This window comes from Thiovibrio sp. Mzg5, assembly GCF_055379285.1.
Genome location: NZ_AP022872.1, coordinates 1313928 through 1370910, shown reverse-complemented (window position 1 = coordinate 1370910; position 56983 = coordinate 1313928). Strand labels below are relative to the sequence as shown.

54 protein-coding genes and 1 tRNA gene (2 of these 55 only partly in view) are annotated in these 56983 nt (G+C 56.8%); 19 read left to right on the top strand and 36 right to left on the bottom strand.

Going from position 1 to position 56983, the window contains the following annotated elements; translation table 11 throughout:
* The 10 genes from ACZ46D_RS06175 to hemB form a co-directional block, all read left to right on the top strand.
* Positions 1 to 160, top strand: partial view of a DUF3334 family protein gene (locus ACZ46D_RS06175; protein WP_464929162.1) — the final stretch only. It extends 374 nt beyond the left edge of the window; only the last 160 of its 534 coding nucleotides appear in the window; its start codon lies beyond the left edge, outside the window; its stop codon occupies positions 158 to 160.
* Between the two features lie 333 nt (positions 161 to 493).
* The gene (locus tag ACZ46D_RS06170) at positions 494 to 1459 is read left to right on the top strand and encodes a P-loop NTPase (RefSeq protein WP_464929161.1); all 966 of its coding nucleotides are present in this window, start codon (positions 494 to 496) and stop codon (positions 1457 to 1459) included.
* Between the two features lie 11 nt (positions 1460 to 1470).
* On the top strand, positions 1471 to 2109 hold the full coding sequence (locus tag ACZ46D_RS06165) for an MBL fold metallo-hydrolase (RefSeq protein WP_464929160.1): 639 nt from the start codon (positions 1471 to 1473) through the stop codon (positions 2107 to 2109).
* 3 nt (positions 2110 to 2112) lie between these two features.
* Positions 2113 to 4032 carry a selenocysteine-specific translation elongation factor gene (gene selB, locus ACZ46D_RS06160; RefSeq protein WP_464929159.1) on the top strand — a complete coding sequence of 640 codons (1920 nt, stop codon included), beginning with the start codon at positions 2113 to 2115 and terminating at the stop codon, positions 4030 to 4032.
* Positions 4033 to 4135: 103 nt separating this feature from the next.
* A complete protein-coding gene (hflX, locus tag ACZ46D_RS06155) occupies positions 4136 to 5755 on the top strand; it encodes a GTPase HflX (protein WP_464929158.1) in 1620 nt (539 codons plus the stop codon).
* A 6-nt stretch (positions 5756 to 5761) separates the two neighbouring features.
* Positions 5762 to 6346 (top strand): DUF4390 domain-containing protein, encoded by a 585-nt coding sequence (locus tag ACZ46D_RS06150; RefSeq protein WP_464929157.1) that lies wholly within the window; start codon positions 5762 to 5764, stop codon positions 6344 to 6346.
* Positions 6347 to 6465: 119 nt separating this feature from the next.
* A complete protein-coding gene (locus ACZ46D_RS06145) occupies positions 6466 to 8700 on the top strand; it encodes a sensor histidine kinase (RefSeq protein ID WP_464929156.1) in 2235 nt (744 codons plus the stop codon).
* Between the two features lie 198 nt (positions 8701 to 8898).
* On the top strand, positions 8899 to 10269 hold the full coding sequence (locus ACZ46D_RS06140; RefSeq protein ID WP_464929155.1) for a sigma-54-dependent transcriptional regulator: 1371 nt from the start codon (positions 8899 to 8901) through the stop codon (positions 10267 to 10269).
* A 36-nt stretch (positions 10270 to 10305) separates the two neighbouring features.
* Positions 10306 to 12063 (top strand): AAA family ATPase, encoded by a 1758-nt coding sequence (locus ACZ46D_RS06135; protein WP_464929154.1) that lies wholly within the window; start codon positions 10306 to 10308, stop codon positions 12061 to 12063.
* Between the two features lie 48 nt (positions 12064 to 12111).
* The gene (hemB, locus tag ACZ46D_RS06130; protein ID WP_464929153.1) at positions 12112 to 13086 is read left to right on the top strand and encodes a porphobilinogen synthase; all 975 of its coding nucleotides are present in this window, start codon (positions 12112 to 12114) and stop codon (positions 13084 to 13086) included.
* Positions 13087 to 13213: 127 nt separating this feature from the next.
* Here hemB and ACZ46D_RS06125 read toward each other — a convergent pair whose 3' ends face one another.
* From ACZ46D_RS06125 to hisB, 4 genes are all read right to left on the bottom strand, one after another.
* Complete coding sequence (locus ACZ46D_RS06125; protein ID WP_464929152.1) at positions 13214 to 13471, bottom strand: ComEA family DNA-binding protein; 258 nt, start codon at positions 13469 to 13471, stop codon at positions 13214 to 13216.
* Positions 13472 to 13639: 168 nt separating this feature from the next.
* Positions 13640 to 14413 carry a tRNA lysidine(34) synthetase gene (locus tag ACZ46D_RS06120; RefSeq protein WP_464929151.1) on the bottom strand — a complete coding sequence of 258 codons (774 nt, stop codon included), beginning with the start codon at positions 14411 to 14413 and terminating at the stop codon, positions 13640 to 13642.
* Between the two features lie 9 nt (positions 14414 to 14422).
* Positions 14423 to 15058: a hypothetical protein gene (locus tag ACZ46D_RS06115; protein ID WP_464929150.1), complete on the bottom strand. Its 636-nt coding sequence runs from the start codon at positions 15056 to 15058 to the stop codon at positions 14423 to 14425.
* 23 nt (positions 15059 to 15081) lie between these two features.
* On the bottom strand, positions 15082 to 15681 hold the full coding sequence (hisB, locus tag ACZ46D_RS06110; protein WP_464929149.1) for an imidazoleglycerol-phosphate dehydratase HisB: 600 nt from the start codon (positions 15679 to 15681) through the stop codon (positions 15082 to 15084).
* A gap of 296 nt (positions 15682 to 15977) precedes the next feature.
* Between hisB and ACZ46D_RS06105 the strand changes: the two genes are divergently transcribed.
* The 6 genes from ACZ46D_RS06105 (at position 15978) to ACZ46D_RS06080 (ending at position 20590) form a co-directional block, all read left to right on the top strand.
* A tRNA-Gly gene (locus ACZ46D_RS06105) sits at positions 15978 to 16052 on the top strand.
* 235 nt (positions 16053 to 16287) lie between these two features.
* A complete protein-coding gene (gene rplM, locus ACZ46D_RS06100) occupies positions 16288 to 16716 on the top strand; it encodes a 50S ribosomal protein L13 (RefSeq protein ID WP_464929148.1) in 429 nt (142 codons plus the stop codon).
* Between the two features lie 92 nt (positions 16717 to 16808).
* Positions 16809 to 17204, top strand: a complete 396-nt coding sequence (gene rpsI, locus ACZ46D_RS06095; RefSeq protein ID WP_464929147.1) for a 30S ribosomal protein S9 — start codon at positions 16809 to 16811, stop codon at positions 17202 to 17204.
* 138 nt (positions 17205 to 17342) lie between these two features.
* Positions 17343 to 18374: an N-acetyl-gamma-glutamyl-phosphate reductase gene (gene argC, locus ACZ46D_RS06090; protein WP_464929146.1), complete on the top strand. Its 1032-nt coding sequence runs from the start codon at positions 17343 to 17345 to the stop codon at positions 18372 to 18374.
* Positions 18375 to 18380: 6 nt separating this feature from the next.
* Positions 18381 to 19142 (top strand): tRNA pseudouridine(38-40) synthase TruA, encoded by a 762-nt coding sequence (gene truA / locus ACZ46D_RS06085; protein WP_464929145.1) that lies wholly within the window; start codon positions 18381 to 18383, stop codon positions 19140 to 19142.
* A gap of 242 nt (positions 19143 to 19384) precedes the next feature.
* Positions 19385 to 20590 carry a pyridoxal phosphate-dependent aminotransferase gene (locus tag ACZ46D_RS06080; protein WP_464929144.1) on the top strand — a complete coding sequence of 402 codons (1206 nt, stop codon included), beginning with the start codon at positions 19385 to 19387 and terminating at the stop codon, positions 20588 to 20590.
* Between the two features lie 114 nt (positions 20591 to 20704).
* Here the strand turns inward: ACZ46D_RS06080 and ACZ46D_RS06075 are convergent, their stop codons facing one another.
* The 29 genes from ACZ46D_RS06075 to mazG form a co-directional block, all read right to left on the bottom strand.
* On the bottom strand, positions 20705 to 20899 hold the full coding sequence (locus ACZ46D_RS06075; RefSeq protein ID WP_464929143.1) for a hypothetical protein: 195 nt from the start codon (positions 20897 to 20899) through the stop codon (positions 20705 to 20707).
* A gap of 54 nt (positions 20900 to 20953) precedes the next feature.
* Positions 20954 to 21463: a metal-dependent transcriptional regulator gene (locus ACZ46D_RS06070; protein ID WP_464929142.1), complete on the bottom strand. Its 510-nt coding sequence runs from the start codon at positions 21461 to 21463 to the stop codon at positions 20954 to 20956.
* Between the two features lie 98 nt (positions 21464 to 21561).
* On the bottom strand, positions 21562 to 23565 hold the full coding sequence (locus tag ACZ46D_RS06065) for a tetratricopeptide repeat protein (protein ID WP_464929141.1): 2004 nt from the start codon (positions 23563 to 23565) through the stop codon (positions 21562 to 21564).
* Positions 23566 to 23660: 95 nt separating this feature from the next.
* On the bottom strand, positions 23661 to 24086 hold the full coding sequence (locus tag ACZ46D_RS06060; RefSeq protein WP_464929140.1) for a pilin: 426 nt from the start codon (positions 24084 to 24086) through the stop codon (positions 23661 to 23663).
* A 128-nt stretch (positions 24087 to 24214) separates the two neighbouring features.
* Positions 24215 to 25468: a type II secretion system F family protein gene (locus tag ACZ46D_RS06055; protein ID WP_464929139.1), complete on the bottom strand. Its 1254-nt coding sequence runs from the start codon at positions 25466 to 25468 to the stop codon at positions 24215 to 24217.
* Between the two features lie 3 nt (positions 25469 to 25471).
* Positions 25472 to 27115 carry a GspE/PulE family protein gene (locus ACZ46D_RS06050; protein ID WP_464929138.1) on the bottom strand — a complete coding sequence of 548 codons (1644 nt, stop codon included), beginning with the start codon at positions 27113 to 27115 and terminating at the stop codon, positions 25472 to 25474.
* Between the two features lie 70 nt (positions 27116 to 27185).
* The gene (locus ACZ46D_RS06045; protein WP_464929137.1) at positions 27186 to 28436 is read right to left on the bottom strand and encodes an ExeA family protein; all 1251 of its coding nucleotides are present in this window, start codon (positions 28434 to 28436) and stop codon (positions 27186 to 27188) included.
* Positions 28433 to 29821: a type IV pilus secretin PilQ gene (gene pilQ, locus ACZ46D_RS06040; protein WP_464929136.1), complete on the bottom strand. Its 1389-nt coding sequence runs from the start codon at positions 29819 to 29821 to the stop codon at positions 28433 to 28435. Before pilQ ends, ACZ46D_RS06045 begins: the two co-directional genes overlap by 4 nt.
* Entirely contained in the window at positions 29821 to 30303 is a 483-nt protein-coding gene (locus ACZ46D_RS06035; RefSeq protein WP_464929135.1) for a hypothetical protein, read from the bottom strand. Before ACZ46D_RS06035 ends, pilQ begins: the two co-directional genes overlap by 1 nt.
* The gene (locus ACZ46D_RS06030) at positions 30300 to 30962 is read right to left on the bottom strand and encodes a hypothetical protein (RefSeq protein WP_464929134.1); all 663 of its coding nucleotides are present in this window, start codon (positions 30960 to 30962) and stop codon (positions 30300 to 30302) included. Before ACZ46D_RS06030 ends, ACZ46D_RS06035 begins: the two co-directional genes overlap by 4 nt.
* On the bottom strand, positions 30959 to 31534 hold the full coding sequence (locus tag ACZ46D_RS06025; protein WP_464929133.1) for a PilN domain-containing protein: 576 nt from the start codon (positions 31532 to 31534) through the stop codon (positions 30959 to 30961). Before ACZ46D_RS06025 ends, ACZ46D_RS06030 begins: the two co-directional genes overlap by 4 nt.
* Before the next feature lie 3 nt (positions 31535 to 31537).
* Positions 31538 to 32656: a hypothetical protein gene (locus ACZ46D_RS06020; RefSeq protein WP_464929132.1), complete on the bottom strand. Its 1119-nt coding sequence runs from the start codon at positions 32654 to 32656 to the stop codon at positions 31538 to 31540.
* Positions 32657 to 32681: 25 nt separating this feature from the next.
* On the bottom strand, positions 32682 to 33242 hold the full coding sequence (locus tag ACZ46D_RS06015) for a hypothetical protein (protein ID WP_464929131.1): 561 nt from the start codon (positions 33240 to 33242) through the stop codon (positions 32682 to 32684).
* A 135-nt stretch (positions 33243 to 33377) separates the two neighbouring features.
* Positions 33378 to 33974: a prepilin-type N-terminal cleavage/methylation domain-containing protein gene (locus tag ACZ46D_RS06010; protein WP_464929130.1), complete on the bottom strand. Its 597-nt coding sequence runs from the start codon at positions 33972 to 33974 to the stop codon at positions 33378 to 33380.
* Positions 33975 to 34317: 343 nt separating this feature from the next.
* On the bottom strand, positions 34318 to 34701 hold the full coding sequence (locus tag ACZ46D_RS06005; protein ID WP_464929129.1) for a pilus assembly PilX family protein: 384 nt from the start codon (positions 34699 to 34701) through the stop codon (positions 34318 to 34320).
* A complete protein-coding gene (locus tag ACZ46D_RS06000; RefSeq protein WP_464929128.1) occupies positions 34691 to 35470 on the bottom strand; it encodes a PulJ/GspJ family protein in 780 nt (259 codons plus the stop codon). Before ACZ46D_RS06000 ends, ACZ46D_RS06005 begins: the two co-directional genes overlap by 11 nt.
* 16 nt (positions 35471 to 35486) lie before the next feature.
* On the bottom strand, positions 35487 to 36092 hold the full coding sequence (locus tag ACZ46D_RS05995) for a type IV pilus modification PilV family protein (protein ID WP_464929127.1): 606 nt from the start codon (positions 36090 to 36092) through the stop codon (positions 35487 to 35489).
* A gap of 1 nt (position 36093) precedes the next feature.
* Positions 36094 to 36651: a pilus assembly FimT family protein gene (locus ACZ46D_RS05990; RefSeq protein ID WP_464929126.1), complete on the bottom strand. Its 558-nt coding sequence runs from the start codon at positions 36649 to 36651 to the stop codon at positions 36094 to 36096.
* Positions 36652 to 36654: 3 nt separating this feature from the next.
* Positions 36655 to 40092, bottom strand: a complete 3438-nt coding sequence (locus ACZ46D_RS05985) for a DUF6701 domain-containing protein (protein ID WP_464929125.1) — start codon at positions 40090 to 40092, stop codon at positions 36655 to 36657.
* 1029 nt (positions 40093 to 41121) lie between these two features.
* On the bottom strand, positions 41122 to 42063 hold the full coding sequence (gene dusB, locus ACZ46D_RS05980) for a tRNA dihydrouridine synthase DusB (RefSeq protein ID WP_464929124.1): 942 nt from the start codon (positions 42061 to 42063) through the stop codon (positions 41122 to 41124).
* Between the two features lie 85 nt (positions 42064 to 42148).
* Positions 42149 to 44143 carry a transketolase gene (gene tkt / locus ACZ46D_RS05975; RefSeq protein WP_464929123.1) on the bottom strand — a complete coding sequence of 665 codons (1995 nt, stop codon included), beginning with the start codon at positions 44141 to 44143 and terminating at the stop codon, positions 42149 to 42151.
* 123 nt (positions 44144 to 44266) lie between these two features.
* On the bottom strand, positions 44267 to 44812 hold the full coding sequence (gene lptE / locus ACZ46D_RS05970) for an LPS assembly lipoprotein LptE (RefSeq protein ID WP_464929122.1): 546 nt from the start codon (positions 44810 to 44812) through the stop codon (positions 44267 to 44269).
* Positions 44813 to 44940: 128 nt separating this feature from the next.
* Positions 44941 to 47415 carry a leucine--tRNA ligase gene (leuS, locus tag ACZ46D_RS05965; protein WP_464929121.1) on the bottom strand — a complete coding sequence of 825 codons (2475 nt, stop codon included), beginning with the start codon at positions 47413 to 47415 and terminating at the stop codon, positions 44941 to 44943.
* A 93-nt stretch (positions 47416 to 47508) separates the two neighbouring features.
* Positions 47509 to 48876, bottom strand: a complete 1368-nt coding sequence (dnaB, locus tag ACZ46D_RS05960) for a replicative DNA helicase (protein WP_464929120.1) — start codon at positions 48874 to 48876, stop codon at positions 47509 to 47511.
* A 142-nt stretch (positions 48877 to 49018) separates the two neighbouring features.
* Complete coding sequence (gene rplI, locus ACZ46D_RS05955) at positions 49019 to 49471, bottom strand: 50S ribosomal protein L9 (protein WP_464929119.1); 453 nt, start codon at positions 49469 to 49471, stop codon at positions 49019 to 49021.
* Positions 49472 to 49568: 97 nt separating this feature from the next.
* Complete coding sequence (locus ACZ46D_RS05950) at positions 49569 to 50504, bottom strand: DUF2232 domain-containing protein (RefSeq protein WP_464929118.1); 936 nt, start codon at positions 50502 to 50504, stop codon at positions 49569 to 49571.
* Between the two features lie 63 nt (positions 50505 to 50567).
* The gene (rpsR, locus tag ACZ46D_RS05945) at positions 50568 to 50810 is read right to left on the bottom strand and encodes a 30S ribosomal protein S18 (protein ID WP_464929117.1); all 243 of its coding nucleotides are present in this window, start codon (positions 50808 to 50810) and stop codon (positions 50568 to 50570) included.
* A gap of 58 nt (positions 50811 to 50868) precedes the next feature.
* A complete protein-coding gene (gene rpsF, locus ACZ46D_RS05940) occupies positions 50869 to 51237 on the bottom strand; it encodes a 30S ribosomal protein S6 (RefSeq protein WP_464929116.1) in 369 nt (122 codons plus the stop codon).
* A gap of 118 nt (positions 51238 to 51355) precedes the next feature.
* Positions 51356 to 52165, bottom strand: a complete 810-nt coding sequence (mazG, locus tag ACZ46D_RS05935; RefSeq protein ID WP_464929115.1) for a nucleoside triphosphate pyrophosphohydrolase — start codon at positions 52163 to 52165, stop codon at positions 51356 to 51358.
* Between the two features lie 503 nt (positions 52166 to 52668).
* On the opposite strand from mazG, the gene ACZ46D_RS05930 reads away from it, so the two are divergent.
* Positions 52669 to 53097, top strand: coding sequence for an AP2 domain-containing protein (locus ACZ46D_RS05930; protein WP_464929114.1), 429 nt, complete (start codon positions 52669 to 52671; stop codon positions 53095 to 53097).
* Positions 53098 to 53187: 90 nt separating this feature from the next.
* Here ACZ46D_RS05930 and ACZ46D_RS05925 read toward each other — a convergent pair whose 3' ends face one another.
* Positions 53188 to 53853, bottom strand: coding sequence for an HAD family hydrolase (locus tag ACZ46D_RS05925; protein ID WP_464929113.1), 666 nt, complete (start codon positions 53851 to 53853; stop codon positions 53188 to 53190).
* A 23-nt stretch (positions 53854 to 53876) separates the two neighbouring features.
* Positions 53877 to 54338, bottom strand: coding sequence for a response regulator transcription factor (locus ACZ46D_RS05920; protein WP_464929112.1), 462 nt, complete (start codon positions 54336 to 54338; stop codon positions 53877 to 53879).
* A 366-nt stretch (positions 54339 to 54704) separates the two neighbouring features.
* On the opposite strand from ACZ46D_RS05920, the gene ACZ46D_RS05915 reads away from it, so the two are divergent.
* Entirely contained in the window at positions 54705 to 55634 is a 930-nt protein-coding gene (locus ACZ46D_RS05915; protein WP_464929111.1) for a manganese-dependent inorganic pyrophosphatase, read from the top strand.
* A 110-nt stretch (positions 55635 to 55744) separates the two neighbouring features.
* Here the strand turns inward: ACZ46D_RS05915 and ACZ46D_RS05910 are convergent, their stop codons facing one another.
* Positions 55745 to 56596 carry a carbonic anhydrase gene (locus ACZ46D_RS05910; protein ID WP_464929110.1) on the bottom strand — a complete coding sequence of 284 codons (852 nt, stop codon included), beginning with the start codon at positions 56594 to 56596 and terminating at the stop codon, positions 55745 to 55747.
* Positions 56597 to 56950: 354 nt separating this feature from the next.
* Between ACZ46D_RS05910 and grpE the strand changes: the two genes are divergently transcribed.
* Positions 56951 to 56983, top strand: partial view of a nucleotide exchange factor GrpE gene (gene grpE, locus ACZ46D_RS05905; protein WP_464929109.1) — the start only. 522 nt of this gene lie beyond the right edge of the window; only the first 33 of its 555 coding nucleotides appear in the window; its start codon is at positions 56951 to 56953; the stop codon falls past the right edge of the window.

Below are 56983 nucleotides of genomic sequence, written 5' to 3'. Positions count from 1 at the left end.
CTCCTACATCGGCCAGCCCAAGGCGTTGTCCTTGAATACCGCCATCACCCTCACCCCGGATCTTGATTTTCAGGACAACCGGCGGTTGGTGTTCAGTCTCGATACTCATCGGTTTTATATGGAGATGGCTCTGGAGCGGACGGAATTTATCTCCCTGTAACTGCCCACCACCACCACATCTGCTTCGCAGTCTCGCTCTGCGCTCGCTTAGCTGTCATCGGTCTGCTCGTGTGCAATAGCACACTTCGCAGGCCTCTTTCGCGCATCTGTGGCACTGCTGAACAGTTACGTTCTGTGACTTTTTTTCCAGTTGATCCCCGTAAATGGCTGCCTCCGGGCAGCCATTTTTTTTGGCAGAGTCGGAGAAATGGCCTTGGTCGTTATGGAGGGCAGCCGGGCTTTTGCCTTTCAAAACACCCGGTCTTACAGTATAAGATAAAGCTTCCCCTGAATTCGTTCATTTTTTGATTTTTTATATTCTTGGAGGTAGGTCATGTCGAAGTGCAGCAGTGGAACCTGTGGCAGTAAGAAAGCGAGTGGCTGCGGCTCCGCCGATGCGGCGGTGGCCCAGCAGAATACGGCGATCGCCGCCTCTCTGGACCGGATCAAAAACAAGATCCTGGTGATGAGCGGCAAGGGCGGGGTGGGCAAGTCCACCGTTTCGGTGAATCTGGCCTTAGGTCTTGCGCAAAAGGGCTACAAGGTCGGCCTCATGGACGTTGATCTCCACGGCCCGGACATCGTCCGCATGCTCGGCATGCCAGGCCGGATGGACGGTGAGCTCACCAAGGACGGCAAGATGCCGCCCCTGCAATACAACGACCATCTCAAGGTCATCTCGCTGGAAAGCATGATGGAGAACCGGGATGATCCCATCATCTGGCGCGGACCCCTGAAAAATCAGGCGATCCGTCAGTTTATCGCGGATGTGAATTGGGGCGAGCTGGATTATCTGGTCATCGACGCGCCTCCGGGCACCGGGGACGAGCCCATGACCGTGGCCCACACCATCAAGGATGCCAAGGCCCTGGTCGTGACCACTCCCCAGAACATCGCCCTGGCCGATGTGCGCAAGTCCATCAACTTCTGCAAGCACGTGTCCATGAAGATCCTCGGGATCGTGGAGAACATGAGCGGTTTCATCTGCCCGCATTGCGACAAGCCGGTGGATATCTTCAAGACCGGCGGCGGCGAGCAGCTGGCCACGGAATTTGCCGTGCCCTTTCTGGGCCGGATCCCTCTTGATGCCAGGGTGGTTATCGCCGGGGATGACGGCAAGCCCTATCTCTCTTCCGGTGCCACGAGCCCGGCCGCCCAGGCGTTTGAGGCGTTTCTGGCCAAGGTCGAGAAAGAGCTGCCCGTCCTCCAGGCCGCAGCCGTTTCCATTCCCATGGCCAAGGCTCCGTCGAGTTGCGGCTGCGGTGGCGGGCCCTGCAACCCGAACACCTGTGATTGTTGAGGGCTCCGAAAATGATCGTCAAACAGCTGACCGTGGGCTCCATGGCTGTATGCTGCTATGTGGTGGGCTGCGAGGAAACCAAGAAGTGCTGCATCATTGATCCCGGCGGCAACGAGGAGAAGATTCTCGCCTTCTGCCGGAATGAAGGGCTCAGTGTGGAGGCGATTGTCTGCACCCACGGCCATCCGGATCATGTCTGCGGCAACGCTGTGATCCAGAAGGCCACCGGCGCGCCCATTCTCATGCATGCGGCGGATGCCGAGTTCTTTGCCAAGCCGGAGGTGATTCAGTATTTTTCCATGCTCGGCCTGCCTCCCTCGCCGCCGGTGGACAGGCGTGTCAGCGATGGCGAGGCGATCGTCATCGGTAACCTCACCCTCACGGTTCTTCACACCCCCGGCCATACCCCGGGCGGAATCTGCCTCTATGCCGCGCCCCATCTCTTTACCGGCGACACCCTGTTTGTCGAGGGGCTGGGCCGCACCGATTTCCCCGGCGGCGATTCCAAGCAGCTGCTCGCTGCCATCAAAACCAAGATCCTGACTCTGCCCTCTGAAACCGTGGTCTGGCCGGGGCATGGTTACGGCGGAGCCAGATCCACCGTGGGCGAGGAGGCCCGGAACAACCCTTACCTGCAAGGGAACTGGTAGCAGATGCGGGAGATCGTCCTCGGCACGGCCGGCCATGTGGACCACGGCAAGACCAGCCTGGTCAGAGCCCTCACCGGTATTGACACCGACCGGCTTAAAGAGGAGAAGAAGCGGGGCATCACCATCGAGCTCGGCTTTGCCTTTCTCGATCTGCCCTGCGGTCACCGCCTCGGCATCATCGACGTTCCCGGCCATGAGCGTTTTGTAAAAAACATGGTGGCCGGCGCCACCGGCATCGATCTGCTCGCCTTTGTCATCGCGGCGGACGAGGGGATCATGCCCCAGACCAGGGAGCATTTCGAGATCTGCCGTCTGCTCGGGGTGAAGCGGGGGCTGGTCATTCTCACCAAGAAGGACATGGTGGATGCGGAGTGGCTCACGCTGGTGCAGGAGGATGTCCGTCAGTTCCTGGCCGGCAGCTTTCTTGAAGAGGCGCCCATGGTCGCGGTTTCCTCCACCACCGGCGAGGGGCTGGATGAGGTCCGGCAGGTGCTGGACACCCTGGTGCGGACCAGCGAGTTTTCCGAAGCCCATGGTCCGTTTCGGTTGCCGGTGGATCGGGTCTTCAGCATGAAGGGGTTCGGGGTGGTGGTCACCGGCACCTCCATCTCGGGCAGAATCGCGGTGGGCGAGGATATCACCGTCTATCCCCAAGGTCATACCGCCAAGATCCGTGGCATCCAGGTGCATGGCCAGGATGTGGAGCTGGTCGAGGCGGGCAAGCGCACCGCCATCAACATCCAGGGGCTGGACACCGAGATGATCAGCCGGGGCAACATGCTCGCCACCCCAGGGACCCTCGCGCCCTCCTTTCTACTGGACGGAGATTTTTTCTATCTCTCCTCCTGCGCCAAACCCCTCAAGAACAGAAGTAGGGTGCGGGTGCACATCGGCACCGCCGAGATCATGGGCCGCATCGTCCTGTTGGAGGATGAGGAGCTTGTCCCCGGCAGCCGGGCCAACGTGCAGATCCTGCTGGAAGAGCCCTTTGGCGCCTGGCCCGGGGACCGTTATGTGGTGCGGAGTTATTCGCCCGTGGCCACCATCGGCGGCGGCGGAATCTGGAACGGATCTCCGCCCAAGCGGCGCCGCTTTAAGGAAGCGAACAGCGAGGTTTTTGCCCTGTACCAGGCGGGTTCTGCTGAGGATATTTCTCTGCTCCATCTCCGGGAGGCCGGGGTTGCCGGGCTCACCTTCGAATCGCTCTGCGTGAAGATGGGCCAGTTCGGCAAGCGTTTTAGAAAGCTGCTGGACGGTCCCATCTCCAGCCGAAAGATCATCATGGTTGATTCGGAGCGACAGCGCATGGTCGCGGCGGAAACCTTCGAGGGGATGGGCGCATCGCTTCAGAAACTCCTGGCTGATTTTCACCGGGACAATTCGATGAAGCCGGGTCTCTCCAAGGAGGAGCTGCGTTCCCGTCTGCCCGGCGACATGGATCAGCGATTTTTCCAGCTGCTGCTCAACACCCTGGTCAAGCAGGGGACAATTGTGGTCGATGAATCCGTGGTCAGGCTGACCGGCCATCAGGTATCGCTGAAAGCGGATGCCCAGAGTATCCGTACTGAAATGGAGGCCTTTTACAGTGAGGCCGGGCTGACGCCGCCCACCGTCCGGGAGGTGCAGGAGCGGTTTGCCAAGTATCCTGCCCCCCTGGTCCGTGAGGTGCTGGAGCTTTTGGTCCGTGAGCAGGTTCTGCTCAAGATCAGCGAGGATCTCTATTTTCCGTGCCGCGCCATCACCGCCCTACAGGAACAGCTGGTGGCCTTCATCAAGAAGGAAGGAGAGATCGACGCGCCGCGTTTTAAAAATCTCACCGGCCTGACCAGGAAATTTTCTATCCCTCTGCTGGAGTATTTTGATAAAATCAAGGTGACTATCCGGGTCGGCGATCGGCGGTTGCTTCGGGAGCGGAGCACGTGAGGAGTTTTTTTCCGGAGGCACAGCCATCGGTACGATAACCGGTAATACCAGCGGCCTGAAAACCGTCCAGCTGAAAGGGCTTGAGCGCATAGCCGGACGCCGGGTGAACCCGGATCTGGTCATCAGCCCGGAGCTGGCAAAAGAGCTCTGCGCGGTGGCCTTTGAGCTTGGCCGGCAGGTGGGGGTGTTGCTCAGCCGCAGCGGGCAGGTGGAGGCGGTCATGGTCGGGGATCACCGTTCCATCATGATCCCGGCCCTGAAGCAGTTTCGGGCCTCGGGCGGGCGTCTCAAGGGGTTGCGTTGTGTGCATACCCATCTTGCGGGCGAGGATCTTAGCGAAGACGATTTGATGGATCTCCTTTTCCTGCGGCTGGATATGATGACCGTGGTCAAGATGGACCAGGGCGGGACAACTTGGCTTTATTCCGCCCATCTGGTGCCGCAGCCGGTGGAGGGCCGCAACTGGGTCTTTCTGGAGCCGGAGGTGCCCAGCCAGCAATCCCGTTCGTGCCGGGAACTCATTGCCGCGCTGGAGGATGAGTTCGCCAAGGCCAGGCCGGTGCGGGAGATTGATGCGGGCCGGGACCGGGCGATTCTGATCAGCGTGACGCCGCTTTCTAAGGCCAAGGCCCAGGAGTCCATGGACGAACTGGCCGAGCTGGCGCGCTCCGCCGAGGTAATCGTCCTCGATACCGTGGTGCAGCGGCGGGAAAAGATCAATCCCCGGTTGATCCTGGGCAAGGGCAAGCTCGGCGAGATCATGCTGACCGCGCTGAGGCTCAACGCCAATCTGCTGATTTTTGATCAGGAGTTGAACCCTTCCCAGGTGCGCTCGATAACCGACCACACCGAGCTGAGGGTCATCGACCGCACCCAGCTGATCCTCGATATCTTTGCCCGGAGGGCCTTGAGCCGGGAAGGCAAACTGCAGATCGAGATGGCCCAGCTCAAATACATGCTGCCCAGGTTGACCACCCGCGATGATGCCCTGTCCCGGCTCACCGGCGGCATCGGCGGGCGTGGCCCCGGCGAGACCCGTCTGGAGGTGGACCGCCGCCGCATCAATGATCGGTTGGGCAAGCTGGCCAAAAAACTCAAGGAGGTCAGCCGGGAGCGGGAGCAGCGGCGAGCGCGGCGCCGCAAAAATGACTTGCCGGTTCTCTCGCTGGTCGGCTATACCAATGCCGGGAAGTCAACCCTGCTCAATACGCTGACCAACAGCGCGATTGTCGCGGAGGATAAGCTGTTTGCCACCCTGGACCCAACCAGCCGCAGGCTTCGTTTCCCCGAGGATGTGGAAGTCATTATCACGGATACGGTGGGCTTTATCCGCCATCTTCCGGAGGAGTTGCTCAAGGCCTTCAAGGCGACCCTGGAGGAACTGCACGAAGCCGACGTGCTTGTGCATGTTATCGACATCAGCAATCCGCGTTGCAATGATCATATCCAGGTGGTGGAGGAGTTGTTGCGGGAGCTTGAGCTGGATGGTATTCCCTGTCTCAAGGTTTTTAATAAGATTGATTTGGTTGCGCCGGAGGTCGTTGCCGAGCATCTGCGGCTGCATGAGGCGGTTGCCTTAAGCGCCCATAATGCCGCAACCTTCGGTCCGTTTCTGGACAGAGCCAAGAGCCTGGTTCTGAAAAAATGGCAGGTGAGGGGAGAACATGTACAGTCTGAAATTCAGGAACCACCCCCCGGTACTCCAGCCTCTTCATCGATGTAGGGGATTATGCGCATATTAAGCCCTAAACGACAATTCCGTGTTTTTTCATCCTTTCTCTTCGCTGTGCTCCTTTTCTTTGGCAACGGGCAGCCCGCGCTTGCCCAAAATGCGACCATTGAGGAGTTGATTGTCACCAATTCCAGTACAGACCTGCTTTTGTTCCTGACGGTCAACGATGCCTTTACCAGGCAGATGGAAGAGGGGATCAAGAACGGCATCCCGGTGACCTTTAATTTTTATGTGAAGCTGGAACGCAAACGCATGTGGCTCAATCAGGAGCTTGTCTCCCTGCAATTTGACCACACCCTGAGTTACGACACCTTGAAAGAGGAGTACTCCATTGTCCGTTCGGAACTGGCCGGTCAGACCTTCCGCACCAAATCATTGGCCGAGGCGAAGAAAGCCATGGCCCAGCTCAATGGTCCGCCGATCGCGCCGCTGAAGGGGCTGCTGCCCGAGGCGGGATATCTGCTCAAGGTGAAGGCCAAACTTGCGGAAAAAACCCTGCCGCTCTATTTTCACTATGTGATCCCCTTCTGGAGCCTCTGGGATTTTGAAACCGCCTGGTACAATGTGGAGTTCAGGTATTAGGAGCCGTTACAGAATGAAAGCTGATGGTCGGACTATTCCGTTACGGCTCCTTACGCCGTTATCACTGCTGCCGTTTTTGCAAATCAGAAGGCAAGATTATCTTGCGGTGACGGCTTAGCATGGAGGCAACCCAAGAGGAGGTTCTCAGGAAAGACCGGCTGCGCCGCAAAAAGCGTATCCGCCTGATCATCCTTGCTTGCCTCGTTTTGATTCCCCTGTTGACCTATTTGGAAACCAGGGTTGTGCAGCTGGGGGCCGTTCCCTTTCCGGTCAGCGGCAATGTTCTGATCTTCGTGCTCATCAACTTCAACGTTCTCCTGTTGCTGTTGATGGTTTTTTTGGTTCTCCGCAATCTGGCGCAGCTTGTCTTTGAGCGCCGCCGCCGTTTTCTGGGCACCAAGCTTCGCTCCAAGCTGGTGATCGCCTTTGTTTCCATGTCTTTTTTTCCCACCGGGCTGCTTTTTTTTATCGCTCTGCAGTTTGTCTCCACCAGCATGGATTACTGGTTCAATATCAATGTCGCCCAGTCCCTGGAAGAATCGATCTCCATCGCCAAGAATACATACCAGGAGGCGCAAGACCAGGTTGATCGCCAGGCCCGCCTTATCGCGGAACGGCTGGAGTCGAAACGCTACGCGGATCTTGCCGGAGAAAATCTGACCCCTGTACTGCAAGACATTATCAAAAGCCATGGGTTGGCCGGAATCGAGGTGATTTCCGAGCAAAGGGAGGTCGTGGCCCGCGCTTACCGGCCGGAGATCGCAGGCGAGGGGGTGCCGGAAATTCCGCTGAACATGATCCGTAACGCCCTGGCCGACAATCAGGAGCAGGCAACCATCCAGCCGGTGGCGGCGGGGGAGCTGGTGCGCGGGGTGAGCTCGGTGCGGCTCGGCGGAGCCGAGGCCCGGCAAGGGGCGCTGGTCGTCTCCCTGCTGATTCCCCAAGAGAGGGTGAAGCGGTTGCAGACCATCTCCGCCGGGTATGAGGGCTACAAGCAGCTGATGATTCTCAAGGCCCCGATCAAAACCACCCTGCTGGTCATGCTGCTCATCGTCACCTTGTTGATCGTCTTTTGCGCGATCTGGTTCGCCTTTTATGTGGCCGGCGGCCTGACCGGGCCCATCGGCAGGCTGGCCGAGGCGACGCGGCGGGTAGCTGAGGGGGAACTGGATTTTGTTCTGGAAAAGACCTCGGGCGATGAGATGGGGACCCTGGTTGATTCCTTCAACCGGATGACCAGTGACCTTTCCGCCAGTAAAAGGCAGCTCGAAGAGGCCAATGCCGCCCTGCGCCAGGGCAATCTGGATGCCGAGACCCGGCGGCGCTACATGGAGATCGTTTTGCAGAGCGTGGCGGCCGGGGTTATCTCCCTGGATGAACAGGGGAGGATTACCACAATCAACCGCTTTGCCGAGGAACTGCTCCGCATTGACCGCAGGGCCTTTGAAGGCAAGGAATATCATGCGGTACTTCGGCCGGAGCACCGGGCCATTCTGGAAGGTTTTCTCGCCGAACTCTCCCGCAGCGGCAAGTCTTCCCTGGAAAGGCCGCTGCGCCTCACTGTGGGTGATGAAACCTTTTCGCTACGGGTCAATGTAACCCGGCTGGAAGATGAGAATAATCAGCCCCTCGGCGTGGTCCTGGTGTTCGACAACCTCACCGAGCTGGAAAAGGCGCAGCGGATGGCGGCTTGGCGCGAGGTGGCGCGGCGCATCGCCCATGAGGTGAAGAATCCCCTGACCCCGATTCAACTTTCCGCCCAGCGGCTCCGCAAGCGATACCTGGACCGGCTGGCCGGGGACCAGGAGGTTTTTGATGTCTGTACCAAAACCATTATCAACCAGGTTGACGAGCTGAAAAAACTGGTCAGCGAATTTTCCAATTTCGCCCGGATGCCTGCGGTGCACAAAGCACTGGGCAGCCTTGCCGAAATGGCCAACGAGGTTTTTATTCTTTACCAGGAGGCCCATAAGGACCGGCAGTTTCGGTTGCGGGTGGAGGGGCCGATCCCGCAATTCTCCTTTGACGCCAAGCAGATGAAGCGGGTGCTCATCAACCTGCTCAATAATGCCGTGGCCGCCACCGCCAGTGCCGGGGTGATTGAGATTATTCTCGCCTGCGAGGAAGAGCGCAAGGTGGTCAGTCTTGAGGTGCGCGACAATGGCTCCGGGGTCAGCGACGAGGACAAGCTGCGCCTCTTTGAGCCGTATTTTTCCAGGAAAAAGACCGGAACCGGTCTGGGTTTGGCCATTGCCAGCACGGTGGTGGCGGACCACCACGGCTATATCAGGGTCAGGGACAACGAGCCCCAGGGGACCCGTTTCATTATTGAGCTTCCCCTGGGCAACGGATAGAAAACCGGCAATTATTCAGCAGCACCACATCTGCTTTGTCATCGACTTGCTTATGTGCGATAGCACACTTCGCAGGTCTCTTCCGCCCATCTGCGGCACTGCTGAATAGTTGTGAAAACCGTGTCGTCTGCTCGACTGGGCATGGTATATTGGATACAGGTAGACAAATTTCAGTGAAACGGCGGCAACGAAATAGCGATGGCGAAAACGATCCTTATAATCGACGATGAAGCGAGTATCCGTGAATCCCTGTCCGGCATCCTGGCGGACGAGGGGTTTCAGACCCTTTCTGCCGAGGATGGGCAGCAGGGGCTTGCTCTGTTGGAGGAGGAGCGGGTTGACCTGGTTCTGCTCGATATTTGGATGCCGGGGCTGGACGGCCTGGAGGTGCTGAAAAGAATCAAGGAATCCCAAGCCGAATTGCCGGTGATCATGATCTCCGGCCACGGTACCATTGAAACCGCGGTGCAGGCCACCAAGATGGGGGCTTACGATTTCATCGAAAAGCCGCCTTCCTACGATAAGATCATCCTTTCCATCAACAACGCCCTGGATCTTGCCCGGCTCAAAAAAGAGAACCTGATCTTGCGCCAGCAGACCCACCGTGCCAGTCAGCTTACCGGCAACTCCTCGTCCATGGCGGAACTCCGGCAGCTAGTGGAGCGGGTGGCACCCACTGAGGCCTGGGTTTTGATTCGGGGGGAGCATGGTACCGGCAAGGAGCTGGTGGCGCAGAGTATCCATCGGCTGTCAAAAAATGCGGCCAAGCCGATGATCGAGTTGAACTGCGCCGCTATCCCGGAAGAGCTGATCGAGTCCGAGCTGTTCGGCCATGAGAAGGGCTCATTCACCGGAGCCACCGCCAGTCGACGGGGAAAGTTCGACCTGGCCGACGGCGGCACGCTCTTCTTGGACGAAATCGGCGACATGAGCCTCAAGACCCAGGCCAAGGTGCTGCGCATCCTGCAGGAACAGAAATTTGAGCGGGTGGGCGGCTCAAAAACCATCCAGGTCGAGGTTCGGGTGCTGGCCGCTACCAACAAGGACCTTGAGCAGGAGATCGAAAACGGTACTTTCCGGGCGGATCTCTATTACCGGCTCAACGTGGTGCCCATTCAGGTGCCGCCGCTTCGCGAGCGACGGGAGGATATTCCCCTGTTGGTCGCTGATTTTGTGGCGGACAACGCAAGAAAGGGGTTGGGGGAAAAGGCGTTCAGCTCAGGGGCGTTGCAGGTCATGATGCAGCACGGCTGGCCGGGTAATGTCCGGGAGCTGCGCAACTTTGTGGAGCGGGTCATGATCATGTGCCCGGCGGAAACGGTTGATGAGGCCATGGTCTGGCAGCTGCTCGGCATTGCTCCGGCAGATGCTGCGCCATCGGTCGCCGGTCTGGAGGCGCTGTACCATTCCTTGAGCTATAAAGAGGCCAAGAAGATTTTTGAGCGGGATTTTCTCAAGGCCCGTCTTGCCGGCAATGACGGGAATATTTCCCAGACTGCGGAACAAATAGGTCTGGAGCGTAGTCATCTGCACAGGAAGATGAAATCCCTGTCCTTGGACGAAGAATAGCTGCTGCTTTTCCCCAGCGAGATTTGAGAGGATGCCATGAGCGAACACGAGACTAGCCTTCCCGACCAGAAGGCGCTGGAAAAGGAAATCGGGGAGTATCTCACCAAGAAGTACGGGCAGAAGGTGAAGATCATCTCCAGCGGCCTTCTGCCCATGGCCCAGGGTGAGGAGGGCGAGGCGGGGCAGCCAGGGAGAAGCGGTGCGGCTGATTTTCATTTCGACACCCATCCGGAAGAGCTCATTGCCTATCTCGACGAGTATGTGGTGCGGCAGGATGAGGCCAAGGCCATTCTCGCCACCAAGATTTGCACCCATTTCAACCGGATCAGCTATGCCTTGGCCAATCCCCGCAAGGCAAGGCGCAACATGGGGCAGATCAAGAGTAACGTTCTGCTCATGGGCCCGACCGGGGTCGGTAAGACCTTCCTCATCAAGCTCATTGCCCGGCACCTTGGGGTGCCCTTCATCAAGGGGGATGCCACCAAGTTCAGTGAAACAGGCTATGTGGGCGGGGACGTGGAGGATCTGGTCCGCGATCTGGTCCGGGAGGCGGACGGGGATATTGAGCGGGCCCAGTACGGCATTATTTATTTGGATGAGATTGACAAGATAGCCGCCAGCCCCTTCAGGATCGGGGCCGATGTCTCCCGAACCGGGGTGCAGCGCACCCTGCTCAAACCCATGGAGGAAACCGAGGTCGAACTCAAGGTTGCCCATGACCCGGTCTCGCAGATCGAGGCCATTGAGCAGTATCGGGCAACGGGCAAGAGGGAGCGGCGGTTGGTCAATACCAAAAATATCCTTTTCATCATGAGCGGCGCCTTTGCCGGGCTTGAGGATATCATCAAAAAACGGGTGCAGCAGCAATCCATGGGCTTTGAAAGCTCGGTGACCTCGGTGAAAACCGCTGGCCGTTTTCTTAAGCAGGTCAAGGCGGAGGATCTTGTCGAGTTTGGTTTTGAAAGCGAGTTTGTCGGGCGTCTGCCGGTCATCGCCGTGCTCGATGAATTGAGCGAAGATGATTTTTACGAGATTCTGGCCAATCCCAACAGCTCCATCGTGGTTGCCAAGAAACAGGATTTTCGTGTGTACGGCGTTAATCTCCAGTTTGAAGACGCGGCGCTACGGGAAGTTGCCAGGCTGGCCAAGCTGGAGCGGACCGGAGCTCGCGGGCTGGTCAGCGTCATGGAAAAGATCTTGCTCCACTACGAGAAAAAGCTGCCCTCCACCAGCATCCGCCATCTTGTGGTGGATGTGGAGCTGGTGCGCTCGCCGATGGTCGTACTGGAAAGGCTGTTGGCCGATGCCGCAGTGCAGGCGGAGCACCGGACCCGTTTTGAGGCCTTGCAGGCTGCGGAGTATGAGCGCTTGACCGGCTTTATCCTGAAGCGGATGGGGAATTATCTGGAAGACCATCAGGTGCTCACCACCCCGACGCGCCTGCAGCTCATGGCCAAGGAGAGTCAGGACCAGGATGTGGATCCCCGCGAGGTCTGTGATACCTTCATCCGCTTGGTTCAGGCCATCCACGGCGCTGAGGCGGAGATCAGCGAAAAATGCGGGCTCATGGTCACTTTCAGCGAAGAGGCTGTTGACCGCTTGTTGTCCAGAGAACCGCGGACCCTTGAGACCATTCAGTCCTCGTGTGCCCAGATTCTGCAGGCCATGGAGTACGGCCTGCGGCTCATGGGGCAGAAAAAAGGGGTTGCCCAGGTCGTTGTGCCCAAGGAGGGGATCGATATGCCGGAGCGGTATATCAATACCCTGGTGGGGGAAACCTTTAAGATCGAATAAAAGCAGGAGGAAGCCTTTCCTCTCGCGTAGAAAAGGAGACAGTGGATCATGATTTTTCCTGAATACCGGGCCCGCAGGCTCAGACAGAACGAAACCTTTCGGGCGCTGATCCGGGAGACCAGCATTTCCCCGGCCCATCTTGTCTATCCGCTTTTTGTCATGCCCGGAAAGGGCGTTCGGGAAGAGGTGTCATCCATGCCCGGGGTGTTCCGGATCTCCGTGGACCAGCTGGCCAAGGAGGCCAAGGAATGCATGGGGCTGGGGGTGAACTCGGTCATCCTTTTCGGCCTGCCCGACAAGAAAGATTCGAAGGGTTCAGGGGCACATGCCAAGGACGGCATCATCCAGCGGGCCATCAAGGAGCTGAAGAACACGGCCCCGAAGCTCACGGTCTGTACCGATGTCTGTCTGTGCGAATACACCAGCCATGGTCATTGCGGGATCATGATTGATGATGTGGTGGACAACGACACCACCCTGGAGGTGCTTGCCCGAACCGCGCTTTCCCATGCCCAGGCCGGGGCCGACATGGTGGCCCCCTCGGACATGATGGATGGCCGGGTTGCCGAGATTCGGGGAATTCTGGACGAGAACAACTTTCCCATGGTGCCGATCATGTCCTATGCCGTGAAATACGCCTCCGCGTTTTACGGGCCTTTCAGGGATGCGGCGGAATGCGCGCCCCAGCAGGGCGACCGCAAGTCTTATCAGATGGACCCGGCAAACGTGCGGGAGGCTCTGCGGGAGGCGACCCTGGATGTGGAAGAGGGGGCGGATATCCTGATGGTCAAACCGGCCATGGCCTACCTGGACGTGATCAGTCGGCTGCGGGATGAGTTCGACCTGCCCATCGCCGCCTACCAGGTGAGCGGCGAGTACGCCATGATCAAGGCCGCTGCGGCCAATGGCTGGATCGACGGGGAAAAGGTCATGCATGAGAGTCTGCTCAGCATCAGGCGGGCAGGCGCGGATATCATCATCACCTACTTTGCCAAGGAGATGGCCAGATTGCTCAACAAATAGGCGGAGGTATAAGGGAGACGCCGTTGCTGGCAGCAGGGGATGGCCTGGTGTAACATTTTATGAGGGGATAAGGGCTGTTGTCCTTATCCCCTTTTGCGTGCCGGGGTGCATGGCGTTCTGTCGGCGGCTACTTTGTAACCGTGATCCCGCTGCCCAGTTTTTCCACGATCTTGGGGCCGATTCCTTTGACTTTGGCCAGATCTTTTGTTGATTTGAACTGGCCGTTTTTCTGCCGGTACTCGACGATGGCCTGCGCCTTGGCCGGGCCAATGCCCTGCAAGCCGGTGAGTTCCTGTGTTGTGGCCTTGTTGATGTCCACCGCGGCAAAAGCGACGGCAGCCCAACACAAACATCCGCACAGTGTTGCAAGAAGAATTTTCAGCATGGTTTTCCTCCGGAAAAAATAATGAAAAATGCGCCATGCACCCCGCATGGTTGTTCAGCTGGGAAAGAAAGGGGTTTGTTGCCTGACCACTTCATGTCTCCAGAATGGTATCTAATTGTCAGGCGGATGTCAATTGCAAATTCAACATTTGAGGAACAGGGAGGGCGGCTAGTTGCGTCGGCCTGAAGAGGGCGGGGGAATGGGGGGAAGGGGCGGTAGCGGAGTGAGCAGGTAATCGGTTCGCACATTGCCGAGGCTGGCAAAGATGGTGGCCTTGAGGGCGGGGTCTTCTTTGTACATGGGGGTGAGCCAGGCCCGGATCTTCTCTCTGCGGGAGTCCGCGGCAAGTGTGCAGGGGTTGGCCACGGGGGTAATACCCAGGCTTTGCCCCATCTCGATGATCCGTTTTTTTTCCACCATGACCAGGGGGCGGATCAGGGTCAGCTTGCCGCCGAACAGCTCCTGCCTTGGTGCCATGGCGCTGAGATTGCCCCCGTAGAACAGATTGAGGAAAAACGTCTCGATAATATCTTCCTGGTGGTGGCCGAAGGCGAGTTTGTTGCAACGATGTTCTTCGGCCAGGGAGAAAAGTCGGTTGCGGCGCTGGCGGGCGCAATGATAGCAGCCGCTCTTGCCGTTTTCGGCGATGAGCGCCTGGTGGCCGAAGTCGGTCCGTTCCATCAGCATGGGCAGGTCTATGCGGCAGAGCTGCTCTTGGACCAGATCGTACTCTCCGCCGCCGAACCCCATGTCGAGGTGCACCGCCAGCAGCTCATAGCGGATAGGCGCCTTGCGGCGCCATTCCTTGAGAAGCCAGGCGAGCACCAAGCTGTCGATGCCCCCGGACACGGCGATCATCACCCGGTCGCCGTCGGCCAGCATCTGGTAGAGATGCATGGCCCGGCCGACAAGATGATTGAACTGCTTGGGGATGGCGAACACAGGGGATGATTATTTTTTCAGATAGGGACAGTCGGCGATTTTTTGCTGGAGGCCGTCACGGACAAGTTCTTCGGCGCTGAGCCATTTAATGCCCCGTTGCGCTTTTTTGAAAAACTGGAACATGTCGGCAAGCAGGGGCTGCTGTGTCTCGTTGAAAACCCCGGAACAGATGACCTGGCCTGTTTCCGCCTGGATGAGCTTATAATCAAAAGCGACAGAAGCCGGGCTGACAATGGAATATTCGGTGCCTTCCCGTTCGGTAAAGCGTTGCAGGGTGAACAGGAGAACGGCGTCAGCCTGCTTGGTCCGGCAGATGGTGACCGCCGCGGTTGTCCGGCAGCGATTCATGTCTTTATCCAGGGCATCCCGTTGTCCTGGAGTGAGAAGGGCGATATCTTCCCTGCCGGAAAAATATTCCGCCAGTATTGTGTCAGCGAGTTTCTGGCCCTTTTCAAGCTGCTGCGTCTCTTTGGGCGAACGGCTGTTTTGGCCATCCGTGACGATTTCCGCTGGGAGCACGATGATTGTTTTGACCGGAAGCAGATCCTCGGGCTGTATCTGGGCGGTTGTGCGCGCGCAGCCGGAAAACAGGGTGAGTACGGTCAGGCTTGCGAGAAAAACGGTATACGGTTTGCAGAGTGTCACGATGGTTTCTCCAGTATGAAAAATTATAAGGACCCTTTGGAAGAGACTGGGCCCTGGGCGCGGGGGTCCACGGTGGTTGCCTCATCAAGGGCCCGGCCTAGGGCCTTGAAAATTGCTTCGAGAATATGGTGGGTGTTCTCGCCGTGGGCCATTTCCACATGCAGGGTCAATCCGCCATGCAGGGTGAAAGCGCGGAGAAACTCCTTGGCCAGCTGGGTATCGAAGTCGCCGACCTTTTGCTCAAGAAAGGGAACGCCATAATGGAGATACGGTCTGTTGGAGCAATCCAGAGTCACTCGGACCAAGGCCTCGTCCATGGGCAGAGCGCTGAAGCCGTAACGTCTGATGCCGCCAAAATCCCGCAATGATTTTTTCAGGGCTTGGCCCAGGCAAATTCCCAGATCTTCCACCGTGTGATGCGCGTCAACCTCCGTATCTCCGGAGGCGCGGATGGCAAGATCGAAAAAACCATGCACGGCAAAGAGGGTGAGCATGTGATCCATAAAGGGTACGCCCGAGGCGCACTGGGCCTTGCCGGTGCCGTCAAGGGCGAAAGAGAGGGCGATATCGGTTTCCTTGGTTTTGCGTTTTACTTCGTTTTGGCGGGCTCGCTGTGCTGCCATGGGTTGCTCCTGCAATTGTCTGGCTGCTTGCACAGAAGCCAGTATCATCGGTAATGAATATATAGGTAGAAAAACAAGACGGATGATTGTTTATACCAAGATGTCGCGGCTTCAGGCAATAGGAATCCCCATACCTTCCAGAGAAAAGATTGTAATAACAAAATATTATAGATCGTTTTGTCGCTAAGGAGGGCATGGCGGTTCAGGGGACAAAAAGATCCCGTGTTGCCGGTTTTTTGTTGACAACCCATTCCCACATTGTTATACATCTGGCGTTTTTCACATACTGAAAATGAGCGGGAATAACTCAGTGGTAGAGTGCAACCTTGCCAAGGTTGAAGTCGCGAGTTCGAATCTCGTTTCCCGCTCCATATTTAGGAACCGTTAAGAAGTAACTTGTACAATTCTGACCGTTCCTTTACGGCTCCTTATGCCGTGTTGACTCTCCAGAATGACCAGATAGTTTTTTATAACGGCGTTGCTCGCGGCTTGTGTTCGTGAGCCTATTTGCATTGACCGACAGCCCGTCTGCATTTTTTTATGGCAGAACGGGCCATTTTGACTTATATAGACCTATTCTTTATTGAGTTTTGCGAGGGCTTTGAAATGAAGACATATTTGACCCCGGTCAAAGATATTGAGCGCAAGTGGTTGATCGTTGATGCTCAGGATAAGGTGCTTGGTCGTTTGGCTTCCGAGATTGCCACGCGTTTGCGCGGCAAGCACAAGGCCAATTACTGCACCTTTCTTGATGTCGGTGATTTTGTCATTGTCGTTAATGCGGACAAGGTTCGTCTGACCGGCAAGAAGTGGGATGACAAGGTGTATCGTCATCACTCCGGTTTTATGGGCGGCTTGAAGGAAAAGACTGCCAAGGTCCTTCTGGTGGAAAAGCCGGAAGAGCTGTTGCGCAAGGCTGTTCGCGGCATGTTGCCCAAAAACACCCTGGGCCGGCATCAACTGAAGAAATTAAAGGTATATGCCGGAACGGAGCATCCCCATGCCGCCCAGCAGCCTGAGTCTCTGGAATTATAAAGCTGAGTTGAGCAGCTTGCCTGCTTAAACGAAACTTATGCCCTCTGGGTATAAAATCCTGCCCTTTTAAAACAGGATAATGGAGCTTGAACATGGCAGACAATAGTTTTTACGCGACCGGAAAAAGAAAGACCGCTATTGCCAGGGTGTGGCTGAGGCCGGGTTCCGGCAACATCCAGGTCAACAAGATGAGCGTGCCAGATTATTTCGGCGGCGGATTTGACTACCTGCAGAAGATTTCCAAGCCTTTGGCTTTGACCGATACTGCGGCAAAGTTCGATATCCTCGCGACCTTGACCGGTGGCGGTAAGATTGCTCAGACCGAGGCCTTGCGGCACGGGATTTCCCGGGCACTGCTGGTTGTTGATCCCGAGCATCGTGGTGCCTTGAAAAAAGCGGGTTTTCTCACCCGTGATCAGCGCGTGAAAGAACGGAAAAAATATGGTCAGAAGGGCGCCAGGGCAAGGTTCCAGTTCTCCAAGCGTTAATCGTTGCCTGGTATTGCCTTGTCAATATCACGGACACCATTGTGTATCTCATCAGGGGAAGGCGCTTATCGCTCTTCCCCTGATTTTTTTTGGCCTGAGTCAGGCAGCCTTCCGGTTGCGAGCTGAGTGGAGGAAAAGATGGTACGAATCGGCATTGTCGGGGCTTCCGGGTACACCGGGGCGGAGCTTGCTCGGATACTGTGCAATCATCCCGAGGTAGAGTTGACGGTGGCGACCTCCCGGCAATATGCGGGGAAACCGCTTTCCCAGATTTTTCCCAGCTTGCAGGGCCGGGCGGACATTATCTGTGAAGATCTCCAGGTTGAGGCGCTTGTCGATCGGGCTGATTTTTTCTTTACTGCGGTTCCCCATCAGACCGCCATGGATATCGTGCCGCAGCTGGTGGCCGCAGGCAAGAAGGTAGTTGATCTTTCCGCCGATTTTCGTATCCATGACGCGCAGGTCTATGAGCAGTGGTACCAGGCCCACAGCGCCAAGGATCTGCTGGCCACGGCGGTGTACGGCCTGCCTGAGCTGCATCGGGCGGCGATCCGCAAGGCGCAGTTGGTTGCCAATCCCGGCTGCTACCCGACCAGCGTTATTCTTGGGCTGGCGCCCTTGCTCAAGGGTGGGCTGATTGATCCCCAAACCATTATCATTGATTCCAAATCAGGAGCCTCCGGGGCAGGGCGGGCGGCGCAGGTCGGTTCGCTCTACTGCGAGGTGGCCGATGGCTTCAAGGCATACAAGGTGGGCGAGCATCGCCATACCCCGGAGATCGAGCAGGAGCTGGGCGGGTTGTGCGGCAAGCCGGTGACGGTATCTTTCACCCCCCATCTGGTGCCGATGTCCCGGGGCATTCTCAGCACGATTTACGCCCATGCAGGCAAGGCGCTCCCCGGTTTGACCGAACTCTATCGGGATTTTTATCGGGAGGAGGAATTTGTCCGGGTTTGCCCAGCCGGGCAGTATCCGGCAACCCAGTATGTCCGGGGCAGCAATTACTGCGATATCGGCACCAAGTTCGATCCCCGCACCGGACGGGTTATCATCATTTCCGTCATAGACAACGTGGTTAAGGGCGCTTCCGGGCAAGCCGTGCAGAACATGAATCTCATGTGCGGTTTTCCGGAGAATACCGGGCTTAGAATCGTTCCTCTTTTCCCCTAAAGCACAGTGCGAAACATCAAGCTTGTTTTGGCCTATGACGGGACTGACTACGCCGGTTGGCAGAGACAGCTGGGCCAGCCCACCATCCAGCAGGTGGTGGAAGAGGCTATTGCCCGCCTGACCCAGGCGCAGGTCACGCTTCATGGGGCAGGCCGCACCGATGCCGGGGTGCATGCCGAGGGTATGGTGGCCAATTTTCACACCGCGGCAGCCATTCCGCTTGCCGGCTTGGTGAAGGGGTTAAACGGCATGCTGCCTGTGGCCATCCGGGTGCTTACCGCTGAAAAGGTTGCCAACGATTTTCATGCGCGCTATAACGCCAGGGGCAAGGTGTATGAGTACACCTTCATGATCACGGAGATCATGCCGCCTTGCTCGCGGCTCTATGCCGCCCAGGTCCGGGGGGCTTTTGCCTGCGCCACCGTGCGGCTCTGTCTGCCGATGCTGGTCGGAACCCATGATTTCAGCAGCTTTGAGGCATCCGGGTCCCGTGATTTGTCCATCACCGGTGGCAGGGGTGCCGTGCGCACCATTTTTTCCGCCCGTCTTGCCGAGGAGGGAAAAGACTCTCGGGTGTATCGATTGATCATCGCCGGGGATGGATTTTTACGGCATATGGTGCGCAACATTGTCGGCACCCTGTTTGACGTGGGCCGGGGGCGTTTGACACCCCTTGATTTTCAGGAGATCGTGGCTGGCCGGGATCGGGCCTTGGCTGGAGCAACCGCGCCTGCCAAGGGTTTGACTTTGAAGACTGTTTTGTACTAGTACATTGTAACTCTTAATGTTTCTGCAAAACTCCCCTCCCCTTGCGGGAGGGGTTGGGGGTGGGGGTAGCTACAACCTGCTGATATAATGGCAACTTCCCCCTCTCCCTAACCCTCCCCCGCAAGGGGGGAGGGAATTAATTTGATGTCGATTAAAAAGTTACAAGGTACTAGATAGATTGTGTTGGCTTCGTGGCGGTGACTGTCGGAGCTTTTTTGCAAACGCCATTACAAGGAAAGAAAATGGAAGCGGAAATTAGTCTTGCGCAACGAGTCAAGCAGATCAAGCCTTCCCCCACCCTTGCCGTGAACGCCAAGGCCAAGGCTCTGAAGGCGGCGGGCGCTGATATCCTCAATTTCAGCGTGGGCGAGCCGGATTTTGACACCCCTGCCCATGTGTGCGAGGCCGGGAAAAAGGCCATCGACGAAGGGTTCACCCGCTACACCGCAGTGCCGGGTATCCCGGAACTGCGGGAAGCCATTGCCAATCGTCTGGCCCAGGATAAGGGTTGGAGCTATGAGCCCGATCAGATCCAGGTCTGTTGCGGCGGCAAGCACGGGCTTTACAATATGGCCCAGGCCCTGTTCGGCCCTGGCGATGAGGTGCTGATCCCGACCCCGTACTGGGTCTCCTATCCGCCCATTGTCCTGCTGGCAGGCGCCACCCCGGTGGAGGTGCCGCTCTCCGAGGCCAACGATTTTGACTTGAGCGAGGAGTTGCTCACCCGCTACGCCACCCCGAAAACCAAGGCCATTATCCTCAACAGCCCCTCCAACCCCACCGGCGCCGTGTTCTCCGCCAAAGCCCTTGAGGCCGTAGCGAAAATGGCTCTGGCCAATAACTGGCTGATCATCTCCGACGATATCTACGACACCATTGTCTATGGCGACGGCAAGCTGCCGCATATCCTGGATGTGGACAAGCGGCTCGCAGCCCAGACCCTGGTGCTCAACGGCGTGTCCAAGTCCTTTGCCATGACCGGCTGGCGCATCGGCTATACGGCCGGGCCCAAGCAGATCATTGCGGCCATGAACAAGATCCAGAGTCAGAGCACCTCCAATCCGTGCTCCATCTCCCAGAAGGCGGCGTTGGCCGCAGTGAGCGGGCCGCAGGATTTCCCAACCATGATGCGGGACGCCTTTGTGCCCCGGCTTGACTTCATCATGGGTGCCCTGGGCAATATTCCCGGCGTGACCTGTGTGCGGCCCAAGGGTGCTTTTTACGTGTTCCCCAATGTTTCCGCCTATTATGGCAGAAACTTCCAGGGGAAGGTGATGGCGAACTCGGTTGATCTGGCGGATTATCTGCTGGACGAGGCCTTGCTGGCCACGGTGCCGGGCGCGGCTTTCGGGGCGGATGCCTTTATCCGCTTCTCCTTTGCCACGGCCATGGGGACCATCGAGGAAGGAATGAAGCGGCTGGCAGCGGCCTTGGGGAAACTTTCTTAGAGTCGATCGTTCTTCAGTCTGGTAAGTGATTGTTGTGGGGCAGGAGCTGTGCTCTGCCTAATACTGTAAGCGTTTGCCGGATTACCGCAGATGCGGTGCCGGGTGATGGCTTACTCAGCCTGCACTAAAATCCTTGAGCGAGGCATCGCTCAAGGCCCAGGTCCAGCTGTCCAGGGGGCGCTCCTTTGAGAGCGCTTTCTGGCCGTTCTGGGAGTAACACTGGTAGACCCACTCCCCACCTTTGTTAAAAACCCTGATCAGTCCATGATTGGGGTGCGTAAACCAGCCTTCAGAATATGTGCCGTCCATGTGCCTGTGTATCTCCCTAAGTGTTGCGTCTTGGTAATCCCGCCTGCCATATTGCTATTTTTCCAGGCAGTGGGCAATACATTCCTTGCATTTTTTGTCTGTTTTTCCGGTTTGGCAGTACTTGCTGAAGCCTGAAATCAGATCGTTGCCGCCCCGTGGGCATTGTTCAATGAAACTGACAAACTGGGTCAGCCGTTCGATGATTTCCTTGGGTGCGGCATGTTCAATCTTGCAGGCCCCTTCCTCCGCAATCTTTTCCTCTACAGCCAAAATCTTGATAAAGAAATCCTTGAGCGCCCGATGGCGGAGGATAACATCCTTGGCCATTTCCTGTCCGGCAGGGGTGAGGGTGATGACCTCATAGGGGGCATAGTTGATCAACCCCTTCTGGGCCAAGGAGCGGAAGGCTTCGGTCACCGAGGAGCGGCTGACCTTGAGCGTGCTGGCGATTTCCTTGGCCCTGGCCACCTGTTTTTCGGCGATGATGTGGAAGATGGTTTCCAGATAGTCTTCCAGGCTGGCGCTGAGTCGTTTGGGCGTTGGCATGGGCTGCTTGCTTGGCATATGGATGTCTGCTCCCAAGGGGCACCAGTAGTCTGCTCCAGAGATAAATATTCTTAGGATTGTCTAAAAGTATTAAGGACTGAGCGGCTTGTCAAGTTTTATTGGCTGGATGATGGCGTTTGGGAAAGTTCCCGAAAGAGTCTGGCATGGTATTCGGCGCGTGTTTGGTCGGGCTTGAGTTGCCGGTAGATCATGACCAGCTCTTTGTGGGGCAGGGCAAACCGACTGTCTACAGCAATGGCCTGTTCAAATGAGGCAATTGCCTCATCTACCCGACCCATTTCCCGCTCAACCAGGCCGAGGTTATAGATGTAGGCCGATTTTTTTTCGGGTTCCAACCGGATGGCCTCGTTAAATTCCCCGAGCGCCTTGGGGTATTCCTTGAGCTGCCAATAGGCTTTGCCCAGTTGGCCGTGTGCTGCTCCGGCTATTGGCGCGATTTGTACGGCCTTGGCAAAGTACTGTTGTGCCTTCTGGTAATCGTGCAGACCGTAGTATGCAGTTCCGGTGTTGAGCAGGGTAATGTAGTGGTATGGGAATTTTTCCAACATGGTCAAGAGATGGGGCAAGGCTTCGCTGTAGTTGTCCTGGGCCAGATAGGCTGAGCCGATATACGCGTGCGGGGTCACATCGTTGGGCTGGTAGTGCAAGGACTTGTTGCCGGAATCAATAACCTCTTGCCAGTTCTCTTGCACCGTGGCAACGCAGGTTTTGAGATAGAAATGATCCGCGGCAATGGCCTTGAGGTTGTCCACCACCATGATCGGGGCAAACACCAGGATGACGATGGCGGTATAGGCGAAAAAGCGTTTGGGGATATGGATCGGTTTGTCTGGTCTTGCCTCCCGTGCCAGGGAGGCAAGAAGACCCAGCACCGCCATGATGGTGAAAAGCGGGATCATTCTCTCCAGCGGGAAGCAGAACAGGGCATTGATGCCGATTCCCACCAGAGACAACCCCATAGCTTGGAGTTCGAGGGTTTTTGCCGGGTCTCCGGTGCACTCTCTGTGGGTTCTGAAAAGAAAAAACCCCAGCGATCCAATAAGGCAAGCGAAGAGCGTCAGGCCGATTAGGCCCAGTTCCGCCCAGATTTGCAGATAATCGTTATGGGCGTCTTTCAGGTACTGGGTATAGAGAAAAATCGACTCCTTTTGTACCGAGGGGAAATGGACCTTCAGGTTGCCCAGCCCGACTCCGAGTAGCGGATGCTGTTGGATCAGGGTGAGGGTGTCCGTCCAGATGGCAAAGCGGACATGATTGCCCTGAATGGAGGCAATGGAGGCGGCCCGGAGGCCGATGGCTTCGTAGCCAGGGGTGAAGCCAGCTGGGCCGATGTTCATCATGGTCAGGACAACAAGCAGGCCGAAGAGCATGGCCCATTTTTTCTGTCTGGACCAAAGGGAGGCGAGGTTGAGCCGGGTTGTCTTGTACAGGACGGCGAATAGCAGACATTGGCAGGTGACGGCCAACCAACCGGCCCGGGTTTGCGTGTAGATGAGATAGACGACGATCAGGCTGAGCATGAGGCTTGCACCCCAGGCAGTGGTATTGTTTTTCGTGGTCAGAAAAAGGAAACCCCCGATTGGAAAGAGCAGGACAATGAAGTGCACCGCCATGTTCTTGTTGGCAAAATTCGCGGCGGGCGGGGCGAGCTGTGGGATAACGGAGAGGCCAAAGAGATGCTGGCTGATGCCCAGGATGGCCACCAGGAAAGCGGCACCGAACAGGGCGGCCAGAACCTGGCGCCGCTGGGCCGAGGAGATCGCGAGCTGCGGGATCAGGAAAAAGAACAGGGCCGCCACCAGCCACTGGCGTCCGATATGCCAGGCCTCATAGGGATTGAGCGCAAAGATGGTAGTGAACAGGCCCCAGCTGATACAGGTAAGAAGCGGCCAGGTGAAGAAAGGTAATCTTTGGGTGGGCAAGGAGTTGCTGGTTGTCTGGGATATCAGCCAGAACAGGGCAAGGAGTATTCCGCTGGTCTCAAGAACAATGCGCTGTGGGAGATTGCTGAAGTCGCTCAGGCCGGGATAAAAAGCAATGGGTGCGGTGAAGGCAATGAACAGCAACAAGACAAATTTTTTTTTTGTTGGGAAAAACATGTTGATGCAGGCCTAGTTTGTGATTCACACAAAAAAAGCGGCGTCCATGGAGGAGCCGCTTTTTTTGTGTGTTGAAACAGGATGCTAACTTATATTCATGGTACTGGCCAGCTGGCAGCCTTCTTGCCAATTACTGCTGGCGTCGGCGGGTTTCCTGCCGCATTTTCGCTTGTTGTAATTGCCATTATGTAGGCCCTGTTATTGATCGTAACTTTAACTTCTCCATCTGTGGCAGAATCCTTCGGATAATCTGTATCAATAAGCTCAGCCAAACGGGCTGTACCGATTGCAGTACTAGTGACTGGGGTTACCGCGCCACCGGCCAGATTCTTCGCAAAGTTCATGGTTGCGGCACCGCGGGCTGCGCCCAGCACACCATTTGCTGCCCCATTACTCGCTTCCAGAGTCAGATCCTGATACCTGGGGACCGCCACTGCCGCCAGAATACCCAGAATAACAATGACCACAATCAACTCGATCAGGGTGAAACCTTTTTCATTTCCCGCCAGATTCTTCTTCATACCGTTCTCCTTGTGAATGGTTAATGCATGAACCATACTCTGTTTAGCAATCTTCCGTCAAATATTTTTTGCCGGATTTTCATGTTGTTATAGTGGGTTGCGCCGTGCTCCATCTGTGTTTTTCTGGGTCATCCCCCTCCCCGGACAACCTTGAGCATGTCCCACATAGGGGTGAAGATGGCCAGGGCGAGGAGGCCGACGAAGATGCCCAGCACCAGCAGGAGGATCGGCTCGATCAGGGTGGAGAGGTTTCTGATGGTGTAATCGCTTTCCAGATCGTAGTAATCAGCCACCTTTGCCATCATCTCATCCAACCGGCCGGACTGCTCGCCCACCGCGATCATCTGGGGAACCATGGGCGGAATTTCCGGGTGACTGGCCATGGCCTCGTGCAGGCTGACGCCTTCCTCCACCTCGCCGGTGATTTCCTCCACCATCTGGAACAGGACCAGATTTTCCAGGGCGTTTGTCGAGAGCCGCAGGGTTTTGATGATGTCGATGCCGCTGGTGGTGAGCACGGAAAAAACCCGGCAGAATCTGGCCATGTAAATCTTGGTGGCCAGGGGGCCGAAGATCGGCATCTTCAGCAGGAGCCGGTCGCGGAAGAGCACGAACTCTGGAGCACCCAGGGCCAGCCGGTAGGCGATGAACAGGGCCATTGCTGCCCCGACAATCCCTAAGGTGTTGTCGGCAAAAAAGGTGCTGACCCCCATGAGGATGCGGGTGGCCAGGGGCAGTTGGACCTTGGCCGCGGCAAAGAGTTTTGCGAACTTGGGCACCACGAAGGTCATCAGGAAAAAGACCGCGCCGGTGATGGCGATGATGACGAATTTCGGATACCGGGTGGCGGACTTGATCCGTTCCGTGATGGCCTTCTCGTTTTCATAGAGGGAGGCCAGATAGGCAAAGGCCTTGTCCAGGGAGCCGGTTTCCTCGCCCACCTTGACGATATTATAGAAAAGCAGGTTGAAGACCTTGGGTTGGCGGCTCACGGTTTCGCTCAGGCTTGCGCCGCTTTCCACCTCGGCGGTCATGGAGAGGATGATCTCCCGCAAGATTGGGTTGCTCACCTGGAGGGCCAGGATACCGAAGGACTCGATGATGCTGACCCCGGCGGCCAGCAGGGTGGCCAGTTGCCGGCAAAAGAGGATCTTGTCTTCCAGGGTGACCCCGAAGAGCCGCTCCTTGAGTGTTGGTCCGGCTGTGGCCAGGGCGGTTTTCTTTACCCCGGCGGCCTGCTGCTCGGAGAGAACCTGGATGTTCACCGGGCTCAAGCCTCCTTTCTGCAGCCAGGTTTCCACCTCCTGCATGATTTCTGCGGCATGGGTGCCGGAAACAACCCGACCGGCGGAGTTGATGGCCTCGTAACGGAAGATCGGCACCGGTTATTCCTTCAGTTCCATGGTGACGCGGAAGGCCTCGTCCACCGAGGTCTGGCCGCTGACCACCTTGGCCATGCTGGACTGGCGCAGGGAGGTGAGGTCTTCTTTCAGCGCCTGCAGGAAGATATCGTTACTGGAGGATTTCTTGAGGATAAGGTCCTCGATGGCCTGGGAAATAACCATGGTTTCGTAAATGGCGATTCTCCCTTTGTAGCCCGAGCCCTCGCATTTGTCGCAGCCCACCGGTTTGTAGAAAATCCGCGACGGGTCATAGGCAACGCCCAGGGCTTCCTGGAGTTCTTCCGGCGGGGTGAAGGGCGCCTTGCAGTTGGGGCAGAGCAGACGCAGGAGGCGTTGGGCCACCACCAACCCCACGGCCGAGGCAATGAGAAAGGGCTGGATGCCCATCTCGATGAGCCGGGTGATGGCGCCTGCCGCATCGTTGGTATGCAGGGTGGAAAACACCAGATGGCCGGTGAGCGCCGCCTGGATGGCGATCTCGGCGGTTTCCGCATCGCGGATTTCGCCGATCATGATGATGTCCGGATCCTGGCGGAGGATGGAGCGCAGGGAGTTGGCAAAGGTGAGGTCGGCCCGGACATTGACCTGCACCTGGTTGATCCCGGACAGTTCATACTCCACCGGGTCTTCCACGGTGACGATATTCTTATCCACCGAGTTGAGATAATTCAGGGCGGCATAGAGGGTGGTGGTCTTGCCGCTGCCGGTGGGGCCGGTGACCAGGATGATCTCATGGGGCCGGGAAAGATGCTCGATGAACAGGGCGCGCTGGTATGGCTCAAAGCCAAGGGCCTGCAGGTTGAAGCGCACCGTGCCCTTGTCCAGCAGGCGCAGCACCACTTTTTCCCCGGCGCTGAGGGGCAGGATGGAGACGCGCACGTCAAACTCCTTGCCGGAGATGGGTAGTTCAAACCGGCCATCCTGGGGCTTGCGGCGCTCGCCGATATCAAGATGGGCCATGATCTTGATGCGGGAGATGAGGTTGGGGTGCATTTCCAGGGGAAAGATGTTGGCTTCGCGGAGGATGCCGTCCACCCTGGTGCGGACCCGTACCCGCTCATGATCCGGCTCGATGTGGATGTCGCTGGCCCGCTGCCGCACGGCTTTGAGCAGGATATCGTTGATGGCGTTGACGATGTCGGATTCTTCCCCGGAGTCTTCAAACCGCTCTTCGGCCTTGGCCGCCGAGGCGTACAGCCGGTCCATCGCGGCGATGATCTCCGATTCGATCCCCACGCAGATTACGGTCTTTTCCTTAATATAATGGGCCACCTCGTCAACGGCGAAGATGTTGAGCGGGTCGGCAAAGGCGACCAGCACCTCGCCGGGCCGCTTGCCAAGGGCGAGGACCTTGTATTTTCTGGAGACGGCCTCGGGAATGATCTGGGCCACCTCCGGGTCCACCACAATCCGGCTGAAATCGATGAAGGGAATTTTCAGCTGCCGGGCAATGGTGTTGGCCACGGCGGTATCGTTGACAAAGCCCAGTTCGCGTAGGGCTTCGCCCAGTTTCATGTCGCGGTCAGCGCCATGGGACAACGCCTGTTGCAACTGGGTAGCGGTGATCAGCCCGCCTTCCACAAGAATGTCGCCGAATTTTCTTCGTTTCGGTTGCGGTGTCGTCATCGGAAGCGCCACGGCTGGTGGTTTTGCAAGGAATTATTGTCTGCGGGACAGTCGCCCGAGGGTTTGTTTTTCATTGTGATCCCCTCACAAAAGGAGAGGGATACACGGGTCTCACGCTTTCCCCTGCTGGTTCTTCCGCCGGGGTGGCACTAGTTCCCTCTCCTTCAGGAAGAGGATTGGCGGGAGGGGGCGGGGGTGGCAACGGCATGGTCTGCGGTACCTGTATCTTCGGCGGTTGGCTAAGCGATTGCCTGTTGCCGTTTACCAGGCCATTGAACCAGGCAATCCCCTGCTCGAACCAGGGCGTCATTGTCTGTCTGCCCTCATCCGCCAGGCGTGTGATCCAGTCCGTTGACTGATCAACCCATGGGGGCCTGGCAGGTCTCTCAAAGGAGATGTTGTTTGTAATCCAGACCGGGGGAAAGACGACCCCCCAGAACAGGAGCAGGAGAAGCAAAAAGCCCGTGCCCCAACGGAGAACTGGCCCGAGAAACCCGCGTCCCTGCTGCGGGGTATTGAGGGAAGCTATTGCCTCCCGGACGATTTTACGGGAGATGCGGGTTTCTTTTTCGGCGTAGGCAACCAGGAGCGTTCTGCTCATGATCTTGTTGATCAGCCGGGGATAGCCCTTGGTGAAACGCCAGAGCAGGTCGGTGGTGGCGAAGGAGCGCGGCATTTCATAGACGCCGCTTTTCTTGAAACGGTGGAGGATATAGCTGACCATTTCCTGCTTGGAAAGGGGGGCAAGGGTCTCCATGATGCTGACCCGTTGGACAAGCTGGCGCATGTTGTTCTGGGCCAGCTTGTCGCGGAGCTCCGGCTGACCGAAGAGCACGATCTGCAAGAGCTTCTGGGTGTCTGTCTCGAAATTGGAGAGCAGGCGGAGCTGTTCCAGACTCTCGTCGGGAAGGTTCTGCGCTTCGTCAATGACGATGAGCAGCTTCTTGCCTTGTAGCGCCAGGGCGTACAGATGGTCGTTTAAGATGCGCAGCAGCGCGTCGAGGCTGGCTGCGTGGTCCGTGGGAACGGGGAGACCGATATCCTGAAAAATGGCCAGGAGCAGTTCCAGGCGGGAGAGGTGGGGCGAGAGGATCACCGCGGTTTCAAACCGGTCGGGCAGATCATCCATCATCAGGCGGAGCATGAGGGTTTTGCCGGTGCCGATCTCGCCGGTGACGATGATGAAACCCTCGTCTCCCTGCAGGCCGTAGCGGATAACCTCCCGCAGGGCGGCATGCCCCTTGGTGGGGAAGTAATAATTCCTGTCCGGCGTCATGCGGAAAGGATCTTCCTGTAGGCCGAAAAACTCAAGATGATTCATTGTGGCGGTGCCGCAGCCCCCTGACTCGTTTTTGCCGGATCATCAGCGGGCAGAGTGGTTCCCTCAGGAGCCCTGGAGGGAGTTGTCTCCTTGGCCGTTGCCTGGTCGGTTTGTTTTTTGGGCATGCTGACAATGCGGGGGGTGATAAAGACCATGAGTTCCGTCTGGTCGTTGCGCTTGTTTGAGTTTTTGAAGAGGTTGCCAAGGATCGGGATATCCCCCAGACCCGGCACCTTGCTGTTTTGATCGCTCTTGTTTTTCTGGAGAATGCCGCCGATGACCACGGTGACCTTGTCTTCCAGAAAAAGATTGGTGGTGATCGCCTGTTTGTTGATCAGCAGTCCGCTTGTGCTGGAGGATGTCTGGTCAACGCTGTCGTTGGTGACCGCGACATCCAGGATAACGTAGCCATCCTGCAACACCGTGGGCTTGACCTTGAGACCAAGGTTGGCCTCCCTAAACGAGGTGTTGACGGTGTTGGCGGTCTGGGTCACATAGGGGATCTCCTTGCCCTGTTTGATCTCGGCCTCTCTGCCGTCGAGGACAAGCACGCTGGGCGAGGAAAGGATCTCCAGCAGGTTGTCCGATTGCATGGCCTGGAGTTCCACATTGAGATTGATGTTCTGGCGGATAAAGCCGAAGGCCAGGCTGGTGGTGGACTCGGCGGCAGGCAGGTTAATGGCTGCCGCGATCGGGTTGATCTTGGTGGCAAGGGCGGCGGCATCCCGGTAGTTGTTGTAGCCCCAGATGATGCCCAGCTGTTTCTTGGCCTCGTTGGAGATGGAAACGATGCGGGCCTCGATGTGGACCTGGGGGATGGGCTGATCAAGCTCAACCAGCATCTCGCGCAGACGGGGGATGTTTTCGGCCCGATCCTGAATGACCAGGCAATTGCCGCGGGTGGTCACGGTGATTGCGCCATTTGGGCCGAGGAGGGGTTTCAACTGGTCGAGATAGGCGGCGGCATTGCCGAATTTGGTGCAGAGCCGTTCGCTGGTAAGATCGCGCTGTTGTCCTTGGAAGTCCGCCTTTTTTTCCACGAAGAGGACATTATTTTTCTGGTAGTACCGCAGCTGCTTGGCATCCATGATGACCTGGAACACCTCGTACAGGCTCAGCTTTTCCACGTCAAGATTGATGGTGTCGGTGATGTTGTCCGCCACCAGGATATTGATTCCGGCCTGGCGGCCCATGCCGCGCAAGAGCAGGGAAACCTGCAGGTTTTCCGTCCGCAGGGAGGCGGGGAATTTTTTCAGAACCTCCAGCAGGGGTGCGTTGTTTTCCGGTTCCACCGGGACGGCGCTCAGGCCGGGTAAGGGGGAAAGCCCCTGCGCCAAGACAAGCACCGCCGAGAAAAGTATTGCCCGCAGAGAAGAGATTCGCATCAGGGTTTTTTATCCTTCATGGGCAGAGGCCTGGGTGAGGACTCAAGCCACAGTTCGTGGGAGACGCCATTTTGTTCAAGAACAACAAGATCCTTGAGTATCTGCTTGATAACCGAGTCGCCCACCGTTTCCCCCTTGGTGACCAGGTGGTCATTGATAACGGCCTGGGGGTTGCTCTTGTCCCAGATTATACCAGAGAGGGTCAATCCGCCAATGGAATTGCTTTTTTCCCGTGGTTCCTGGCTTTTGAAAAAGCTGATCTGCTCACGGCTCCAGTTAAAGGGATCTCTTCCCAGGGGCGGGCTGGCTGTTTTTTTACCTAAAACCGCCTCGATTTTTTCCGGCCGCACCGTGAGGACCTGGGGCTCTTTGGCCTGAAGCGGCAGGGCGTGGCCAAGCAACAGGAGCGCCGGGAGCAGGACTTTGCCTGCCAGGGCTCTCGCTAATGTTTTCAGCGGCGGGAGGTGTCGGTTGTTCATCATGGCTTGGCCAGGGTTGTTCTGCCGACAACCATGCTGAATTTAACCTTGGCCTGCTGATCGTAGCCCGCATTTGTCAGGCGTTCCACGGCAAGATCCTCGATGATTCCTATCTCGGCTCGGCTTTCGATGTATTGCAGATACCGGTAGAGCTCCGGAAAAGGAAGCTCGCCGGCCAGACTCACGGTGTTCAGGATGAAGCCGTTTACGGAGCGGTCTTCCAGCTGGCTCATCTGCTGCAAATTGTTTTCCATGTTGATCGGTGCGTTGGCATGCAGGGTGAAAAGGGTTTTGGAAAACTGTTCCCGGTCTGTCAGCGCTTGCCAGTGTTCCTCGATAAGCCGGATTTGCAAGGTCAGGGTCTCTGTTTGTTCCCGCAGAATCTTTTGTTCCGCCTCAAGCTGGGAAACCTGCAGGGCAAGCGCACTGCCCAGCTGGGCGGGAGCGGTGCTCTCGACCTCTTGTTTCTGGGTAATTTTCTGGCGCAGCGCTTTTTTCTGCGGAGCCAGGAGCAGGGTCGAACCGCCATAGAGCACGGCAAAGCAGACCAGAACCCCGAGGCAGAGTTTCCGCAGCTCGGCAAAGGCCTCCGGATCGCTCTTTAACAGGAAAAACCATTCCTTCAGCTTGTTCCCGAGAATGATGAGTTGCTGGGCGTTCACGAGGGATCACCTTCTCGTTTCAGTTGAAAGGCGATGGTAAAGGTGAAGTCTGCTTTCTTGGCCTCGGGGCTGCGGTCAAGGTTATGGAGCATGACGCTGGTAAAGAGGGGATTGTTGCCCAGCGCCTTGACAAAGGCGGGCAGCTCCCGATACTGGAGGGCGCTGCCGGTAATCTGGCCGCCATCCTTGGCGAAGATGATTTTTTCGCAGCGGACCGAAGAGGGCATTGCCGTGGCAATGGTCGAAAGTACCCTGGAGAAATATTTTTTTCGTTCCTGGATGCTGGTGAGTTTTGTTGCCTGCACGCTCAACTGCTCTTTTTCGTCTTTCTGCTGTTTGATGCTGCTGGTCAGCTGGGCAATCTTTGCCTGGGTCGCGGCAATTTCTGCGGCCCGTTGCTGGGCGGCGGCAATGTCGAGGTTCAGCGAACTGATTTGTCTTTTGAGAACCCGGTCGCTTGCGGCGAGAAAAAGGAAAATAAGGGCCAGGAGAAGACCCACTGCGGGCAGGGTCGTTTTTCTGATCCTTTCGGCAAGAGGCAGCTGGGGGACAAGATTGATCCGTTCAAGCATGGCTCACCACCTCGCGCCTGTGCCGAGGGCCAGGACATGCAGTAGGGGCGAACAATCCGGGCTGCCGGTGGTGGCGGTCAAGGATTTGCACTGGACGCCGAGGAGATTGTTGCTGCTCTCGGAAAGCTCCGTCCAGAAACCGTCGGCGCCACCGACAAAGATGTTGCGGATGGCCGCGCCTTTTTGGATGGAGGCGTAATAATCACGGGTGCGCAGAATCTCCAGGGGAATTTTGTGCAGATAATCCGACCAGGTAACGTTGTCTGCTTCTTCTGAAGAAGGGGTGCTGGCGGCGCTGGCCGAAGGCGTGGATTCGGATCCAGACCGTGTGGCCTCTTGGGAGGACAGCACCGAGAAATCGGCAAGAATGGAGGCGGCGTCGACGTGCTCGTCTGAGTGCGGCTGGTTGTCTTCGTCGAAAATGAGCAGGTCGTCGGTAAGTTCCGGCAATTGCGTTGCTGATGGCAGCGCAATGTGCAACGGTTGTTGCCGGCTGATTTCCCCCTGTGGTTGCATGGCTTTTACCGTGCGGATGAGGGGGAGTTTGTCCTTTTCGTACACGGCCAGGGAGATGCTGTCTTGCCAGAGGAGCACGCAGAGGCTGGCCTCGTTTGGCGGCAGCATTTTTTCCTGAAAAAGAAAGGTGAAGGCGGCAAAGACGTCCGGTTCAAAAAAAGAGAGCTTGATCTGTTTTCTGCTGAATTCCCGGCGGATTTTCTGAAACACCCCGGCGGGAAACAGGTAGACCGTCACCTGGAGCCGATCTTTGAAGCGGCCGGTGATCTGCCAGTCGTAAATAAACTCGTTGAGCGGCCTGTGCAGGGCTTTGGCAAGATGGTAGGGCAAGGCCTTGCCCACCGCGCCATCCGGCATGATGGGAATGCTGGTGGTGATCACTTCAAAAAAGGCAAGGGGCAGGGCCATGGAGACCAGGCCATGGAGATTGCCAACCCCGGCGAGCAGCCGGGGGATGGTGACATCCGCGGTGAGGGCGCTGTCGGTTTGGGCAAGAATATGCAGCTGGGCTGCGCCGGACGGAGCCTTTGAGACCTCGGCCAGCATGGTGTTCTCACTGTCGCCGGCAAGGGCGAGATATCTTTTGGTGCTGAAGGGCAGCTTCATAAAAAAGATGGTTCCGTTCGTTTCGTCATTGGGGGTTCGTTGCCGGCCCAGGCTGGATCTGCCCTGCGGTCAGGGAAGAGAGCCATTGGCTGTCAAAAAAATCTGCCTGCCCAAGGAGGTCGAGATTCTGGCGGAGCAGGGGGTGGTTTGGCGCCAGGGCGTGGGCCTCGCTGAAAAGCCTTTTGGCCGGGGCGCGCAACCCCAGCTCCGCCAGGGCCACCGCCATGTTGATCAGGGCCTCCGGTCTTTCCGGCTGCTGCTTGCGCGCCTGTTCAAGGTAGTAGATTCCCCGCCAGTGCTGATTTTCCTGAATCAGGGCGATTCCTGTGTCGTTGAGCTGCTGGTAGAGGTCAGCGCCTGTTGCGCCCGGTGATGCTGCCGGCGGGATCGGTGGCGCCGGAGGCATTGCCTTGGAGTCAACCGGCTGGGGTGCCGGCTCGGCGGGACGACCCGGTATCCCAGCCGGAGCAGCAGCGTCAGTGGCAACAGCGCCAGCGGTGACGGGCGGCTTGGCATCCTTGCGCTTTGGTCCGCTAAAAAATACGATCAAGGCAAGAGCCAGCAGGGCAGAGGCTCCCAGCAGCACAATCCACCGCTTTTTGCTTGTGCCCGCTTGCAGGCCAATGCCCGTGGCAGGAGCTGATTTTTTTTTTGGAAAGGCCGCCCGGTTCGCCGGTGCGGATCTTTTCGAGGGTATTGTAGAGTCTGCTCACGCGTCCGCTTACCACTCAGAAGGGCGTTTGTCGGCGGAATCCACATTGTCGGTGAGTGGCCGGTCATCGTTCACATAGAAAATGGCGTCAACCCCCCGGCCACTGGCATCGCGTTCGTTGCCAGGGTAGTAGGCCCAGCCGGTGGACTCATCCGCCCGCCTGGGGTTTATCAGCACATCGGCCATGCTCTTTGCGGAAACGCCGGAAGGGCTGGCGGACATGCCCGGTGGCTGGTCCGGCAGGTTGCAGAGCGGCAGGGCCAGGTTCTGTTCGGTGGAGTAGAAATCACTGCGGACAATGCGCAACCCTTTTAAGGCGGCGGGACGGGTGAGAAGGCGCAGCTCGTTATATTGCAACTCTTCCAGGGTGGGCCAGTCCGGATTGTTGCCGTCGGGTCCGGTGTTGACCCCGGAGGCGAGAATCTTGGCGTGGGCCAGTTCGAGTCCGCCCCGGATGGCGGCGAGCTTGCCCTTGACCACGGCGATCTTCGCTTCCTTCTGGATGTTGAGATAGTAGGGGATCGCCGTGGCGGAAATGAGCCCGAGGAGAATGATGACGATGATGAGCTCGATGAGGGTGAAGCCTTTGTTGTCAAGCTTAAGCAATGGAAAACCTCCTGTGCCATGGTGTCTGTTCAGGTACAACATTGCTTCCCGCCGACTTTTTACCGAGGAATCATTTCTTTATAGCACAGATATCTCTGAGATCAAAGGAATAACCCATTGTTTTATTGGGGAAAAATAATAAAAAGCCATGGTTTTTCAAGGCGGAGGGGGTGATGTGTGAATTTGTGGCCAATAAAAAACAATATTTCTGAACAGTTATGGTTGGTTTGGAGGGATCACCATGGAAGAAAATGCGGACAATGGGGGGCTCTTTATTTTTTTAGCAGGCAATGAGGATACGGTTGGAAAGGACTTAGGGCTTGGATGGGGACGATTCGTTCGGCTACAGAATATATTTTGCCTCAACCTCCCGACTGACGCCGGTGCCGTGGGTGGCGCGGACCCGGATTGTCGCCGGGGTAGCCGCAGCGGTGAAGTTATCGGTGATGATTGCTGTGGGAATCTGGCCGATGGTTGGATTAACCAGCGCTGGTCTGGCTGGAAGGGCACCGCCCCTATCGTTTCTAAGGATATTCAACCGCATGACGGACTCGGCGCTGTACAGGGCTTGAGCCCAGAGATAGTCCTCCGCCGAGGATCTCTGGGTGGTCACGGTGTACCGGGCGATCAACAGACCGAACAGGGCGAGAATGACAATGGCGAACACCGCAGTGATCAGGGCGAAGCCGCGCTGGGTGGCAAGGGGGACAAGATATTTATGGCACATTGCGGATCTCGATCTCCTTGTGGAAGTTTATGGTTTCGTCGTTGCGGGCAATGGCGAAGTTGATAGCCACCATGCTGTTTCGGGACGAGGTGCCGGGTGCGTAAATGAAATAGGGCAGACCGCCGCTGGGGACGATATTCTTGACGAGGGGTTGAGGGTTGCCGAATACCCCCAAGGCCTCTGTCGCCGACACCGCGGTCGTGGATCGGGACAGGACGCCGTTGGTAACAGAAAAGCGCACCGCCAGGTTTTGTACGGCGTAGTAGCGGTTATACGGCGACGAGGCCAGGCCGATGTTTTCTCCCAAAGTCATCCTTCTGCCGCCGCCGCTTACGCCGGTAACGCTGTATATTCTGCTGCTATCGGCGAAGTCATTCCATGAAGTATTGTAGATGGAAACCAGGGTGCCGACCGGCAGCGCGGCAGTGGGGTCAGTGATTCTGTTGGTGGGAGTGGGCTCCGTGTACTGGCCAAAGACAGGGCTCATGGCATTTTCATTAACCAGGCCGACACTGATGGTATCGTCAGCGATTGTTGTGGTGGAAACATCTACCGCATTGGGCACGGCAATGTGAATCTCCCGCTCCATCCGCACCAGGGCGGATTTGCCTTCCTCGTACATCTCCATGCGGACATCAGCGCCGAAGAAGCCCGTGAAAGCTTGGCTGATGAATCCGGCCCCCATGGCGCCGACGATGCCGAGCAGGACGATGACGATGATCAATTCGATTAGGGTGAAGCCGTTCGGCTTCTTTCCGGGTTGAATCATGTTTGTTGTCTTCATTCTAAATATTGCAGGCTACCGCTACAAAGCGGAAAACCTCCCCCAAGGGCGAGGTGATGGTCACGACAACCCGTTTGGTGTCCGTCCTATTCGCCGAAACGGCGGGCAGAGTGTTGGTAATGGTGGCGTTGGAACTGGTGATATAATCGACCGTTACCTGGCGACGATAACCGGGGAGGTTGAAGGTATTGCCGTTTTGATCCGTGAAATTGTCAATTTCTGCAGGCATGCTGCGATAGTCATCAACGTCATCATAGGTCGTTCTTGTCTCGCCCGCATCGGCGCCGAGATTTGCCACCGGTGTTGCAGTAGTGACGCAGGTGTCGATGAGTGAGGGTCGTGTAGCCCGGTTGGGGCTTTCGACGGTGCAAATCGGCCCGCCGCCTATGGGGGTATTTTCATCCCATCGCTTGGCCATGACTTCATCCATTAGGGCTTGACCCAGGGCGATGGCTCGTTCCCGGATCACCGGATCGGGGCTGTGGGTGATGGCGTTGAAGAACGGCACTAGGATTCCGGCAACCGCGCCGAGGATGACGATGGTGATGACAATCTCGATCAGGGTGAAGCCGCAGTTCGCGGCAGGTTTGTATGCGTCGTTTCTCATGCTACTCCACATAGCCAGTGCGTGGGTGGATAGTGACGGGTGTGCCGTTGCCATCCGCTTTGATGATGAAAGTTGTGTCGGTAGTAAAGGGGACGCCCGCCGGGTTGATGGGCTCGCCCAGGCCATTGAACCAGACTGAGGAGGAGAGGTCGTAGGGGACGGGGTCGGGGGGGCCGGTGAGGGAGGTGTTGGCCTTGTCATTCAATGCCCGGTTGCGGTACGTTTCTTCCGCACATTTGTCAGGTTTATTTATTTCGCTTTCATCAGGGGGGAGGCACTTGCCGTTCTGCCGCTGGATAGTGTAGCGGTTTGCTGAAACGGTTATTCCCCAAGGTTTTGCGACATATGTATCATCGTACTGCTGGGTCATGGCCTTGTGCTGGGCGTAACGCACCGCCCGCTTGAACTCCTTTACCGCAGCCGCTTCTTCCATGCCGACGGGCCAGCGCTCATAGGCCACGGCGGAGAGAATGCCCAGGATGACAATGATCATAACCAGTTCGATCAGGGTGAAGCCCCGCTGGTGGCATGTTCTGTATGGGAAAAGGTTTCTGGCCATGGCTCAGCGAATGATCTCCCGCCAGTTGATGATCCGGTCATTGCCACGATAGATGCCGAAATTGACTCGGCCTGTGGGGTCATCATTGTAGTCGATGGCGCCGACCCATTCATATCGTAGCCAGGGCAGGGACGTGCCGATTAGCGCCGTCACGTCCACACTGCCGAGGTATTTGTAGTCCCAGCCGCTTGGCTTGGTCAAGTACAGACTGCCTTTGCCCATATTTGTAGTCAGCGTGGAAAGGCTGACATTGATATGGTTACTATTCATCTCGGCGGAGGTCAGTTGTTGCTGGTAATTGCCAAAGCTGAAGTTGGCGGCGGTCAAGGTGGTGCAGTTATCTTCTGCATTGGTGACCCACTGGGCGGTATTGTCGAGGTACTGTGTCTGAAACGGCAGTTTATGGTCATCCGTTTCCGGGCCATAGGCGTTTTGTAGAACGAGACGGCCAAAGCGGAGCGGAGTCGTGGCGGCATGCACAGCAATAGCCGAAGCCGTAGTTATTCCGTCCGTGTCGGTCGGCTTGGTGCTGATCGTGATATCAGCCGGGGCAACGGGCGTGGCAGGACGGCTTGCTATGTGTTTGGCTGTTACCGAGGCCACGCCATTGTTCCAGCTTCCTGTTGGCGTTGTGGCACTTGCCAAGAGAGTTGAACTTGGGCTGGAAGGCAGTCCCGTTGCCGTGAAGGCGTAGTTGTTCCAAGTGGACAGGTTCAGCTTGGCGAAAGCCCCTGTGTAGTTTTGGGTCGTCGCGTTTGCCTGATTTTGTGCGGTCAGGGTAAAAGCGGTGGAAAAGCCGTCCTGGCCCAAATAGGTAAAATTGCCTGAACAGCCTTCTGTGACGCTCCCCGACGTGATGGCAAAATGATCGGGAATGAAGCGGCCTACCGTGCCGCTTGCGGTTCCAGTTATGTCGCCTGCGCCGAGATAATCGCGGTCCCCTATAATCGACGCGATGGTGATGATGCCGACTTCATTCCAGGCAAGGTCCGTTATTGTTGTCGCGCCGTTAGTGAAATTTAATGAGCCGCCTGGCACCACGCATTCGGTAGTCGAGCCCTTGCAGCTCAAGGTGCTATTGGCCCCACCAACGGGAGCGAAAAGAGCCGCGGTCAATCTTACCCCTTCCGGGTTGGTTTCCTTGGAGAAGTTGGGTGTGGTTTGAAGCTTGGCGTTCTGTGCCGTCACTGTTGCCGTGAACGCCTCTCCTGTCTTTACGAATTTATTGCCGCTTGCATCGGTTGCGGCGGGATTGACCAGTTGTGGCGCTGCCGTCTGTTTGATGTTGGACAGCGCGAAGAGAGCAGGCTTGGCCACAAAGGGATCATTGCCGAGAAGCACCACCCCGGCGTCCGGTGGGGTATTGGTGCCGGCACCCTCGTAAAGGGCATTGAGCTGGATTTTGCCTGCGTCCGGATAACAAAGACTGAAGGTGGCTTTGGGAGAGGAACCCGTACCGAAAGTCAGGCTAAGTGTTGTTGCCCCCGTATAGGTAGTGCCTAGTGCGGAGTATCCTGTTACGCAATCGGCATTTCCGGTTCCTGTGACTACCGAGCCTTGCTTTGTGCCGGTACTTGGGTTGAGATAGGTCGACCAGAATTTTACGTTGCGAGTCTTGCTGGCCAATTGTGCGGTGCAGTCGGTTATGGTTACCAGTTGTCTGGTTGCCGAGGTGTGGTCCGGAACATCGAACGAGAGACTGGTTGAAGCGAAATTTAGGGTGCAATCATTGGTTCCGGTTGTGGTGTTGTAGCAGGTTGTGACATTCGTCGCGGTCGGGGAAGTTGCCGTTCCGCCTAAGGTCACAGACCCAGATGCGGACAAGGTCATCGTGATCTGACCTCCGGAGATGGAGAACGAACTGGAGGGGGTCCATGTGCCGATATTGGGCAAAGTTCCGGTCACTGTGCCAAGGTAGAGGACAGAGCAGGATGCATCTGCACAGGCCTGCAGGGTTATGGTCTCCGGGACACAGGTGTTGGCGCTGCCGTCGTGCAGGATGCGGATATGGTCCAGGGTGGGCAGGGGCTGGGGCTGGGTCGAGCATACTCGCAGATTGTCGACTTCATGGATATTGGTTGAGTCCCCGGTGGAGCCGGTGAAGGAAAGATACCAGTTGGCTGGCACCGCTGCCTGCCCGGCCGTCGCCTTGGCGTCGAAGGGAGAAACAAGGGTGGCGAAGCCGGTTCCTGTGTCGCGCTCCACCGAGGTATAGGCGTTGATGCCGTTGGTGTGGTCGATGGTTATGCGGTAACGGTGGGGCGGGTTAGCTGTGCCGTTGTTGTCGATGCCCGGAGCAAGGGTGGCAGTCCCTGCGAGATAGGCATAGCCGGTGTAGAGGGAGCCGGAGCCCCTGATGGCCGCCGAGTCAAGCTGACGCCCGGGGCCGCCGGTGCGGCCTTCGGTGGGATTTGAGAAGTTGCCGTATTCGTCCAGGGCCACCCCCAGCCAGCCTCCGGCAAAACCCGCATGGGTGGTATCCCCGCCTGCGCTGGTCTGTTTTGGCGCGTAGCCCAACGAACCGCCAAAAGCGCCGGGCACGGGCGCGATCGAGGCATCGGACAGGACAACGCACATGCCGTCCGCGCCGGAGCCGTTGTAGGCAAAATGGTCGAATTCCACCACGATTTTATTGCCGGCTGCCGGAAAAAGCTGCTGTAAAACGGCCATGGTGGATGCGCCAGTGGAAGCATTGGTGAGCCGCAGGCGGTGGCTGGAGATCGTGGGGTTACCAAAGGTTCCGCTTTCGTGGGCCACCACCCAGTTTCCAGCAGGGGCGCCATCAGCGCGATTGAAATCATCGGTGAAGCAGTAGGGCTTGTTTACGGTGTAGACTTGGCCGGTGAAGTTGCCGTTCCCGCTGCCGCTGCCGCCTAGTGGATTGCTCGCCATGTCGATAATCGAATCGTTGTCCACCAGATTGAGTCCAAGGGTGCCGTTGCCGTTGTCGCTGCCGGTGGAAGCGACAACCGTCCAGATGGTGCCGCTGCCTGTCACCGAGGTAATAGTGGCACCGCTTACTCCACCGGTCTGGGCTACAGCGAAGTCGGTGGCGTCGACCCCGGTGACATTTTTGCTGAAGGTCACGGTCCAGGAAACGCTGGGCAGGGCCGTCGGGTTCGGGTTAACCAAGATGATGGAAGAGACTGTCGGCACGATTTTGTCGATGGTGTAGACTTGCCCGGTGAACGGGAGGTTGGTCACCGAGGGGATAACACCAGTGGTATTGGACATGTTTAGTCCCAAAGTGCCGTTGCCGCTGCCGGTGGAGGCGGTAACCGTCCATGTGGTGCCGCTGCCGCTCACCCCGGTAATGGTCGGCGTACCGCCCAGCCCGGAATTAACGAGCGTGAAGTTGTTGCTGCTTACCCCTGAGACACTTTTGCTGAAGGTCACGGTCCAGGAAACGCTGGGCAGGGCTGTCGGGTTCGGGTTAACCAAGATGATCGAAGTTACTGTGGGACAAGTTGAAGTTGTGAAAGTGAGATCGCTTCCATTGGTCGTGTCAGCGCTGTTCACGCCCTTGGCGCGAAAGTGGTAGAGGGTGTTGCAGGTCAGACCAGTTACGGCGGCAGAAACGGCGCTACCACTTGCACCTGCAGCTAGAGGGCTTTGCGTTGCGGTAACCGTGTTGCCATAGCCGGTGGTCAGGCCATAATCAAAGGTAACCGTGGTGCTCGCGCCGTTGCTGCTAACCGTGCCATTTAACGTTGCCCCAGTGGTCGTCAAGGCGGAAGCGGCAACGGTGGCAACGGTGGGTGGTGCGATGACGATTATACCGTTGCTCAGCGTGTACGTGTTGCTGCTGTTTCCAGAGCAGTCATTGTTGGTATAGGCACGGACACCAACATCATAGGTTCCGACAGTAGCGGGGGCCGTAATGTCGAAAGTCTCGATGTATAATCCGTTACCGTTGTGATCTGGAGTATTTCTACAGGTTGTGATTTGAGCGTTGGTTGTAGTGTCTGTCGTCCTGATCCGGGTAGATCCCCAGTTCGAATTCGACGTGTTGGTCTCCGAGGCAACCACAGAAATGGTCGCTCCGGATAAAACGGTAACGCTCGCAACGCTATTCAGTGTCACGGAATTAACCGTAAGGGTGGCGCTGGCATTCCCGACAACAACCAGGGTTCCAAGGACGAGACACACAAGCCAGACAAAAGCAGTGGAAACCGCATGCAAGTAGGAGGGGACAGGCCACGTTTTTTTCATATCAAACATTCTAGCCACGGGAATACCAGTTCGGCACGGTTGGTTGTCGGTTCCGTTACGCTTGAAATATTCTGGGGGACAGAATACCGATTGCCTGGATTTTATAATTTTTTCTACGGGTCATTCCCGCTGCAAATCCCGAGGGGATTTTTTGCGAGTCAAAGGCCTGAAGCTTGAGTGCGGCCTCTTTCTTGGCCATCCCTGGAGGAGAGAAAGACAGATACCATGAAAACAGTCTAATGGCAGGGAAATACAGTGTCAAGGAAGGACTCGGGCAAAAGAGTCAATGAGTTCCCGCAGGCCAGCATAGGATGTCTGGTTGAATATCTGCCGTCTGATTTCCGCCCCGCCCACCACCCCTTTGAAATACCGGCCCGCGTGGTTTTTGAGCTGGGAAGGCGGGGTGTCGGGTTGGTACTCTGCGATGAGGGCCAGGTGGCGGTTCAGGGCTGCGAGCCGGAAGCTGAGGGATGGGTTTTCTGGCGCATCGGCGGAGAAGATCCAGGGCGCGCCCAGGGCACCCCGGCCGATCATCACCCCGTCGCAGCCGGTTTCCGCCAGCATCCGTAACCCGTCGGCATGGGATTGAACGTCGCCGTTGCCGATCACCGGGATGGAAACCGCCTGTTTCACCTGGCTGATGATCCGCCAGTCGGCGGTGCCGGAAAAGCCGTCGCTCCAGGTCCGGGCGTGGACCGTGATTGCGGCGGCCCCGTTGTCCTCGGCCATTCTGGCGAAGTCGCAGGCAATGATGGCCTTGTGGTCCCAGCCGGAGCGGAATTTGACCGTCACCGGCAGAGAAGAATCTTGCACTACAGCCCGAATGATCTTCGCAGCCAGGGCGGGGAGTTTCATGAGGTAACAGCCCGCCCCCTTTTTGATGACCTTTTTGGCCGGACAGCCCATGTTGATATCGATGCAATCAATGGGGTAATCCGAAAGAATGGCCGCGGCCTCGCCCATGATCTCCGGCTCGCTGCCAAAAAGCTGCATGGCCACGGGGCGTTCAGCCGGTACGGTTCTAAGCAAGTCCAGGGTGTTCTGCTGCCGGTAATGGAGGCCGTGGCAGCTGATCATCTCCGAAAAGCAGAGAGCGGCGCCGAACTCCCGGCACTGCAGACGGAAGGCGAGGTCGCTGTAACCGGCTAGTGGCGCGAGGATGAATGGATTGTCAATGCGGAGGGTGCCGATGGCAAACATGGAGAAAGGCTCAAAGTGAAAGGAACAAGATTACAGGGCAGGATTTTTCCTGGTGCCTGTAACCTTGCTCCTGGCGTAAGACCGCTTATAAAATTTCTTCGACGGCCTTGACCACATTCTCGGTGGTAAAACCGAAGTAGGGGAACAGTTGCTCCGCCGGGGCGGATTCGCCAAAGCGGTCGATGCCGATGACCCGGCCCTTGATGCCGACATAACGGTACCAACCGCCGGTGACTCCGGCCTCGATGGCGACCCTGGCCTGGACTGCATCCGGGAGCACGGACTGTTGGTATTCCTTGCCCTGGCTCTCGAAGCAATCGGTGCTGGGCATGGAGACCACGCGGATCTTCTTGCCCTTGGCCGTCAGCTCCTTGGCTGCTGCCACCGCAAGCTCGACCTCGGAACCGGTGGCGATGAGGATGGCATCCGGCGTACCGCAGCCGCAATCGAGCAGGACATAGCCGCCCTTGGCGATGTTGGCCAGCTGTTCGGCGGTGCGGGGTTGGTGCGGTAGGTTCTGCCGGGAAAGCAGCAGGCAGGTGGGGCCGGTGGCGCGCTCAATGGCAACCTTCCAGGCCATTGCCGTTTCCACCGCGTCGCAGGGGCGCCAGACGCCCATGTTCGGGATCATCCTGAGCGTTGCTGCCTGTTCGATGGGCTGGTGGGTGGGGCCGTCCTCGCCCAGGCCGATGGAGTCGTGGGTGAAGACGTATATGGAGCGCTGCTTCATGAGTGCTGCCATGCGCAGGGCGTTGCGGGCGTATTCGGAAAAGATCAGAAAGGTGGCGGTGTAGGGGATAAAGCCGGCGTGCAGGGAGATGCCGTTGGCAATGGCACACATGCCGAACTCGCGGACCCCGTAATAGATGTAGTTGCCGCCTGCCTCCGTGTTGATGCCCTTGCTGCCGGACCAGATGGTCAGGTTGCTGCCGGCCAGATCCGCCGAGCCGCCGAGGAATTCCGGCAGCAGCGGGCCGTAGCCGTTGAGGCAGTTTTGGGAGGCCTTGCGGGTGGCGACCTTCTCTGCCTTGGCGTTGACTGCGTCGATGTAGGCCCCGGTCTTTGTCTGCCAGTCCGTCGGGAGGGTGCCGGAAAGTCTGCGCTCAAGCTCTACGGCAAGCTCCGGGTGCGCGGTTTTATAGGCACCAAACCGGGTGTTCCATTCGGCTTCCCTGGCGGCGCCCTTGTCTTTGGCGTTCCAGCCGGCATAAATCTCGGCCGGGATTTCAAAGGCGGGATGGGGCCAGCCGATGGTCTGGCGAACCAGGGCGATCTCGGCATCACCCAGGGGGGCGCCGTGGCAATCTTCCTTGCCCTGCTTGTTGGGGGAGCCCCAGCCGATCACGGTCTTGCAGCAGATGAGCGTGGGCTTGTCCGTTACACTCTTTGCCTCGGCAATGGCTTTTTTTACCGCCTCGCCGTCATGGCCGTCCACGCCCTCAATGACGTGCCAGCCGTAGGCGCGAAAGCGCATGGGGGTGTTGTCGGTGAACCAGCCCTGCACCTCACCGTCGATGGAGATGCCGTTGTCATCATACAGGGCGGTGAGCTTGCCCAACCCCAGGGTGCCGGCCAGGGAGCAGGCTTCGTGGGAAATCCCCTCCATCATGCAGCCGTCGCCCAGGAACACATAGGTGTGATGATCGATAACCGCGTGGCCCGGCCGGTTGAACTGGCCGGCCAGGGTTTTTTCGGCAATGGCCATGCCCACCGCGTTGGCAATGCCCTGACCCAGGGGGCCGGTGGTGGTTTCGATGCCGGGGGCGTAGCCGTATTCCGGGTGGCCGGGGGTTTTGCTGTGCAGCTGGCGGAAGTTTTTGATCTCCGCCATGGGCAGGTCGTAGCCGCTGAGGTGGAGCAGGGAATAGAGCAGCATGGAGCCGTGGCCGTTACTGAGGACAAAACGGTCGCGGTTGGCCCATTTGGGGTTGGCTGGATTATGCTGGAGAAAGTCGTTCCAGAGGACTTCGGCAATGTCTGCCATGCCCATGGGCGCGCCGGGATGGCCTGATTTGGCTTTCTGGATGGCATCCATGCTCAGGGCGCGGATGGCATTGGCAAGTTCTCTGCGTGATGGCATGGGACCTCCAGTTTCTGGTTCTGTGGTGATGGGATTGCCGGAGCAAATTTGGTTATAAAATTTTTCTATATACCGTTGCTTGCGGGATATTGCGAATCATAATTTGTTGATAGCGCATGGCTATCAATTCCCCCGGCCCTTGTTTTTTTCATAACGGGAGATGGCACTGTAGAGGCGGATGTATATCTGCTCGGCCAGATTGTCCACTATGGTTTCCAGGGCCTGTTTCTTGTGGGTATCGGTCTGGAGGGAATAGGATTCCGTGAGGGCGAAGCCCTTGGCTTCCCAAGCTGCCTTGCCGGTGCGGGTGTCGGTGACGGTGTAGTCAACATTCAGGGTGGCAATGAGCGCCTGGGCCCGGTCTTTGGCGTCATAGGCCCGGCCGGTATAACTCACCGCGTTGATCCTGCCGTTGAGGACATAGTCGGCTTCTCCGGAGCTGTCCACCAGGGTGAACTGTTTGCTCTGGCCGAGCCAGTCCAGCAGGGCATTGCGGATGTCGGAGGCGAGCCGGATTTCATTGGTCGGGTTGGGCCAGATGGGAACGTGGAGCTTGAGGACTTTGCCCTGCTTGTCCGGCGGCAGCATGTTGGGGTTGTGGTAGCCGCATCCGGCGGTAATCAGCAGGAGAAGGAGCAGGCTCAGGGTTTTCAGGGTAAGGATTTTCATGGTCTGGTCCCGTAAGTGTCTGGCGTCAGGCTAAAAAAGGAACGGGTATTTAGGCTGAAGGCTGACGACTGAAGTTTATATACTAAAAAAAACCTTCAATCTTCGGTCTATCCGCCTGGGTAGTTACCCTAAATCACAATGTTGATCAGTTTATTCGGCACGACAATCACCTTACGCACCGGTTGGCCTTCCAGAAATTTTTGCACCTTTTCATCGGCCAGGGCCATCTTTTCAAGGTCACCGTCGCTGGTGCCCAGAGCAACCTGGAGCTGGCTGCGGACCTTGCCCTTTACCTGGATTACGATGGTGATCGCCTCCTCCCGGACCGCTTCGTCATCGTACTCTGGCCAGAGCACTTCGGCAAGGGGGGTAGGGTGTTTTGTCAGCTCCCAGAGCTCGGCGCACAGATGCGGGACCATGGGGGAGAGCAGGGCAAGCATCGCCTCAATGGCCTCGCGGATCACGGCGGGATCAGGGCTTTCGCCGGACTCATCGGCGGCCAGACTGTACAGGGTGTTGGTCAGCTCCATCACCGAGCTGATGGCGGTGTTGAAATGGAACTTCGCCTCGATATCGGCTCCGAATTTGCGGATGGTCTGATGGGTTTTCCGGTGCAGGGCGGTACTTGCCGCATTCATTTCTTGCGGCAGCGAAGAGGCGGGTTTGGTAAAGACGGCGAGGTTTTCGTCCACTAGGCGGAAGACCCGGTTCAAGAAGCGGTAGGCCCCTTCCACCCCCTGATCGCTCCATTCCAGATCCCGTTCCGGCGGGGCGGCAAAGAGGCTGAAAAGGCGGACCGTGTCGGCCCCGTATTTTTCCACCAGCTCATTGGGATCCACCACGTTGCCCTTGGACTTGGACATCTTGGTGCCGTCCTTGATGACCATGCCCTGGGTGAGCAGGTTGGTGAACGGCTCGTCGATGGACAGGTAGCCGAGATCGCGCAGGACCTTGGTGAAAAAACGGGAATAGAGCAGGTGGAGGATGGCGTGTTCCACCCCGCCGATGTACTGATCCACCGGCAGCCAGTAATCGGCCTTGGCTTTGTCCAGGACCCCGTCGGTGAACCGGGGGCTGACGTAGCGGGCAAAATACCAGGAGGACTCGACAAAGGTATCCATGGTGTCGGTTTCGCGCCGGGCCGGGCCGTGGCAGACAGGGCAGGTGGTCTGGTAGAAGCTTTCCAGGGTGTGCAGCGGCGATTTGCCGGATTTGTCGAACTGCACATCGGTGGGCAGGCTGACGGGCAGATCCTTTTCCGGCACCGGCACCACCCCGCACTTGGCGCAGTGGAGCATGGGAATGGGGGCGCCCCAGTAGCGCTGGCGGGAGATGCCCCAGTCGCGCAAGCGGAAGGTGGTGCGCTGGCAGCCGAAGCCTTTTTTCGCGGCCGCCGCGGTGATGGCGGTCTTGGCCTTTTCCGAAGAGAGACCGGTGAATTCCCCAGAGGCTACCAGGGTGCCGAGCCCTTCGTGGGCCTCGGTCATGGTGGCTGGGTCTAACGGCTCGCCTTCGGGCTGAATGACGACCTTGATCTCGATCCCGTATTTTCTGGCGAATTCAAAGTCGCGCTGGTCGTGGGCAGGGACCGCCATCACTGCGCCGGTCCCGTATTCCATGAGCACAAAATTGGCCACATACACCGGCAAACGCTCGCCGGTAAAGGGGTTGAGGCAATAGCCTCCGGTGAAAACCCCTTCTTTTTCCAGCTCGTCTTCCGGTTTCTGCCGTTGCTTCTCGATCTTGATTCTGGCAACGAACTCCTTGACCGCGGTTTCCTGGGGGGTGCCAGCGCTCAACGCAAGGGCCAGTGGGTGTTCCGGGGCGATGGACATGAAGGTCGCGCCAAAGATGGTATCCGGTCTGGTGGTGAAGATGGTAAGCGTTTTGCCGGAATTTTCGAGGGGGAAGTTCACCTCGGCGCCCACGCTCTTGCCGATCCAGTTGCGTTGCATGGTGAGCACCTTCTCCGGCCAGCCCGTAAGCGTGTCGCAACCGGCAAGCAGCTCCTCGGCGTAGTCGGTGATCTTGAAGAACCAACTGTTCATTTCCCGGGGGAGCACGGCATTGTCGCAACGCCAGCAGGCGCCGTCGATGACCTGTTCGTTGGCCAGCACCGTCTGGCAGGTTTCGCACCAGTTGACCGTGGTCACCTTTTGGTAGACCAACCCCTTTTCGTACATCTTAATAAAAAGCAGCTGCTCCCAGCGGTAGTACTTATCGTTGCAGGTGGCGAGTTCGCGGCCCCAGTCGTAGCTGAACCCCATGCGCTGCAACTGTTGCTTCATGTAGTCGATGTTTTCGTAGGTCCATTTGGCCGGATGGGTGTCGTGCTTGATCGCTGCATTTTCCGCGGGCAGGCCGAAGGCGTCCCAGCCCATGGGGTGAAGGACGTTGAAGCCCTTCATCCGCTTGTAGCGGGCCACCACGTCGCCGATGGTGTAGTTGCGGACATGGCCCATGTGGATGCGGCCGGAAGGGTAGGGGAACATCTCCAGCAGATAGTATTTGGGCCGGGAGGGATCTTCTTTTGCGGTGTAGGTGGAGTTTGCAAGCCAGTGGCTGCGCCATTTTTCTTCGATGGCCTTAAAATCGTATTTCATCGTTGCTGATCCGGTTTTTTCAGTGCTGAGCACGGGCACTGTGCCAGGAGTTGTCTCCTCGGCGAGCAGTCTTCAGTTCTCAGCCCTGTTCAGTTATTCGGTTGACGGGAAATTATGCTGGGCAAGATTTTCAAAGGAGGTGAAGCGGTCAAGAAAAGCCAGCTCCACGGTGCCGGTAGGGCCATTACGTTGCTTGCCGATAATGACTTCGGCAATGCCCTTTCTCGGGTTGTCTTCCGCTTTGTTATAGACCTCATCTCGATAGATGAAGATGATCAGGTCGGCATCCTGCTCGATGGCACCCGACTCACGCAGGTCGGAAAGCTGTGGCCTTTTGTTGGGGCGGCTTTCCAGGCTGCGGTTTAGCTGGGAAAGAGCCATAACCGGGATGCTGAGCTCCTTGGCCATGGCCTTGAGCGAGCGGGAGATGTCACTGATTTCTTGTTCGCGGGACTGGGAGTTTGATTTGCCCCGCATCAACTGGAGGTAATCCACCACCACCATGCCGATGTTGTGTTCGGTTTTTAGACGCCGGCATTTGGCCCGCATCTCCAGCACCGTGATGGCCGGGGTGTCATCGATGTAGATGGGGGCTTCCGAAAGCATGCCCACCGCCCGGGTAAGCTTGGGCCAATCCTGCTCCTTGAGAAAACCGGTCCGCAGGCGCTGGGCGTCAACCCGGCTGATGGAACAGAGCATACGCATGCCCAGCTGTTCCTTGGACATTTCCAGGCTGAACACCGCCACCGGCACCTTGTGGAGCAGGGCGGCGTTTTGGACCATGTTGACGGCCAGGGCGGTTTTGCCCATACTGGGACGGCCAGCCAGGATGATGAGGTCCGAGCGTTGCAACCCTGCGGTCATCTTGTCGAAATCGTGATATTCGGTGGGAACGCCGGTGATGTGTTCCTTGCGTTCGTAGAGCTGCTCGATGTATTTGAAGGTGCTGGAAATGACACTCTTGAGCGAGTGGTAGGACTGGCCGCTCTTGGCCCGAGAGATCTCAAAGACGGTCGTTTCCACGTCGTCGAGGAGACCGTCGATATCATCCTGTTCCTCGTAGCAACGACCGGCGATCTCGGTGCCGGTTTGGATCAACTTGCGGAGGATGGCTTTTTCCCGCACTATTCTGGCGTAGTAGGCAATGTTTGCGGCAACCGGCACGATGTCGGTGAGGGTGGCGAGGTAGGTGGGGCCGCCGATCGCCTCAAAGCGGTTGTTGTCTTTCAGCAGGTTGGAAATGGTGATGAGGTCAAGGGGTTCGCCACGGTCAAACAGGGTGATCATGGCGGAAAAGATGTGTTTATGCGCGTCGCGGTAAAAGTCTTCTTCGGTGAGAATCTCCGCCGCCCTGGGCATGGCTCCCTGTTGCAGCATGACGGAGCCGAGAACGCATTGCTCGGCCTCAAGATTCTGCGGGGGCAGGCGGTGGGTGGTGGAAGGGTTTGGTCCGGATTCCATGGATTACCGTTGGCTGTAATGAAAGGGGGCAGGTTTCTGCCCCCACTCGGTTATCCTGCGTTATTCCAAGGTCACAGCAAAGGGCGGATTCTGCGGCCAAGGGACCGGTTCCAGGTCCGCCTTTTGCTGGTGGACTTTAGAATTATTCCGCGGCCAGAGGAACGATTTCCACCGTGATTTCCGCAGAAATCTGATAGCCGATTTTCACCGGCACCATGGTGACGCCCAGGGTCTTGATGGGTTCGTCAAGAACGATTTTTTTCTTGTCGATTTCAATGCCCAGTTCGGCCAGTTTCTCCGCAATGTCCGCGGAGGTGACAGAACCATAGAGCTTGTTGTCATCCCCGGAACGATGGGCAATGACCACCGTGGCTCCGGCCACCTTTTTGGCCAAGGCCTCTGCCCCGTCACGCTGGCTTTTCTTTCTTGCCACAATGGCGGCTTTTTCCCTTTCCAGGGTAGTAAGGTTTGCCTTGGTGGCAGACACGGCAAGACGGCGGGGGATCAGGAAGTTACGACCGTAGCCGTCCTTGACCTTAACAACATCGCCTTCCTCGCCAAGAGTGTCAATGGTTTCTTTTAAAATGAGTTCCATGTTGTACCTCCGGTTGAATCCTGTTTTGCCGGGATTCATTATTGCTGAAAAATGAAGACCTTGAAAAGGTCCCCAGTTTCATGTGTGTTTCTTTAAATTAAGACACCGAGGTGTCATCCACATCTTTTTTAAGCCGTTTCTTCCTGAAATCAACCCAGACATCAGCCAGGCCAAGTAAAGCGACAAAGCCGATGCCGTAAATCTGCAAGAACAGAAGGCTGTACGTTATCATCCTGATCGCCAAGGGCAGCGACCATTTGTGCATCATGCTCGAGACAACCGCCAACCCCTGCGAGAGATACAGAACCAAAAGCACCAGGCCCGCATTCAAGCCCAGGGTGTGGAACCTTTCCTCGGGGACCAGAAGTGCGATGCCTGCCAGGATCACCGGCCAAACCAGCAATTCCGGGAGCCGCCAGTTTTTTAAATCTTCCCTCCCTGTTCGGGAGGGGTCCCTCTTCTTCAGCAACCACTGGCCGGCCACAATGTTCAGCCAGACGGTGCAGATGATCGAGGTGAGGAGCAAAGCCGGGAAAAGCCGGGCCACCTGTTCCCGAAGCTGGGTGACGAAGGCTTTGATCTCTTCAAGATCTTCAGCCGGGAAACGCCCTGAATCCCGATACAGGTTAACAGTTGCCTCAAAACCCTTGTCCAGACTCTGCCGCAGCTCGAGATACGGATTGCTTTGGGTGGCCATGCCGACCAGCCAACCCGTGACGAGCCAGACAAGGACGAGATAGCCAACGCTTTGTATCCCGGCTCGCAGGGCCGACTCATTTCCCCTGTCTGCCCTGGCAAGGATAAAGCCAATGGGCAGGAGGGTCAGTGAGAAAAGCAGGCCCGGCAGGGTTCCGGTCCAGAAGGTCGTGCCGCCTGTAATGGCAAGGGCCAAGGCAACAATGATTGTCCCTTGTTTCTGACCGTAAACGCCCAGGAAGTAGTAGACGGGCAGGGGCATCAGGCAATGGAGCCACTCAAGGCCGACAAAAACTGCCGGCATCGTGAAAACGAGGGCCGTAACAGCGATAGCCACGATGGTCTCTGTTTGCTTGCTTACTCCTGTGCGTAAAAACACGATTCCTGGTTGGTTCCTGTTCTACTGCTGGGTCTGGCCGGCATAAGGCAACAGGGCAATCTGGCGCGCACGCTTGATTGCCTCGGTGAGCTGCCTCTGGTGATGGGCGCAGTTGCCATAGATGCGTCGGGGTATAATCTTGCCGCGCTCCGTTACAAAATTGCGCAGGGTTTTAACATCCTTATAATCAATCATCAGGCTCTTGTCCGTGCAGAAACGACAAACCTTGCGCCGGTTGAAAATCTTCTTTTTCTTGATAACCATGGTCTTTCCTCTTTTTTGGTTCGATATATGTAATAGTTAATCGCGACAGGCGCAAAAACTATTCAGAGGCTTCTTCTTCAACCGCAGGGGTGGTTTCCGGCTCTGCAAGCCCTTCTGGCTTGGGTGCATCCGGGGTGAAGACGTCCTGGGTTTTGACGGTCATGAACTTGAGAACCCGATCATCGATGCGGATGAGCCGTTCCATTTCCTTGACGCCCTCAGGCAACCCGGCATATTCGACATAGAGAAAGTCGCCCTGGGCTTCTTTCTTGATGGGATAGGCCAACTTTTTCAGGCCCCATCGGTCGGTTCTCACGATGAGTCCGCCAAAACCTTCGATGGTTCCAGTTACCTTGTCGGAAACCGAAGAGAATTCCGTTTCTCCGGCCCCCGGCCTGACAATAACAATTGTCTCGTACCTGCGCATTGATTCCTCCTTGTGGTCATTTGGCCCTTGCTTTTTGCGTTTCATGCGAAGAGCAAGGAGGTATGTGGGAAAATAATAAAAAAACAATCGCGATTGATAGCAATTAACCTTGTGTTTGTCAATTGTTTTCTGGAGATGGTTCCGGCTCGCTTTTGGTCTGTTGCCAGATCGTCAGGAGTGCCTCGGGGGCAAGATCAACGATCTGCTTTCCTTGGCCAGCTAAATTTTTTTCAAGCATGAGAAAGCGGGTCGTGAACTTGCCCGTTGCCGCATGCAGAGCGTCTTCCCCGTCGATATCCGCCTTCCTCGCTACAACCGCGAGGGCAAAGAGAAGGTCGCCGAATTCTTCCCTGATCTGTTCGCGTGCCCCACGGGCAAAGGCATCCTGTAGTTCCTGGAATTCTTCGCTAACTTTGCTTAGGGCTCCGGAGATATCCGGCCAATCAAAGCCCTCCCTGGCCACCCGGTCTGCGACCCGTTGAGCCCTGCGCAGGGCTGGCAGGCTTTTGGGGATGGAGTCCAGAAGATGCCTGGGTTTTTCTTTCTGTTCGTTTTCCTGGTTTTTTATTGCCTGCCACTGCTGGCGCAGTTCCTGTTCCGAGTCCACGGTTTCACTGCCGAACACATGGGGGTGGCGGCGGATCATCTTGGCGGAAATGGAGTCAATGACATCGGAAAGGGTGAAGAGATTTTTTTCCTGGTAGAGGTTGTTGAGGAAAATAACCTGAAAAAGGAGATCTCCCAGTTCTTCGCAGATGTGGCTGGGGCTGTCGTCGTTGATTGCCTCGAGGAGCTCGTGGGTTTCCTCGACAAGATACTGCTTGAAGGTCTGAGGGGTTTGTTTTTGATCCCAGGGGCATCCGTCCGGGGCTCGGAGGCGGCTGATAATTTCAAGAAGGGCAAGGAATTTTTCCGCAGTGGGTGTCATGGGGGCCGACCTGTGTCAGGGTGAAGGAGATGGGTGATGACGGCAACCACTAGTGCCGCAGGCATTTTTCCGCCGAAATTCTGGACTCATGAAGGAGGGGCTGTTTTCGATTACACCGGAGTTGATCCCCACGAGGTTTTATATACCAGCTCCTTGGAAGAATGAGAAGTGTCCAGCATCATATAGAACTGTATCTGGGGTGTCGGGAAAAATGAGGTTGTGGGGAAGATTGCGACTAGGTATATATACGGATACAGGTGCAGGTTTTTGTGGAGTTGTTTTTCCGCTATCCAGGTAAAATTTGCAGATGTCTGCTACGGCTTGCAAAAAGATGCTCAATTGGATATAGATACAAATTTCATTGAGTAATCCTGTTGTTTATTCGTTCTTTTTATAGATGCATGTATGGAAAAAGGTGTTTGGCGCAGGGGGGGCCGTGTTGCCAATGGAACCGTTGGGCATGGCATTTTTATTGGTTTTGAACCTGTGCGAGGTGAGTGGTCATGGCAAAGAAGGTTATTCTTGAAAAACATAAGGATGTGGCGCGGATCGATCAGGAAGACAAGCGGACACACGGCTGGTATGTGCGCGTTCGTTTTCAGGGGACAACGCATTCCAAGTTTTTTTCCGATGGCAAATGCGGCGGCCGCTATTCAAGCCTGCTCGCAGCCCTTACCTGGCGCGATACCATGGAGAAAAAGATAGGGAAGATCCGAACCGACAAACATCTTGTCACGGTGAGCAACACCACCACCGGGGTTGTCGGTGTCCGATTTAACGAGAAGCTGAACCGGTATGAAGTGAGCTGGGTGAATCGTGTTGGCAAGCAGGGCAAGACTTCCGTTTCCGTAAATAAAAACGGGAAGGAAAAGGCGTTCCAGATTGCCTGTGAGATACGAAAGGTGAAAGAAGCGGAGCGGCTCAGCTCCTAACGAAGGGCTGGGAAAACCTGTTTTGGGCAGTCTGCGCTGTGACGGTTTGTGCCGGAGAGAATCATTGCTTCGGTCTGCTGTATTTTGTGATTACGGGGTGGGATCCAGCAAGGCGCATAGCTCAATCGGCACGGAAATCAAGGCTTGAGCGCCATTTTCTTTCAGTTCGTCCGCAGTGCGAAAACCCCAAAGCGCCCCAATGGCAAACATTTTGGCCGCTCGTGCTGTTTGCATGTCGGTATTGGTGTCGCCGAGATAGAGAAAATCCGCCGGTTCACGCTGCAGCAGGTTGGCGATGCGCAATGCCCCTGTAGGGTCAGGTTTTCTGGGAAATGGTTCCCTGGCGCCTGCAACCGCGGCAAAATCCCATTGCGGCAGAAGTGTTCGGACAACCTCCTGGGTTAAGGCGTCGGGCTTGTTCGAGAGGATTGCCATCTGTATCCCCCGGCTGGCAAGCGTATCGAGCAGCTCGGCAATGCCGGGATAGGGTCTTGTCGTGTCTGCCCAGTGCAAGGCGTATTCCTGGCGCATCTTTTGCACGCAATCCTGAATAACATTCTGTTGCTGAGCCTCTGCAGGCAGGGCGCGTTGGACCAGTTTGGTGATTCCGTCTCCGACAAAATAGCGGTAGGCCTGTGCGGGATGGGAAGGAAGTCCCTGTCGACTCAGGACCCGATTCATCGAATCCGCCAAGTCGGCAAGGCTGTCAACGAGAGTGCCGTCTAAATCAAAAAGCACACATTTTTGGCGAGTCATGGAGGCGGGCAGGGGTTTTGGGTTTATTTTGCGGAACCGGCCTTGGGGCCAGCCAATAAACTCAGAATCCGCAGGCCAACCCCGAGTCTTGCCCGGAGCAGCGAGGGTTTGGCTGGTTTGACCAGGTAGTCGTCCGCCCCGCCTTCCAGGGCAAGGACTTGTTCCTCAATGGAGCTGCGGGCGCTGAAGATGATAGTGTACACGTATGGCCCATCCGCACGCATCCGGATACGTTGGCAGACCTGCATGCCGCTGAGGCCCGGGATGTTCCAGTCCAGAATGGCAAGGGTAATGGTGGCGTCGGTTTCAAGGGCGTTCCAGGCTGTGTCGCCGTTATCCGCCTCAATCGGTTCGTAGCCCCATTTCACCAGAAAATTATTCAACCCCTTACGCACCACCGGGTTATCCTCTGCGACCAAAATTTTGTGGCGTTTTTGGGCCTTTGGGGGGGAGGGCGCTTCTTGTGTCGATTTTTTTTCCGTCATGGGGGTGTGCTCAACTGTTGACAGGGTTTGCCTTTGTAAGGGGGAATCAGCTCTCTGTTGAATTGTTGCATAAAAAGGGATTGCGTGGCAAGACAAAACCAGAGAGGGCCTGTGTTTGTTGAAATTATCAAGTAATATTATCTCGTTACATATCCCGATGGTGCGCAGAATTATTGTCTCTGTCTGTCGCGTCTTTCCTCTTGACTCTCTATTCCAATAGCACTATTCTTTGCGAGTTTTAGTTGTAACAAGAAGTTGAGCATTCCGCAGGAAGTGCGCATATTTTTTATGATTTCAGGAAGGTCTTTGTTCTGGAATCATAACAGGATGTTTTTGATTCAATAAAAATTTTTAAGGAGGATCACCATGTCTGTTTGTGTTGTTGGCCATTCAAATCCCGATACCGATTCCGTTGCCGCTGCCATTGCTTATGCACATTATCTGAAGGCAACCGGCACTGACGCCATTGCCTGCATGCAGATTGAGGCAGCCAAGCTGAACCCCGAGAGCACCGTTGTTCTCAAAAACTTTGGCCTGGCTGCGCCCCAGACCATGATGGACGCTGCCGGCAAGAAGGTTGCCCTGGTTGATTTCAGCGATATCGGTCAGGCTCCGGCAAACATCAAGGACGCCGAGGTTGTCGCCATTGTCGATCATCACAAGATCGGTGACATCACCACCAACAACCCGATCGTTTTCAATGCCCAGCCTGTTGGTTGCACCTGCACCGTGCTGTACGAGATGTTTAAGAACAACAATGTCGCTCTGCCCAAGGATATTGCCGGCGCCATGCTTTCCGCCATCCTGAGCGACACCGTAAACTTCAAGTCCCCCACCTGCACCGCTCCTGACAAGGCTGCGGTTGCTGCGCTGAAAACCATCGCCGGCATTGCCGACACCGATGCGCTTTTCATGGAGATGCTGAAGGCCAAGTCTTCCGTGGAAGGTGTTCCCATGAAGGATCTCGTTTTCCGCGACTACAAGGATTTCGACATGAACGGTAAGAAGGTGGGCATCGGCCAGATCGAACTCGCCACCCTTGAGCAGGTTGCCGGCATTCGCGCCGACCTGTACAAGGCTCTTGAGGATCTCAAGAAGGATGGCCGTCATTCCGTACTGTTCATGCTCACCGACGTTGTGAAAGAGGGTACCGACCTGCTGGTTGTTTCCGATGAGCCCGCGGTTATTGAGCAGGCTTTCGGCGGCAAGATCGCAAACAACTCCATGTGGATAGGTGGCATGATGAGCCGCAAGAAACAGACCGTTCCGCCGTTGCAGAAGGCTTTTGGCTGCTAAGGCGCTGAATATCAAAGTTGTTGTTTAAAAAAAACCCCGGACGGGATTTCCGTCCGGGGTTTTTTTGTGCCGGGTAATGGGGTATCTGTGTAGTCGATGGTTCTCTGGTGTTATTTCTTTCCGCCGTTCCCTTTTTTGGTGGGTTTCCTGGGTGTTGGTTTGCTCGGGGTGAGGGCGGACTTGGCCTCCTTGTTTGTCTCGTCCCACGACTTGCGGCCAACCATGCCAAGCAATCGCTTGTCCAGCCTGACAAGATGGTGCATGGCTCGCAATCTTTCCGGGTCGGTTTCCCCATTGATGTTGATGATGATCAAGCGATTGAGCCCGTGTCCGTATTGATTGTTCAGGTCGATCACCGCCCCGATTACCACCAGCCTGCCGTTTTCTATTCTTGGTCCGTACCGTTTCAAGGCCGTGTTTACTTGAAAATCAACATTCTTTTCCACCAGCACGGGCTCTGCCTGTGCCCCCGCGCCATTGCCGGCCTGTTCCCCCAGGGAAAGACGCAGGGTGTCGAGATCCCGGCGTAGGTCCGGCCCCAGATGACTATACCCTTTGGTGAAAAGCCGGAGGCTGTCGCTGTTGGTATTGCCGGTGATGAGCAGAACAGGGGAGAGGAGTTCGTTGACCCCGTAGTCAATAGCTCCGGCGGAGAGCAAAAATTGATTACCGAGATTTCTCACCGTATAGATGGTGTCAACCGGGTCAGGATAGAACAGGGTCGGTTGCACCCGGGCATCGCAATCCGCCAGCCAGGTAATGTGCGGGGTGCCTGGCGTCCGTTGCGGTTCGTCTGCCGGCCTGCTGGTCACAACCTGATCGTTGTGCCGGGCGATCTTTTCTGTCACGGCATAGGGGGGCAGCCCTGCGCGGAGCTTTTTGATGGGACGCATATCCGCGGCGCTAGCCAAGGGCATAAGGGCGACAAGCAATGAGAGTGGGAGAACTATTCCGAGGCGCATTGGTATTGGTCCTGGTGTTGCAAAATATTGGCGGATAGCGGTTACTGTCATTATCGGTGAATTCGCGAATGTCTAAAATTTTTTTCACGCACGGGATTATGCTGCCGGTGGAATACGGGATAAAGGTGTATCGTAATTACGTGAAAACAGATAGTTGCTGCGATCCATGCGTTGTCGGGCCGATTTTTGGGGTACTCGACAAATCCCGCCTGTTGTCTTGACAACGAAAAAGAGCATACTTATTGTTGGACACGAACTTGAAATTGCCTAGAAAAATCAAGTTATTGCAGATGGATACAGTTTAGAATCGCAGAAAGGCCCCGATGGGTTTATTGCGCCGGAAAGGAGATACGGGTGGCTGAGCAAGAAGAAAAACAAGAGGGGTTT

Coding starts and splice junctions, on each gene's coding strand:
- ACZ46D_RS06145 (WP_464929156.1), top strand. CDS start 6,466: ATGGAGGCAACCCAAGAGGAGGTTCTCAGGAAAGACCGGCTGCGCCGC.
- rplI (WP_464929119.1), bottom strand. CDS start 49,471: ATGGAACTCATTTTAAAAGAAACCATTGACACTCTTGGCGAGGAAGGC.
- ACZ46D_RS06150 (WP_464929157.1), top strand. CDS start 5,762: ATGCGCATATTAAGCCCTAAACGACAATTCCGTGTTTTTTCATCCTTT.
- selB (WP_464929159.1), top strand. CDS start 2,113: ATGCGGGAGATCGTCCTCGGCACGGCCGGCCATGTGGACCACGGCAAG.
- hemB (WP_464929153.1), top strand. CDS start 12,112: ATGATTTTTCCTGAATACCGGGCCCGCAGGCTCAGACAGAACGAAACC.
- tkt (WP_464929123.1), bottom strand. CDS start 44,143: ATGCCATCACGCAGAGAACTTGCCAATGCCATCCGCGCCCTGAGCATG.
- ACZ46D_RS05995 (WP_464929127.1), bottom strand. CDS start 36,092: ATGAGAAACGACGCATACAAACCTGCCGCGAACTGCGGCTTCACCCTG.
- argC (WP_464929146.1), top strand. CDS start 17,343: ATGGTACGAATCGGCATTGTCGGGGCTTCCGGGTACACCGGGGCGGAG.
- ACZ46D_RS06020 (WP_464929132.1), bottom strand. CDS start 32,656: ATGAAGCTGCCCTTCAGCACCAAAAGATATCTCGCCCTTGCCGGCGAC.
- dnaB (WP_464929120.1), bottom strand. CDS start 48,876: ATGGAATCCGGACCAAACCCTTCCACCACCCACCGCCTGCCCCCGCAG.
- pilQ (WP_464929136.1), bottom strand. CDS start 29,821: ATGCGAATCTCTTCTCTGCGGGCAATACTTTTCTCGGCGGTGCTTGTC.
- ACZ46D_RS05915 (WP_464929111.1), top strand. CDS start 54,705: ATGTCTGTTTGTGTTGTTGGCCATTCAAATCCCGATACCGATTCCGTT.
- rplM (WP_464929148.1), top strand. CDS start 16,288: ATGAAGACATATTTGACCCCGGTCAAAGATATTGAGCGCAAGTGGTTG.
- ACZ46D_RS05925 (WP_464929113.1), bottom strand. CDS start 53,853: ATGACTCGCCAAAAATGTGTGCTTTTTGATTTAGACGGCACTCTCGTT.
- ACZ46D_RS06045 (WP_464929137.1), bottom strand. CDS start 28,436: ATGAATCATCTTGAGTTTTTCGGCCTACAGGAAGATCCTTTCCGCATG.
- leuS (WP_464929121.1), bottom strand. CDS start 47,415: ATGAAATACGATTTTAAGGCCATCGAAGAAAAATGGCGCAGCCACTGG.
- ACZ46D_RS06000 (WP_464929128.1), bottom strand. CDS start 35,470: ATGATTCAACCCGGAAAGAAGCCGAACGGCTTCACCCTAATCGAATTG.
- lptE (WP_464929122.1), bottom strand. CDS start 44,812: ATGAAAATCCTTACCCTGAAAACCCTGAGCCTGCTCCTTCTCCTGCTG.
- ACZ46D_RS06125 (WP_464929152.1), bottom strand. CDS start 13,471: ATGCTGAAAATTCTTCTTGCAACACTGTGCGGATGTTTGTGTTGGGCT.
- ACZ46D_RS05910 (WP_464929110.1), bottom strand. CDS start 56,596: ATGCGCCTCGGAATAGTTCTCCCACTCTCATTGCTTGTCGCCCTTATG.
- ACZ46D_RS06065 (WP_464929141.1), bottom strand. CDS start 23,565: ATGTTTTTCCCAACAAAAAAAAAATTTGTCTTGTTGCTGTTCATTGCC.
- ACZ46D_RS06165 (WP_464929160.1), top strand. CDS start 1,471: ATGATCGTCAAACAGCTGACCGTGGGCTCCATGGCTGTATGCTGCTAT.
- ACZ46D_RS06005 (WP_464929129.1), bottom strand. CDS start 34,701: ATGTGCCATAAATATCTTGTCCCCCTTGCCACCCAGCGCGGCTTCGCC.
- ACZ46D_RS05920 (WP_464929112.1), bottom strand. CDS start 54,338: ATGACGGAAAAAAAATCGACACAAGAAGCGCCCTCCCCCCCAAAGGCC.
- mazG (WP_464929115.1), bottom strand. CDS start 52,165: ATGACACCCACTGCGGAAAAATTCCTTGCCCTTCTTGAAATTATCAGC.
- ACZ46D_RS06170 (WP_464929161.1), top strand. CDS start 494: ATGTCGAAGTGCAGCAGTGGAACCTGTGGCAGTAAGAAAGCGAGTGGC.
- ACZ46D_RS06080 (WP_464929144.1), top strand. CDS start 19,385: ATGGAAGCGGAAATTAGTCTTGCGCAACGAGTCAAGCAGATCAAGCCT.
- rpsI (WP_464929147.1), top strand. CDS start 16,809: ATGGCAGACAATAGTTTTTACGCGACCGGAAAAAGAAAGACCGCTATT.
- rpsF (WP_464929116.1), bottom strand. CDS start 51,237: ATGCGCAGGTACGAGACAATTGTTATTGTCAGGCCGGGGGCCGGAGAA.
- ACZ46D_RS06140 (WP_464929155.1), top strand. CDS start 8,899: ATGGCGAAAACGATCCTTATAATCGACGATGAAGCGAGTATCCGTGAA.
- ACZ46D_RS06025 (WP_464929133.1), bottom strand. CDS start 31,534: ATGCTTGAACGGATCAATCTTGTCCCCCAGCTGCCTCTTGCCGAAAGG.
- dusB (WP_464929124.1), bottom strand. CDS start 42,063: ATGTTTGCCATCGGCACCCTCCGCATTGACAATCCATTCATCCTCGCG.
- ACZ46D_RS05930 (WP_464929114.1), top strand. CDS start 52,669: ATGGCAAAGAAGGTTATTCTTGAAAAACATAAGGATGTGGCGCGGATC.
- ACZ46D_RS06135 (WP_464929154.1), top strand. CDS start 10,306: ATGAGCGAACACGAGACTAGCCTTCCCGACCAGAAGGCGCTGGAAAAG.
- ACZ46D_RS06060 (WP_464929140.1), bottom strand. CDS start 24,086: ATGAAGAAGAATCTGGCGGGAAATGAAAAAGGTTTCACCCTGATCGAG.
- hisB (WP_464929149.1), bottom strand. CDS start 15,681: ATGGCAGCACAGCGAGCCCGCCAAAACGAAGTAAAACGCAAAACCAAG.
- ACZ46D_RS06035 (WP_464929135.1), bottom strand. CDS start 30,303: ATGATGAACAACCGACACCTCCCGCCGCTGAAAACATTAGCGAGAGCC.
- ACZ46D_RS06050 (WP_464929138.1), bottom strand. CDS start 27,115: ATGACGACACCGCAACCGAAACGAAGAAAATTCGGCGACATTCTTGTG.
- ACZ46D_RS06075 (WP_464929143.1), bottom strand. CDS start 20,899: ATGGACGGCACATATTCTGAAGGCTGGTTTACGCACCCCAATCATGGA.
- ACZ46D_RS05990 (WP_464929126.1), bottom strand. CDS start 36,651: ATGGCCAGAAACCTTTTCCCATACAGAACATGCCACCAGCGGGGCTTC.
- ACZ46D_RS06070 (WP_464929142.1), bottom strand. CDS start 21,463: ATGCCAAGCAAGCAGCCCATGCCAACGCCCAAACGACTCAGCGCCAGC.
- rpsR (WP_464929117.1), bottom strand. CDS start 50,810: ATGGTTATCAAGAAAAAGAAGATTTTCAACCGGCGCAAGGTTTGTCGT.